Source organism: Candidatus Clostridium stratigraminis (assembly GCF_045310675.1).
In the GTDB taxonomy this organism is placed as follows: Bacteria; Bacillota; Clostridia; order Clostridiales; family Clostridiaceae; genus Clostridium_AT; species Clostridium_AT stratigraminis.
Window position 1 is genome coordinate 403701 of the sequence record NZ_JBJHZZ010000001.1, and the last position, 57671, is coordinate 461371.

The 57671-nt window shown below is 33.1% G+C and carries 49 protein-coding genes, 1 pseudogene, 1 riboswitch and 1 other annotated feature (1 of these 52 only partly in view); of the genes and pseudogenes, 42 read left to right on the forward strand and 8 right to left on the reverse strand.

The annotated features are described in order from the left end of the window. Positions 1 to 20 precede the first annotated feature (20 nt). Positions 21 to 725, reverse strand: a complete 705-nt coding sequence (locus ACJDUG_RS02005; RefSeq protein ID WP_406768201.1) for a cytochrome c biogenesis CcdA family protein — start codon at positions 723 to 725, stop codon at positions 21 to 23. A 185-nt stretch (positions 726 to 910) separates the two neighbouring features. Here ACJDUG_RS02005 and trxB point away from each other — a divergent pair, with 185 nt between their 5' ends. The 6 genes from trxB (at position 911) to ACJDUG_RS02035 (ending at position 7273) form a co-directional block, all read left to right on the forward strand. Then, a complete protein-coding gene (trxB, locus tag ACJDUG_RS02010; protein ID WP_406768202.1) occupies positions 911 to 1840 on the forward strand; it encodes a thioredoxin-disulfide reductase in 930 nt (309 codons plus the stop codon). Positions 1841 to 2172: 332 nt separating this feature from the next. Then, positions 2173 to 2424 (forward strand) — a binding site (T-box leader). Between the two features lie 146 nt (positions 2425 to 2570). Continuing rightward, entirely contained in the window at positions 2571 to 3734 is a 1164-nt protein-coding gene (locus ACJDUG_RS02015) for an ABC transporter substrate-binding protein (RefSeq protein WP_406768203.1), read from the forward strand. 65 nt (positions 3735 to 3799) lie between these two features. Next, complete coding sequence (locus tag ACJDUG_RS02020; RefSeq protein WP_406768204.1) at positions 3800 to 4684, forward strand: branched-chain amino acid ABC transporter permease; 885 nt, start codon at positions 3800 to 3802, stop codon at positions 4682 to 4684. A 52-nt stretch (positions 4685 to 4736) separates the two neighbouring features. After that, positions 4737 to 5684, forward strand: a complete 948-nt coding sequence (locus ACJDUG_RS02025) for a branched-chain amino acid ABC transporter permease (RefSeq protein ID WP_406768205.1) — start codon at positions 4737 to 4739, stop codon at positions 5682 to 5684. After that, positions 5665 to 6435: an ABC transporter ATP-binding protein gene (locus tag ACJDUG_RS02030; protein ID WP_406768206.1), complete on the forward strand. Its 771-nt coding sequence runs from the start codon at positions 5665 to 5667 to the stop codon at positions 6433 to 6435. The genes ACJDUG_RS02025 and ACJDUG_RS02030 overlap by 20 nt, the downstream gene beginning before the upstream one ends. Before the next feature lie 133 nt (positions 6436 to 6568). Then, positions 6569 to 7273 (forward strand): ABC transporter ATP-binding protein, encoded by a 705-nt coding sequence (locus ACJDUG_RS02035; protein ID WP_406768207.1) that lies wholly within the window; start codon positions 6569 to 6571, stop codon positions 7271 to 7273. 14 nt (positions 7274 to 7287) lie between these two features. Here the strand turns inward: ACJDUG_RS02035 and gap are convergent, their stop codons facing one another. Continuing rightward, positions 7288 to 8334, reverse strand: coding sequence for a type I glyceraldehyde-3-phosphate dehydrogenase (gene gap, locus ACJDUG_RS02040; RefSeq protein WP_406768208.1), 1047 nt, complete (start codon positions 8332 to 8334; stop codon positions 7288 to 7290). 336 nt (positions 8335 to 8670) lie between these two features. On the opposite strand from gap, the gene ACJDUG_RS02045 reads away from it, so the two are divergent. From ACJDUG_RS02045 to ACJDUG_RS02070, 6 genes and pseudogenes are all read left to right on the forward strand, one after another. After that, positions 8671 to 9054, forward strand: a complete 384-nt coding sequence (locus ACJDUG_RS02045) for a hypothetical protein (RefSeq protein ID WP_406768209.1) — start codon at positions 8671 to 8673, stop codon at positions 9052 to 9054. 141 nt (positions 9055 to 9195) lie between these two features. After that, entirely contained in the window at positions 9196 to 10104 is a 909-nt protein-coding gene (locus ACJDUG_RS02050) for a D-alanine--D-alanine ligase (RefSeq protein WP_406768210.1), read from the forward strand. Between the two features lie 11 nt (positions 10105 to 10115). After that, entirely contained in the window at positions 10116 to 11576 is a 1461-nt protein-coding gene (locus tag ACJDUG_RS02055; protein WP_406768211.1) for an aminotransferase-like domain-containing protein, read from the forward strand. A gap of 171 nt (positions 11577 to 11747) precedes the next feature. Further along, a complete protein-coding gene (locus tag ACJDUG_RS02060; RefSeq protein WP_406768212.1) occupies positions 11748 to 12248 on the forward strand; it encodes an NUDIX hydrolase in 501 nt (166 codons plus the stop codon). 272 nt (positions 12249 to 12520) lie between these two features. Continuing rightward, positions 12521 to 14263, forward strand: coding sequence for a methyl-accepting chemotaxis protein (locus tag ACJDUG_RS02065; protein ID WP_406768213.1), 1743 nt, complete (start codon positions 12521 to 12523; stop codon positions 14261 to 14263). 147 nt (positions 14264 to 14410) lie between these two features. Next, positions 14411 to 15637, forward strand: a pseudogene (locus ACJDUG_RS02070) (IS256 family transposase). Positions 15638 to 15862: 225 nt separating this feature from the next. On the opposite strand, the gene ACJDUG_RS02075 reads toward ACJDUG_RS02070, so the two are convergent. The 3 genes from ACJDUG_RS02075 to ACJDUG_RS02085 all read right to left on the reverse strand — a co-directional run bounded on the left by ACJDUG_RS02075 (position 15863) and on the right by ACJDUG_RS02085 (position 19026). Further along, positions 15863 to 17254 (reverse strand): S1C family serine protease, encoded by a 1392-nt coding sequence (locus tag ACJDUG_RS02075; RefSeq protein WP_406768214.1) that lies wholly within the window; start codon positions 17252 to 17254, stop codon positions 15863 to 15865. Positions 17255 to 17466: 212 nt separating this feature from the next. Next, positions 17467 to 18300 carry a DegV family protein gene (locus ACJDUG_RS02080; protein WP_406768215.1) on the reverse strand — a complete coding sequence of 278 codons (834 nt, stop codon included), beginning with the start codon at positions 18298 to 18300 and terminating at the stop codon, positions 17467 to 17469. A gap of 165 nt (positions 18301 to 18465) precedes the next feature. Next, positions 18466 to 19026 (reverse strand): hypothetical protein, encoded by a 561-nt coding sequence (locus ACJDUG_RS02085; protein ID WP_406768216.1) that lies wholly within the window; start codon positions 19024 to 19026, stop codon positions 18466 to 18468. A gap of 316 nt (positions 19027 to 19342) precedes the next feature. Here ACJDUG_RS02085 and ACJDUG_RS02090 point away from each other — a divergent pair, with 316 nt between their 5' ends. Continuing rightward, positions 19343 to 19762, forward strand: a complete 420-nt coding sequence (locus tag ACJDUG_RS02090) for a DUF3785 family protein (protein WP_406768218.1) — start codon at positions 19343 to 19345, stop codon at positions 19760 to 19762. A 243-nt stretch (positions 19763 to 20005) separates the two neighbouring features. On the opposite strand, the gene ACJDUG_RS02095 is transcribed toward ACJDUG_RS02090, so the two are convergent. Together ACJDUG_RS02095 and ACJDUG_RS02100 are read right to left on the reverse strand one after the other, a co-directional pair. Continuing rightward, a complete protein-coding gene (locus ACJDUG_RS02095; protein WP_406768219.1) occupies positions 20006 to 20917 on the reverse strand; it encodes a transposase in 912 nt (303 codons plus the stop codon). Between the two features lie 84 nt (positions 20918 to 21001). Continuing rightward, positions 21002 to 21751, reverse strand: coding sequence for a DUF438 domain-containing protein (locus ACJDUG_RS02100; protein ID WP_406768220.1), 750 nt, complete (start codon positions 21749 to 21751; stop codon positions 21002 to 21004). Positions 21752 to 22161: 410 nt separating this feature from the next. Here ACJDUG_RS02100 and ACJDUG_RS02105 point away from each other — a divergent pair, with 410 nt between their 5' ends. The 15 genes from ACJDUG_RS02105 to ACJDUG_RS02175 all read left to right on the forward strand — a co-directional run bounded on the left by ACJDUG_RS02105 (position 22162) and on the right by ACJDUG_RS02175 (position 40019). Continuing rightward, complete coding sequence (locus tag ACJDUG_RS02105) at positions 22162 to 24849, forward strand: sigma-54-dependent transcriptional regulator (protein ID WP_406768221.1); 2688 nt, start codon at positions 22162 to 22164, stop codon at positions 24847 to 24849. Positions 24850 to 25119: 270 nt separating this feature from the next. Then, positions 25120 to 25431: a PTS sugar transporter subunit IIA gene (locus tag ACJDUG_RS02110; protein ID WP_406768222.1), complete on the forward strand. Its 312-nt coding sequence runs from the start codon at positions 25120 to 25122 to the stop codon at positions 25429 to 25431. Positions 25432 to 25628: 197 nt separating this feature from the next. Beyond that, a complete protein-coding gene (locus ACJDUG_RS02115; protein ID WP_406768224.1) occupies positions 25629 to 25934 on the forward strand; it encodes a PTS sugar transporter subunit IIB in 306 nt (101 codons plus the stop codon). Positions 25935 to 26066: 132 nt separating this feature from the next. Next, complete coding sequence (gene celB / locus ACJDUG_RS02120; protein WP_406768225.1) at positions 26067 to 27359, forward strand: PTS cellobiose transporter subunit IIC; 1293 nt, start codon at positions 26067 to 26069, stop codon at positions 27357 to 27359. 373 nt (positions 27360 to 27732) lie between these two features. Continuing rightward, positions 27733 to 28440 carry a purine-nucleoside phosphorylase gene (gene deoD, locus ACJDUG_RS02125; protein ID WP_406768226.1) on the forward strand — a complete coding sequence of 236 codons (708 nt, stop codon included), beginning with the start codon at positions 27733 to 27735 and terminating at the stop codon, positions 28438 to 28440. Between the two features lie 393 nt (positions 28441 to 28833). Continuing rightward, positions 28834 to 29823, forward strand: a complete 990-nt coding sequence (mgrA, locus tag ACJDUG_RS02130; protein WP_406768227.1) for an L-glyceraldehyde 3-phosphate reductase — start codon at positions 28834 to 28836, stop codon at positions 29821 to 29823. Between the two features lie 111 nt (positions 29824 to 29934). Then, a riboswitch (cobalamin riboswitch) is annotated at positions 29935 to 30104 on the forward strand. A gap of 174 nt (positions 30105 to 30278) precedes the next feature. Then, the gene (locus ACJDUG_RS02135) at positions 30279 to 30776 is read left to right on the forward strand and encodes an ECF transporter S component (RefSeq protein ID WP_406768228.1); all 498 of its coding nucleotides are present in this window, start codon (positions 30279 to 30281) and stop codon (positions 30774 to 30776) included. 12 nt (positions 30777 to 30788) lie between these two features. After that, positions 30789 to 31379 carry a bifunctional adenosylcobinamide kinase/adenosylcobinamide-phosphate guanylyltransferase gene (gene cobU / locus ACJDUG_RS02140; RefSeq protein ID WP_406768229.1) on the forward strand — a complete coding sequence of 197 codons (591 nt, stop codon included), beginning with the start codon at positions 30789 to 30791 and terminating at the stop codon, positions 31377 to 31379. Between the two features lie 138 nt (positions 31380 to 31517). Further along, on the forward strand, positions 31518 to 32462 hold the full coding sequence (locus ACJDUG_RS02145) for an ABC transporter substrate-binding protein (RefSeq protein ID WP_406768230.1): 945 nt from the start codon (positions 31518 to 31520) through the stop codon (positions 32460 to 32462). A gap of 26 nt (positions 32463 to 32488) precedes the next feature. Next, positions 32489 to 33541, forward strand: coding sequence for a FecCD family ABC transporter permease (locus ACJDUG_RS02150; protein WP_406768231.1), 1053 nt, complete (start codon positions 32489 to 32491; stop codon positions 33539 to 33541). Position 33542: 1 nt separating this feature from the next. Then, a complete protein-coding gene (locus ACJDUG_RS02155; RefSeq protein WP_406768232.1) occupies positions 33543 to 34313 on the forward strand; it encodes a heme ABC transporter ATP-binding protein in 771 nt (256 codons plus the stop codon). Positions 34314 to 34840: 527 nt separating this feature from the next. Next, positions 34841 to 37132: a xanthine dehydrogenase molybdenum-binding subunit XdhA gene (xdhA, locus tag ACJDUG_RS02160; RefSeq protein WP_406768233.1), complete on the forward strand. Its 2292-nt coding sequence runs from the start codon at positions 34841 to 34843 to the stop codon at positions 37130 to 37132. Between the two features lie 15 nt (positions 37133 to 37147). After that, complete coding sequence (xdhB, locus tag ACJDUG_RS02165) at positions 37148 to 38029, forward strand: xanthine dehydrogenase FAD-binding subunit XdhB (protein WP_406768235.1); 882 nt, start codon at positions 37148 to 37150, stop codon at positions 38027 to 38029. Continuing rightward, positions 38022 to 38501, forward strand: a complete 480-nt coding sequence (gene xdhC, locus ACJDUG_RS02170) for a xanthine dehydrogenase subunit XdhC (RefSeq protein WP_406768236.1) — start codon at positions 38022 to 38024, stop codon at positions 38499 to 38501. Before xdhB ends, xdhC begins: the two co-directional genes overlap by 8 nt. A gap of 129 nt (positions 38502 to 38630) precedes the next feature. Next, positions 38631 to 40019 (forward strand): aldehyde dehydrogenase, encoded by a 1389-nt coding sequence (locus ACJDUG_RS02175; RefSeq protein WP_406768237.1) that lies wholly within the window; start codon positions 38631 to 38633, stop codon positions 40017 to 40019. Between the two features lie 93 nt (positions 40020 to 40112). On the opposite strand, the gene ACJDUG_RS02180 is transcribed toward ACJDUG_RS02175, so the two are convergent. Further along, complete coding sequence (locus tag ACJDUG_RS02180) at positions 40113 to 41471, reverse strand: nucleobase:cation symporter-2 family protein (RefSeq protein WP_406768238.1); 1359 nt, start codon at positions 41469 to 41471, stop codon at positions 40113 to 40115. Between the two features lie 502 nt (positions 41472 to 41973). Between ACJDUG_RS02180 and ygeW the strand changes: the two genes are divergently transcribed. The 14 genes from ygeW to arcC form a co-directional block, all read left to right on the forward strand. Beyond that, the gene (gene ygeW / locus ACJDUG_RS02185) at positions 41974 to 43170 is read left to right on the forward strand and encodes a knotted carbamoyltransferase YgeW (protein ID WP_406768239.1); all 1197 of its coding nucleotides are present in this window, start codon (positions 41974 to 41976) and stop codon (positions 43168 to 43170) included. Positions 43171 to 43260: 90 nt separating this feature from the next. Further along, the gene (gene ygfK / locus ACJDUG_RS02190; protein WP_406768241.1) at positions 43261 to 46281 is read left to right on the forward strand and encodes a putative selenate reductase subunit YgfK; all 3021 of its coding nucleotides are present in this window, start codon (positions 43261 to 43263) and stop codon (positions 46279 to 46281) included. A 50-nt stretch (positions 46282 to 46331) separates the two neighbouring features. After that, complete coding sequence (gene ssnA / locus ACJDUG_RS02195) at positions 46332 to 47660, forward strand: putative aminohydrolase SsnA (RefSeq protein ID WP_406768242.1); 1329 nt, start codon at positions 46332 to 46334, stop codon at positions 47658 to 47660. 224 nt (positions 47661 to 47884) lie between these two features. Continuing rightward, complete coding sequence (locus ACJDUG_RS02200; RefSeq protein WP_406768243.1) at positions 47885 to 48472, forward strand: TetR/AcrR family transcriptional regulator; 588 nt, start codon at positions 47885 to 47887, stop codon at positions 48470 to 48472. A 15-nt stretch (positions 48473 to 48487) separates the two neighbouring features. Then, the gene (gene yqeC / locus ACJDUG_RS02205) at positions 48488 to 49234 is read left to right on the forward strand and encodes a selenium cofactor biosynthesis protein YqeC (protein ID WP_406768244.1); all 747 of its coding nucleotides are present in this window, start codon (positions 48488 to 48490) and stop codon (positions 49232 to 49234) included. A 43-nt stretch (positions 49235 to 49277) separates the two neighbouring features. Continuing rightward, the gene (yqeB, locus tag ACJDUG_RS02210; protein ID WP_406768245.1) at positions 49278 to 50081 is read left to right on the forward strand and encodes a selenium-dependent molybdenum cofactor biosynthesis protein YqeB; all 804 of its coding nucleotides are present in this window, start codon (positions 49278 to 49280) and stop codon (positions 50079 to 50081) included. A 9-nt stretch (positions 50082 to 50090) separates the two neighbouring features. Beyond that, complete coding sequence (locus ACJDUG_RS02215) at positions 50091 to 50900, forward strand: XdhC family protein (protein ID WP_406768246.1); 810 nt, start codon at positions 50091 to 50093, stop codon at positions 50898 to 50900. 1 nt (position 50901) lies between these two features. Then, positions 50902 to 51393, forward strand: coding sequence for a MogA/MoaB family molybdenum cofactor biosynthesis protein (locus ACJDUG_RS02220; RefSeq protein WP_406768247.1), 492 nt, complete (start codon positions 50902 to 50904; stop codon positions 51391 to 51393). Positions 51394 to 51448: 55 nt separating this feature from the next. Beyond that, positions 51449 to 52417, forward strand: coding sequence for a molybdopterin-binding protein (locus tag ACJDUG_RS02225; protein ID WP_406768248.1), 969 nt, complete (start codon positions 51449 to 51451; stop codon positions 52415 to 52417). Positions 52418 to 52510: 93 nt separating this feature from the next. After that, the gene (gene moaC / locus ACJDUG_RS02230) at positions 52511 to 52999 is read left to right on the forward strand and encodes a cyclic pyranopterin monophosphate synthase MoaC (RefSeq protein ID WP_406768249.1); all 489 of its coding nucleotides are present in this window, start codon (positions 52511 to 52513) and stop codon (positions 52997 to 52999) included. A 16-nt stretch (positions 53000 to 53015) separates the two neighbouring features. Further along, positions 53016 to 53984, forward strand: coding sequence for a GTP 3',8-cyclase MoaA (moaA, locus tag ACJDUG_RS02235; RefSeq protein WP_406768686.1), 969 nt, complete (start codon positions 53016 to 53018; stop codon positions 53982 to 53984). Positions 53985 to 54196: 212 nt separating this feature from the next. Further along, positions 54197 to 55519 (forward strand): YgeY family selenium metabolism-linked hydrolase, encoded by a 1323-nt coding sequence (locus ACJDUG_RS02240; RefSeq protein ID WP_406768250.1) that lies wholly within the window; start codon positions 54197 to 54199, stop codon positions 55517 to 55519. 95 nt (positions 55520 to 55614) lie between these two features. Continuing rightward, positions 55615 to 56853 (forward strand): threonine synthase, encoded by a 1239-nt coding sequence (thrC, locus tag ACJDUG_RS02245; protein ID WP_406768251.1) that lies wholly within the window; start codon positions 55615 to 55617, stop codon positions 56851 to 56853. Positions 56854 to 56867: 14 nt separating this feature from the next. Continuing rightward, on the forward strand, positions 56868 to 57671 hold the 5' portion of the coding sequence (arcC, locus tag ACJDUG_RS02250; RefSeq protein ID WP_406768253.1) for a carbamate kinase. The gene runs 147 nt beyond the window's last position; the window shows 804 of its 951 coding nt (coding positions 1-804); its start codon is at positions 56868 to 56870; the stop codon falls past the right edge of the window.

A 57671-nucleotide genomic window follows, 5' to 3' on the forward strand; every position in this document is an offset into this window, starting at 1 on the left:
TAATCTATTTATCATACTTATTAAAAGTTTATAAAGTTAAAATATTGGCCTAGTAAACTCATCTTATTGGTATAGATTAAAATTCCCATAATTATCATTAGTATTCCGCTAAACACAGAAATTAGCCACAAGTATTTATTTAGTCCCTTAAGGTTAACCCATAAGCTTTTAATGGCTAATGCAGTTAAAATAAACGGTACACCAAGGCCTAAGGAGTAGGCGGAAAGCAGTAAAATACCTTTATTAATGGTTTCAAGGCTGCCTGCATATAAAAGAATCGAGGATAAAATGGGGCCAACGCATGGAGTCCAACCCGCTGCAAAGGCCATGCCCATAAAAACAGCTCCTAAAGCACCATTTGCATCTTTAAAGGATAAAAACTTTTTCTCATAATAAAAAAGTTTAATTTTCAAAATACCCGTCATATGAATTCCAAAAATTAATACAAGCAAACCAGCAATTTTCTTAAAGATAAATTGATTTTTTATAAAAATTTTTCCTAGTGTTGTAATTGAGGCGCCCATAATAATAAAAATAATGGAAAAACCAACAACAAAAGCAAGTGACCTATACAGTACATATAGTTTTGATTTTTCTGATGTTTGGTTCTCTATAGCAGAATCAGTAATATAACTTATGTATGCTGGAACAAGAGGTAAAACGCAGGGTGAAAGAAAGGACGCAAGTCCAGCAGAAAAGGCCAAAATCAATGAAATATTAGTCATATATAGTATCTCCTTATAATATTTTAATTCTACACTTATTCTTTTTAAAATATATTAATAAAAATTAGCAAAATTACAATAAATTCATATTGTTTTTTATACCTATGAGGGGTATATTTATAATATCACATAATTATAAAAAATTAAAGAATAATAACATTATTATAGATTAGGGAGAGATTAAAGTGAATAAAGAAATAAAAGATTTGGATTTGCTTATTATAGGAGGAGGCCCGGCTGGACTCACTGCATCAATTTACGCTGCAAGGGCAAATATGAATATGCTGCTATTAGAAGATGAGGTACTAGGTGGACAGGTGAGAAACAGCTATACCATTGAGAATTATCCTGGTTTTAAGTCTATATCAGGGGCTGAATTATCAGATTTAATGATTGAACAGGCAAAAGAGTTAGGAGCAAACATAGATGCCTTTAGCAGGATAATTAAGGTTGACTTCCGTGATGATGAAAAATTAGTAGAGACAAAGAAAATTATTTATAGACCTAAAACCCTTATTATTTCTACTGGTGCAGCACCAAAGAAAATTCCTATTCCAAATGAAGAAAAGTTTTCAAGTAGAGGAATACATTACTGCGCCGTATGTGATGGTGCAATGTATGAGGATACAGTAGTAGGAGTGGTAGGCGGAGGTAACTCTGCACTAGAGGAAGCTTTGTTTCTTACAAAGTTTGCTTCTAAGGTTGTAATGATAAGAAGGCATGATTACTTCAACGGCGAAAAAGCTACTATAGATGAAGTTTTGAGTAACCCTAAAATTGATGTTTTATATAACTGGGATTTAGCCAATGTTGAAGGTGAACAGTTTGTTAATAAGGCAATTATTAAGAATACCATTACTGGTGAAATAAAAGAATTAGAACTTAGCGGAATTTTTGGATATGTTGGAACTGTCCCTAAAACCTTGCTGTTTAAAGATATTTTAAATCTTACACCAAAGGGTTATATAGTTACAGATGAAAATATGCAGACTAATATAAAGGGAGTTTATGCAGCAGGGGATGTAAGAGAAAAACAATTTAGACAAATTACTACTGCAGTTTCTGACGGGACGATAGCTGCCTTATCAGCAGAAAAGTATATTGCACAAATGTAATTTTATGACAAACATTAAAGCTGCAGGAATATAGCCGTTTAATAAATAGCGATGAAGGGAAATCTGCAGTTTATAAATTATAAAAAATCATTTTGCACAATAATACATGAAAATGTTTACAATAATAAACTATATTAAAATCTTAAATATTGGCTGGAGTTCTTTGAATATACATTGGCGTATAGGAAACGGTAAAATGTAAAAGAGATTTAAGAATATATAATTTGAAGTTATGTATTTGAAAACTTGCAAAATTGTATTGACATCATATTTTTATCATGATATATTATTTATCAATAATACAAGTCATTTGGATTTTAGAAATTTTATATTATGAAACTATGATGAAGAGCGTACTATTTAAAAGTCAATTACAGAGAGCTGAGAAAGCTGAGAATCAGCATTGATAACATGGTAAACAATCACTTCGGAGTTCTATGGCTGAATTTAGTAAGCCGTAACGTAAAGCCGCGTTAAAAGGCAAGGGTTTAAAAAAGGTTTTATATTAAAATCTTTAGAACCTAATGAGTTAATTATCGTGAGATAATTATAAATAGAGTGGTATCGCGGATTACGCCTCTATATGTATAACAATACATATAGAGGCGTTTTTTTATAATATTACGAAAAAAGGGGGCGGTTTAATTGGGGATTATTGCAGATCAGGATGAAGATGGTATTATAAGAAGATTTGTTTTATTTTATGAAGTATCAATAAGGGGTGTTAATTGTGAATAAAAAGTTGTCTTTATTAATAGTTTTAATTTTTTCTCTAAGCATTCTATCTGGCTGTTCCCCAGCAGGTGCAGCTGCAAAATCGGACAAGATTAAAGTAGGTCTAGATTATGAACTTTCTGGTAATGTAGCAACCTACGGCCAAAGCCTAACTGCTGGTATAGAAATGGCTTTTGAAGAAATCAACAACAATGGCGGAGTGTTTGGAAAACAAATAGAAGAGGTAAAGGTAGATAATAAATCAGATAATACTGAATCTGCAAATGTTGCTACTAGACTTGCAACAAGAGATAAGGTAGTTGCTATACTAGGAGCAGCGACCTCAGGTAACACTAAGGCAGCTTCACCAGCAGCTATGCAGAATAAAGTTCCTATAATTTCAGGTTCAGCAACAGCAGATGATGTTACTGTAAATAGCAATGGAAAGGTAAGGGACTTTGTATTTAAGACTAGCTTTAGTGATTCTTTCCAAGGAGTTATGATGTCTAATTTTGCTTATAATGATTTAAAAGTAAAAAAAGCAGCAATGTTAGTAGATACTACAAGTGACTACAGCAAGGGACTAGCAAAGAACTTTAAGGATACTTATAGTAAGCTAGGTGGGTCTGTTGTTGATGAAGAAGCATACCAAGCAAAGGATACTGATTTTAAGGCAGTACTTACTAAAATCAAGGGACAAAATCCTGATGTGCTTTTTGTTCCTGGGTATTATGAAGAAGTAGGCCTTATTGTTAGACAGGCTAAGGAGCTTGGCTTAAATGTACCAATTCTTGGGGGGGACGGTTATGAGTCACCAAAGCTTACGGAACTAGCAGGAAAGGATGCTTTAAACAATGTATATTATACAAGCCATTATTCCTCTAAGGATGATTCTCCAAACGTAGTTAAATTCAGAGATACCTTTAATAAGAAATACGGTAAGGACCCAGATGCCTTTAATGCACTAGGCTATGACTTAGGATACTTCCTTGCAGATGCCTTAAAGAGGGCAGGAACTGTTGATTCTTTAAAGTTAAAAGATGCTTTAGCTGATACTAAAGATTTTAATGGTGTTACAGGAACCTTCTCAATGGATAAGAACCATAATCCAGTAAAATCAGTAACAGTTATACAAATGAAAAACGGAGAACCAACCTTCTTAAAGAAACTAAACCCATAGAATGAAATAATTCATTCAGAGGTACTTCACCTTTGAATGCTTGACCCTTTGAAAGGAGTGAATAAATGGAACAGCTATTTCAACAATTAATAAATGGTATATCACTTGGAAGCATATATGCACTAATTGCACTAGGCTATACTATGGTATACGGCATAATTAATTTAATAAATTTTGCACATGGAGATATTTACATGGTAGGTGCATATGTTGGTTTTGCAGCAACTACATTTTTTCATTTGGGTTTTATAGAAGCTTTAATAATTTCAATGGTAATCTGCAGTATATTAGGAGTACTAATAGAAAAAGTTGCATATAAACCTATAAGAAAATCTACCAGAATAGCTGCATTAATTACTGCAATTAGTGTATCTCTGTTTTTAGAATATGGAATGATGTATTTTGTTAAGCCAGAAACTAGAACCTTTCCTAATGTACTGGATGAAAATAAAACTACATTCTTTCAGGGACATGTAATTATGGATATGAAGAATTTATACATTATTATAATTACAGTTTTTCTAATGCTTTTTCTTCAATTTTTTGTTCATAAAACAAAAACGGGGAAAGCCATGAGAGCTGTTTCTCTTGACAGTGTGGCAGCTGAACTTATGGGCGTAAATGTTAATAAGACTATATCTTACACCTTTGCTATTGGCTCTGCACTAGCAGGTGCAGCAGGAGTGCTAGTTGGTATCTACTATAATTCCATTAATCCCCTTATGGGTATTTTACCTGGATTAAAAGCTTTTATTGCTGCGGTAATCGGAGGTATAGGAATTATCCCAGGTGCAGTATTTGGCGGATTCTTTTTGGGAATGACAGAAACAATGGTAAGTGCCTATGGGGGGTCCATATTTAAGGATGCAGTTGCATTTACTATTTTAATTTTAATTTTATTAATAAAGCCTAATGGTCTATTGGGGAAAAATGTACAAGAAAAAGTTTAAAGTACATTGTTTATTAAATCAAGTATAAGGAAACAAGGGGGTAGGTGCACTTATGAAGCAATTAAAGAAACGCAATATGTTAATTTTTTTTATAATAATACTTGGCTACATTTTAGTTCAACTGTTAACAAATAATGGGACTATTGATTCATATTTAATGCTTAATATTGTGATTATATGTATTAATATTATTTTAGCGGTTAGTTTAAACCTCATTACTGGTATTACAGGTCAGTTTTCACTAGGACATGCAGCTTTTATGTCTATTGGAGCTTACGTATCTGCCATTGTAACAGCAAAATTTGGTTTTACATTTGCTGAAGGAATAATATTCTCAGCCTTTGCAGCGGCCCTGGCAGGAGTGCTTATTGGAATTCCAACTCTAAGGTTAAAAGGAGATTATCTTGCCATTGCAACACTTGGTTTTGGAGAAATTGTTAGAATAGTAGCGCTAAATATAGATTATATTGGAGGTGCCACTGGCTTTGATGATATACCTCAGTTTACTAATTGGACATGGATATTTTTTCTAACTGTGGGAACTGCTCTTCTTATAACAAACTTTATTAAGTCTTATCACGGTAGAGCATGCATTGCGATTAGTGAAGATGAAATAGCTGCTGAAGCTGTTGGGGTAAATACAACTTATTATAAAGTTTTGGCTTTTGCAATAGGAGCAGCCTTTGCAGGAATTGCAGGAGCTCTCTATGCAAATTATTTTTACTTTATAAAGCCTGATTCTTTTGGCTTCATGAAATCCATAGATATCCTTGTAATTGTAGTATTTGGAGGTCTAGGAAGCATAGGGGGGTCAATTGTTGGGGCAGTGGCGCTATCTATAATTTCTCTATTTCTTCAAAATATATCTGAGCTTAGGATGGTAGTTTATTCTTTAATACTCTTTATTATAATGGTTTATAGACCTCAGGGCCTTTTAGGAAAACATGATTTTAAACTATTTAAAAAGGGGGCTAAGCTTCATGTCAGTGCTGAAAGTTAATAACTTATCTAAATCCTTCGGAGGAATTAAAGCTGTTACTGATGTAAGTTTAAATATAGAAAAAGGTGAAATTGTGGGCCTAATAGGACCAAATGGTGCTGGTAAAACTACCTTCTTTAATTTGCTAACAGGCATTTATTCACCAAGCTTTGGAAATATTGTATATGAATTAAATAAAACCGTTAGCGCCAAGGATTTAAAGCCATACAAAATAATTAGTTATGGCATATCAAGAACTTTTCAAAACATTAGGCTTTTTAAAAATATGACCGTTCTTGATAATGTATTACTTGGCTTTCATCATGGTTTAAGATATGGGATTAACACTGCACTTTTTAGACTTCCTCACTTTTATAAGGAAGAAGAGGATGTAAAGAAGAAAGCTCTTAAACTTCTTGAAAAGTTTAATTTATTAGAAATGAAGGATGAAATGGCTAAAAACCTTTCTTACGGGGATCAAAGGAGGGTTGAGATTGCCAGAGCATTAGCAGCAAAGCCTAAGCTTCTTCTACTTGATGAACCTGCAGCAGGTATGAATACAAAGGAAACAAAAGAATTGACCGACCTAATTACCTGGATCAGAAAAACCTTTGATTTAACTGTTATTCTTATTGAACATGATATGTCTCTTGTTATGGGTATATGTGAAAGAATATTTGTATTTGATTACGGAAGTTTAATAGCAAGCGGAAGTCCTGAGGAAATACAGAAAAATGATAAAGTTATTAAAGCATACTTAGGGGAGACGTAACAATTAATAATTGTTACGTACAGAATACAGGAGGCAATAAGATTAATAATCTTATTGTGCAGAATAAGGAATACAGGAGGCAAAAAGGTTAATAATCTTTTTGTGCAGAATAAGGAATACAGGAGGGTTAGAGATGCTAGAAATTACAGATTTAAATGTGTATTATGGTGCCATTCATGCACTTAAAAATATAAATCTCAATATTAATGAAGGAGAGGTTGTAACCTTAATTGGCGCAAATGGAGCAGGAAAAAGTACAACCTTAAAAGCCATTTCTGGTATAGTAAAACCAAGAGCCGGAAAGATTTATTTTAATGGGAAGGATATAAATAATGTGCAGGCTGCTAAAATTGTTAAGCTTGGTATTTCTCATGTGCCTGAAGGAAGAAGAGTGTTTTCCTCTATGAGTGTTATGGAAAATCTTGAAATGGGAGCGTATACTAGAAAAGATAAACTTAAGATAAAGCAGGATTTTCAAAAGGTATTTTCTTTATTTCCAAGGCTTTTAGAAAGAAAAAATCAGCTATCTGGCACCTTATCTGGTGGCGAACAGCAGATGCTAGCTATAGGAAGAGCATTAATGTCAAAACCTAAGTTACTTTTACTGGACGAGCCATCTATGGGACTTGCGCCTATTATAGTAAAAGAAATATTCAGTATAATTAGTGAAATAAATAAAGAAGGTTCAACGGTTTTACTTGTAGAACAAAATGCTGCAATGGCACTTCGAGCTGCTCATAGAGCTTATATAATACGAAATGGAGAAATTGAAATAGAGGGGAATGCAAGAGAACTTTTGCAGGATGAAAAAGTAAAGAATGCCTATCTTGGCGGATAAGCATTCTTTACCTTTTAAATTGCTAGGCATAAATTAGGAATATAATTATTTTTCATTTGATCTGCTGTATAATTTATAAGATCAACTGTCCTACAGGAATAGCCCCATTCATTATCATACCAGGAAACAACCTTTATCATATTTCCATTCATAACCATAGTTGAAAGCCCATCTATTATTGAGGAGCGCTCGTCACCTTTGTAATCAATGGATACAAGCGGCTCTTCAGAATAGCCAAGTATTCCTTTCATTGATCCGGTTGATGCTTCTTTTAAGGCGTTATTAACTTCCTCAGCAGATACCTTTCTTGAAACCTCACATACTAAATCTGTAAGGGATACTGTTGGGGTAGGCACTCTTACTGAAAAACCATTTAATTTTCCACTAAGGCTTGGAATGACTTTACTAATAGCTTTTGCTGCACCTGTAGAGGTAGGAATAATTGATTCTGCAGCAGCTCTAGCCCTTCTTAAATCCTTATGATTTTTATCTAGTAGCTGCTGGTCATTAGTATAAGAGTGTATAGTTGTCATTAAACCTCTTATAATTCCAAAATTCTCATCTAAAACTTTTGCAAAGGGAGCTAAACAATTTGTTGTACAAGAGGCATTAGATATTATAACATGTTTATTTATATCCAGTTTTTCTTCGTTTACCCCCATTACTATTGTTATATCATCATCCTTTGCAGGAGCAGTCAATATAACTTTTTTAGCACCTGCTGTAATATGCTTCATTAGATTTTTTTTATCCTTAAAAACCCCTGTAGATTCTACGACTATATCTATATCAAGAGCCTCCCAAGGTAAATTTTCAGGCTTACTTTCTCTAAATACCTTAATGCTTTTACCATTAATTATAATTGAATCTTCAGTAGTTTCTATTTCTCCCTTAAATGTACCATAACATGAATCATATTTAAAAAGATGGGCCAAGGTTTTGCTGTCTCCTCGTGCATTTATAGCAACTATATCAATATCCTCATCTAAATTCTGCTGAGAGATTCTAAGCACAGCCCTCCCAATTCTTCCAAAACCGTTAATGGCAACTTTTACTGACATTTCGCTTCCTCCTGTATTCTTATTAATAAACGCTAAACAGCATATATACTATACAATATATTTATTAACATATAAATGTGATATACTATATATAGCAATATTGCGCACATATGTCAACCTTGTTTATGCTTGTTAAACTAAATTAGCTTTATTTTTCAGCTTTTTATTCATTTATCCTAAATATTTTAACTAAATATATATAATGGGCTGATTTAATAAATTAACATATAACAAACTTAGAAGAGTTTCTGTAAAACCTTGAAATCATCTAATTTTATTTCACATTACTATGTCCAATTAATAAATGCGGGAATATTATATCATAGGGGTGATTTTATGGAGCTTGACATTGCTGATAGATTGAATATTTTGGGGGCTGAGCTTTCATTTATAGGAGAAGGATTGGCAGTATTAGCAGCAAGAATGGCAGCTAAGCAGAAATTAGAGCAAAATGTAGAGAGGAAAAAGCAATTAGATGAAGAAGCAACAGAATTAAATAGAATCTCAAATTGGATCATATTTCTTGGCGATTCTACTTCTCTATATGCAGCAGAACTTGTGGCCCAGGAAAATATTGTAGAAATAAGCAATAATGAAATAAAATTAGAAGCTACGAATCTAAATTTACTTTCAGGTTGGCTAAATGTCCTTGGAGATGCTTTTGCAATTCAAGCTCAGGCTTTAGAAGAGATTTCAGAGAATGATACCACAGTACCATAAAAGTTATGAGGCTGTGGTTCTTTTTTTTATATTCATATGGTTTTACTATAAAAGTAAGCCAGAAATGGACATTTACAAATAATTATCTAGTGGGAAGGAGAGAGCTTAATTGCTCAGTGTACCCACAAAGGAGGTATAATAATGAGAGTTGGAGTTATTATGGGTGGGACGTCTTCTGAAAGGGATATATCGCTGCTTACAGGTAAGGAAATACTTGAGAATCTGGATAAAGATAAATATGAGGTAGCCCCAATATTAATAAATAGTAAAAAAGAATTAATAGAGAAAACACTAGAGGAAAAAATAGATTTTGCATTTCTTGCCTTACATGGGAAATTCGGAGAAGATGGCAGTGCACAGGCTATCTTAGAAGGACTTAATATACCATATTCCGGTTCGGGAATTTTGGCCAGCAGTCTATGTATGGATAAGGATATCTCTAAAAGATTAATGCAGTCGGAGGGCATTAATACTGCTCCTTGGGTTACAATTAGAAAAAATGATGAAATAAATTACAAGGCTTTGGAGGAACTTGGTTATCCCTTAGTAGTAAAGCCTGCAAATGGTGGATCTAGTATTGGAACAAATATTGTAAAGAATAGCGAAGGGATAATTGATGCAGTGCTTAGTGCCTTTGATTTTGATGATGAGGTAATGATTGAAAAGTACGTTACAGGGAAAGAAATAACTTGCAGCATACTAGACGGGAAACTACTTCCAATTATAGAAATTAAGCCGTCTTCTGAATTCTTTGACTATAAATCCAAATATGCTGATAAGGGCTCGGATGAAACTATAATAGAACTAGAGGCTTCACTTGAAAAGGTGGTTAGGGAAATCTGCATTAAGTGCTGGAACTTATTTAAATGTGATATATATGGTAGAATAGATATGATAATTGAAAATAGCAAACCCTATGTACTTGAAATTAATACTTTGCCTGGAATGACAAAAAATAGCCTGCTGCCTAAGAGTGCTAAGGCAGTAAATATGGATTTTAAAAGCCTATTAGATAATATAATTAGGGCGTCATTAAAAATTAACAGATAAAGAGGGAGAATATGTTTTTATCAGAAATCATTTTTAATAGCAGTGAACCATTATATTTACAAATAGAGACACAAATAATAAAAATGATAGAAGAAAATATGCTGGTAGAAGGTAGTAAACTACCTTCTACCAGAGAACTGTCAGAAATTTTAAAGGTTAGCAGGAATTCCTGTATGCACGCCTATGAACTTCTGGAGGATAAAGGCTATATTAAAGTTATAAAAGGGAAGGGAGCCTATGTTTTTAGCGGCTTTGAGAATAAAAAGTTAGGATGGGTAATTGATTGGAATACAAAGATTAGTAACTATGGCAAAAGGGCTTTGGAATTAGATATTGTTAAAAACGAAGCAGTAACTAAAAAAAATATGATATCTTTTAAAAGTATAGCACCCGATGAAAAATTATTTAATCTTGAACAAATCAGAAGGGATTTTCTAAATAGTATTTCTTTTGAAGGGGAAAAAATTTTTAATTATGGTTATGCAATGGGGTATAAGCCTCTTTTAGATAAATTAAAGGAATATGTGAAAAATAAAGGAATAGATTTATTAAATAAAGAAGTTATTATTACAAATGGCTTTACTGAAGGTTTTGACATTACTTTAGCTGCACTTACCAATAAAGGTGATTTAGTACTCTGTGAAAATCCAACCCATAACACAGCTATAAAGCTAATGAGGCTCCATGGCTTAGAAATCCATGGGGTAGATATTGATGAAAATGGAATAAATCTTGCTGAGCTTCAGGAAAAGCTTGCTAAAAATAAATACAAATTAATTTATCTAATTCCTTCATATCATAATCCAACAGGAACTGTAATGTCTGCAGATAAAAGAATGAAAGTTTATAAGCTCTGTAAAAAAAATAACCTGCCAATTATCGAAGATGGCTTTAACGAGGAACTTTTATATTCATCATCCCATGTAGCTTCTATTGCTGCACTGGCGACGGAAGATAATAGTGTAGTATATATAGGAAGTTTTTCTAAAATACTATTTCCTGGAATCAGGATAGGCTGGATAGTTGCTGATAAAAATCTAATAAGTAGCCTAGAAAGCATAAAAAGAAGCAGGAATATTCACAGTTCGGTATTAGACCAGGCCTTTTTATATGAATTTTTAAAAAGCGGTGATTATGGGGCATATTTAAAAAGGGCACGAAAGCACTATAGGGAAAAATATATATTTATAATGAACTTAACCAAAATCTATCTCTCAAACTGCAAAATTTATGGTGAGGGTGGTCTTCATATATTTATAAAGCTATATAATATTGATGCTCGAAGCCTATTAGATTTGGTTATGAGGCATGGTGCTATTTTTATGCCAGGAGATGTATTTTATGTTGATGAGAAAGGCAAGGATACACTTAGACTTGGTTTTTCTAGATTGTCCCTTCAGGATATAGAAAAGGGAATTAAAATTTTAGGTAAATGTATTGATGAACTTTCTGCTAATCATAAAATTGAATAATTATAATAAAATACTATAATATTTTCTCCTTAGCTTCCTGGAAATACACTTTATTATTTGTGGGAAAAATTAGGCAATATTTGTTGTATAATGGAGAATATAATATAATTATATGTTATAATATTGCTCAGATAAAAAAATCATATTTCTTGAATAAGAAGGAGAAAACTCATGGAGCATTGGGATCTTTTGGATGGAATGGGTAACAAGTTAAATAAGACAATCATAAGAGGAGAAGAGCTTAAGGAGGGGGAATTCCACTTAGCCGTTCACATATGGATTGTTAACGATAACAAGGAATTCTTAATCCAAAAAAGGGCTGATAATTTAAAACATCTACCAGGTGTATGGGCAGTTACTGGAGGGTCTGTTATAGCTGGAGAAGACAGTTTAACTGCTGCCTTAAGAGAAGTAAAAGAAGAAATAGGTATTAATATTGATTCTGAAAGAATAAAAGTGCTTTTTAGAATGAAGAAAAAAGATCACTTTGCAGACGTCTGGATGATAAATAAAAATGTGGCCTTAAATGAGTTGAAAATTCAAATTGAGGAAGTAAGCTTAGTTAAATGGGTGAGCAAGGAAGAATTATTAGATATGATTAACACAGGTATTTTTCATAATTATGGACAAGATTATTTTGAAGCAATTTTTAGGGAATATAAAGTGCTGTAGGGTTTTAGCTTTGTGCTAAAATACTATAGCGTTTTTTTATAATAAGAAATTGTATTGCAGAAATTTTTAATTTTTATAATAATTAAAAATTTAAATTTAATAATTTGCTTTGTTAACTGATTAAAATAATTGATAAATTTTAAAATATATACAATAACATACAATTTTCATCTTACTTCGACATAAAGTGTGAAGTATAATTTATTTGTTAAAATTAATACAAAATAATAGTTTAAATTACATAAGAGATAATATGTAACTAAGGAGAAAAAATGAATAAAAAAATAGGATTAAAAGAAACAGATGATGTACCTTATTTTAATAAGCTAAAAACAAAGACAACCTTTACCTTTTTATTTATCTCAGTAATAATTATTGCAATGTTATCAACCTCCATTTATTTTGTTTGCAGCAATATTATAACAAAAAATATAGCTCAAAAGGCTGAGAATATTGCCAAAACTGCAGTAAGCTATATTGATATAAAAGAATTTGAACAGCTTAAGACCAAAGAGGATGAGCAAAAGGACTCATATATTAAAATGAGAGAGAGTTTAAGTAATATAAGGAAAATTAGTGGATCAAAGTTTGTGTATACATTAAGAAAAAATAAAGATGGAAAATTCACATATGTTGTTGATGGTTCTGAGGAAAGTAATTTATCTCATATTGGAGATGTTGAAAACTCAAGTTCTATTTATGAAAAGGTGTGGAGTGGTAATCCATACACTGATGCAAAGATACGTCAAGATAAATGGGGAACTCTAATAAGCTCCTATTATCCAATAATGGATAATAATCAAACTATAGGTTTTGTAGGAATTGATTATGATGCTTCAGATATATATGCTGGCCTGAAAAATATTAAGTTATTAAGTTTGATATTTTCAATTGCAGCAAGCTTAATTATTTCCTTTTGTGGATTTTTAATGTCTAGTTATATGGTAAAACCAATATTAAAGATTGCAAAAATATCTGATAAAGTTTCTAAGGGAGACTTACGTAATGCTGAACTGGAATTTAAAAGCCACGATGAATTGGGCTTATTGGCAAAATCATTTAATAAAATGATTTTAAATATGAGGAAAATGGTTACTGAAATTAAGGATACCTCAGAAATGTTATTAAATTCATCTAGTGTTTTAACTACTTCTACATCTGAAATTGGTATCTCTAGTGAAAGTATTAATAAAACAGTTTATGAAATTGCTTCAGGGAGCACAAACCAAGCAGAAGAGTCAAATAAAGGGTTTGAATTAGTAAATAACTTGTCCTTAAAAATTGAGGAAGTATTAAAAATAATAAATTCAACAGTTTTAAATACAAATAATATGAAAAACAAAAATGATATTGGAACAGAATCATTAAAAGAATTAGATAAAGATTTTAATGAATACCAAAAATCAGCATTAAATGTAGTTGAAAAGATTAAATGTTTAGAAGAAGCTTCAAAATCAATTGAGAATATACTACAGTCAATAAGTTCTATTGCAGAACAGACTAACCTTCTAGCTTTAAATGCAGCTATAGAAGCAGCTAGGGCGGGAGAAAATGGGAAAGGTTTTGCAGTTGTTTCTGAAGAAGTGAGAAAGCTAGCAGAACAGGCGTCACATTCTACTGAGGAAATTCAAAAAATAGTTGATAACTTAACTAAGGATATAGGAAACATTAGCCTTGAGACTAGTTCAAGCGTACCATTAATTAATAGGGTGAAATTATCCTTAGATAAATCTCAGGAGGCTTTTTCAGAAATAGGATATACTGTTAATAACACAATTGGAGATATTCGAGCGTTAGATGGATATATAAAAGATGTAGATAATGTAAGAATTAATGTATTAAATGCTGTTGAAAACATTGCATCAGTTGCACAGCAGTCTGCTGCAGCCACACAAGAGATAAGCGCTTCAGTAGAAGAGCAGACCTCATCAATAGAAGAAGTTATTACATCAACTAAAAAATTAGATGAGATTATAGAAAGCTTTGATGTGATAATAAAGGAATATAAAAATTAAATGCAGTAATAAACAAACAAAAACAGCTTGAAAAACTTTGGGAACGTAAATAGATTTGTGTAAAATTCAAATCTATTTACGTTCTTTTTATGTATAGCTGGTATTTGTGGTAATAGTAACCACAAGAAATATTGGGAGGAGAAAAAGATGAAACAATTACGAATACCAGATATAGACCTTAATAATGAGTTAAGCAAATGTAAAAACATGGAGGACTTAGTTGGGAAGGATGGCCTAATGCAACGCCTATTCGGAAACATAATCCAGCAATTCCTTGAAGCCGAAATGGAAGAACATCTCGGTATAGAAAAGTACGAAAGAGATAACAGTGATGATAAAAACTATAGAAATGGTTATAGCACAAAAAATATACTAACCAGCTTTGGAGAAGTAGATGTAGATATACCAAGAGACCGTAAGGCTGAATTTGAGCCCAAAATCGTTAAGAAATATGAAACTGTATGTAATGAGCTAGATAAAAAGGTTATTGGGCTTTATGCAAGGGGTATGTCAGTGGATGATATAACTGCTGAGATTAAGGAGCTATACGGTGTAGATTTATCTCCAGCAATGATTTCTAAAATTACAGACAAAGTTATGGAGACGGCTGTCGCCTGGCAAAATAGGTCGTTAGACCATGTATATCCTATAGTCTACATGGATGCAGTTCACTTTAAAGTTAGAGAAGAACATAGGATTGTGAGCAAAGCCGCATACATATGTATGGCATTAGACATGAAGGGCCATAAAGACATTCTTGGTATATGGGTTGGAGAACAAGAGGGAGCTAAGTTTTGGTTGTCGGTCTGTAACGACCTTAAAAATAGAGGGGTTAAGGATATCATACTTGCTTGTATGGATGGCCTTAAGGGTTTGCCGGAGGCTATAAAAGCCGCTTTTCCTGATGTAAATATATAAAGCTGCATAATCCACCAAATAAGAAACTCCATTAAGTATATAGCATCTAAAGACAGTAAGGCTTTCATGAAGGATATGAAGACTGTATACCAAGCTACAAGTGAGCAAGTTGCAATAGATGCTCTGCAATCTCTAGAAGAGACATGGGGAGCGAAGTACTCTATTGTCATACAGTCCTGGAACAATAATTGGGATAAGTTATCTACTTATTTTGCCTTCCCTCCAGAGATTAGAAGGATAATTTATACTACTAACGCACTGGAGGGCTTTAACAGACAACTAAGGAAGTTCACAAAGATCAGAACAACATTCCCTACTGATGAGTCATTGAGTAAATCTCTGTATCTTGCTACTGAGCAAATAATGAAGAAATGGACCTCGCCGGTCCAGAACTGGTCTTTGATATTAGCGCAACTTAGCATCATGTTTGAAAATAGGCTTGAACAGATCGTCTAAAAAATTTGCTCGATATTTTTTAAAATATACATGAATATTTTTGGAAGTTTTGCAAACTATAATAACTAATATTAGCTATACTAATCCATTATTTAGTCATTACCTAAAATCAAAAAAATACAACAGGGACGAACCCTGTTGTATTTCCAAATAAATTTAATCATGTCTATAATATTTTACACAAAACTATGGACGTTCTCAAATTTTCAAGCTGTTTTTGTTTGTTTATTGATTAGTTAAGGTTAAGGTTAAGGTTTGCTCTTTTCCATCTCTGCTTATGGTAACGGAAACCTTATCTCCTGATTTATGCTTGTTTTTTAATGTATTAACCTGATCAAATGTAGTTACCTTTTGACCATCAAATTTTACTATAACGTCTCCTGTTTTAATACCTGCCTTTTCAGCTGGGCTAAAGGTTGTTACATCTTGGACATAAAGGCCGATAGGTAAATTGTACTGACTTGATATAGCCTTATCTATTTCTTGCCCTTGAATTCCTATCATTAATACAGGCTTTGAAAGATCTGGAATCTTATTCTTTACTGCATTAATTGGGATTGAGAAGCCTAAGCCTTCAACACCACTTTCTTTAATTTTAGCTGTGTTTATACCTATTACTTGGCCTCTTGAATTAATTAGTGGTCCACCACTGTTACCTTCATTTATTGCTGCATCTGTCTGTATATAAGATAAGTTATTTGAATCACTAGTTATTTTTCTATTTAAGGCACTTACTATACCAGAGGTTACTGAACCAAAGAAGTCAGTTCCTAGGGGGTTACCTATTGCTACTACTGATTCTCCAACCTGAAGGTTATCAGAATCTCCAAGTTCAACCACTGCAGGTACTTGAACACTATCAGTTATTTTAACTACAGCCACATCATAGCTTGAATCATAGTTTACAACTTTAGCATTTACCTGCTTCCCGTTGCTTAAACTTACCTTTATTGACTGAGCACCTTCTACTACATGGTAATTTGTAAGAATGTAGCCATCTTGATTTATTATCATTCCAGTTCCGACACCTTGTGTTGGTTGATTAAAGTAGCCGCCTGAACTTTGAAGGGTTGAAGTTATGGCTACTACTGCCGGTCCTACCTTTTTTGCTATTTCAGTAGCACTTAGGGCTGAGCCTGTTGAAGCCAGCTGAGTTGGGTGTCCGTCATAAACTGTATTTGAGGTATTGGTGCTAGTAGCTATTGATTTATACAAGTCACTGTTTTTAAAGAAATTAGTATTAGGCAAGGCATATAGCACTGCGGCACCCGAAGCAGCACCGCCTATTACTGTACAAATTACTCCTACTGCCACATAGGAAAATACCTTTTTAAACTTACCAGGTTTATTTTTGAAATTTTGTTTATTATCGCTGTAATTAAAGACATAATTGTCATTATGTTCAGTCTGGTCATTATTACTTAGATTGTCGCTGCTTATTAATTCCTCGGCCTCAATTTTGTTTTCACTTTCTGAGCTGACATTTTGCTCATCATTATTAAGCATATTTTCAGCGTTTATTTCATTATCATTATTGCCTTCACTTTCTGCACTGATATGCACATCATTATTAAGTATATTTTCAGTGTTTATTTCATTATTATTGTTATATTCCATAAAGTTTTCCTCCTTTATTTAAAATCCTTAATTAATTGATTTCGTTTGTAGCATATATATAAAATAAAATACTTTTGTGGCAATTTCATGACAAGGTTGTTACAAATTTAAAAACTTTATTAATAATAAGATATATTACTACAAATTCTAATATTTATAACACTATTAAAAAAATAAAGCTTGCCTCCATGATTGGAACAAGCTTATGTTGATTAAAAAGCTATTACAATACCACCATTATCAGCATAGGAAGAACTTAGGCCCCTCATCTCCACAATAATAATATCTTTAAAATTATATCTCTTTAAAGCTTCTTCCTTTAGCTGCAAAGCTCTATCAAGACAATTACAATGAGCAATTCCTAATATTTTATCCTCAAGGTTCTTTCCTTCTTCACCTATTGTATCAATAAGCCTTATAAATGCCCTTTTATAGCCTCTGACTTTTTCTACAAGTTTTATATGTCCTTTATCTCCACCCATAATTGCAGTTATGGAAAACATTGAAGCTATTTTGGCAACTATGTGGTTCAATCGGCCTGCCTTAGCAAGGTGATCGAGGCTTTCTAAGAGAAACAAAGTTTTCATATCTTTAATATAACTTGTTACTTTATCAACTATTTCTACATCCCCTAGATTTAATTTTGCAAGCTCATTTATCCTAAGAACTACAAGAGTTTCTCCAACAGATGCGCTTAAGCTATCGAAAACATGTATAAACTTATTTTGAGCTTCTTCTAGAAATAAATTTTTTGCTAAAACTGCGCTGTTATAAGATCCGCTTAATACATTAGAAAGTGTCACTACAAAAGTGCTTTCTGAGCCAGCATATCTTTTCATATAATCATCAGGGGAAGGGCAGGCTGTTTTTGGAGCAGTTTCGCTTTGTGCCATTGCCTTTACGTAAGCTTCTACGTCAAGGGTATCATCATCGACAAATGATTTATCTCCAAGCTGCAGAACTAAAGGGGCTATATCTATATTTAAAGTTCTTTTTAATTCATCATTTAAGTCACAGCTGCTGTCAGCTATAATTTTGATTGACATCGTTTGTATACCTCCAATTAATAATAGATTAATTATATCAAAGATAATTGTAAATTACATCAGTGTGAGCAAAAGAAATAAATTTGATAATATAATAGTAGGGCCCTTTCTAAGAATATTAACAAATCTTAGAAAGGGCCCAGTGCTATATAAATTTAAATTAAATTACTTTGTATAAGCTTTAACTTCAACTTTTCCAGTTATTTTAGTTAAACTATCAGCTTTAAATGCATTCTTTAATTCTTCTGTAGCAAAATAAAGGTTTCCGTTAATTGTTGTATCTTTAGTTTTGAATCCCTTAGCTTGTACATAAATATCGCCTTTAACAATACCATCTTCAAGAAGTGTATTCTCGCTGTTTATTACTAACTTTGGTACAGTAACTGTAAATCTCTTGTCAACTTTTTTGTCTGCTCCAGTTGTAGCAAATGCTAGTGAACGGGAAACAACTTCATTACCGTTAGCATCCTTTTTAGTGAATTTTCCATCAACAGTTAAGTCCTTAGTAAAAGTTAGGTCTTTATTAGTAAGAACTATATAGTTACCGTCTTTACCTATCTTTTGCTCAAAAGATGCTTCATCAGTAGCCATTGAAGCTCCTGTTACTGTATCTGTTTTAGCTGGTGTAGTAGCAGCTGGTGCTGGTGTTGGAGCTGCTTGCTTTGCACATCCAGTAAATACTGTAGATACTACAGCTAAAGATAATACTAATGCTCTGATTTTCATTTTTTGTCCTCCTCGAAATTCCTATTAGCGATAAACATATATTTTTGTTTATTACTAAAATGTTAATATATTTTTAATTCGACTTTATTATACCATCATGACAAAAACATAACAAGGTCAAAATTAATAATTTATTAATTAAATTATAAAAAAATGAAAAAATATTATTTAATTGCTAATAAAATGCAAAATAATTGTAGAATTGCGCGAATATTCAAATTAAACAACAATTCATTCAAAGTGTGATAAAATACTTAGGGACGGTTAATTACTGATTCAATTCTTTGGTTTAAATTTATAATTTATGGAGGAGAATATGGAAAACTTTAAATTCGAATTAAATGATAAAACCTATGAACTTAAAGAGGATAACTTAGAGTACTTTGCCAATGATGAAGAGCAGCCTGTTAAAGGCTTTGATAGAGATTTAATATTTTCACTTTTGAACGAAACTGATGATGTAGTTTTTGACATAGAATACTACGATAACTCATGTGAAAATTGCCATGTTGATAAAAAAGAAAAAGTAAAAGCTTATAGATTTCTTGAATATCACTTTTTCATCTTTACTAAAAAAGGTGAATATATTATTAGCAATATATCAAATGAATTCAAAAATACTTCAGCTACTCAACTATTTAAACTAGGCAAGATAGATAATAGCTTTATTGTAAGTATTGCAGTTTGTGAAGATTGTGGAAATTATTCTATAGAAATTGACCAGTGTGACATTTAGAGACTGTTAAATATTTTCAACTTTTCAAGGTTAAGGGACGATTAATTCTTTATGTTAGTTTCAACTTTAACCTTGATTAGTTAAGAATATTGTTTCTAACTTCAATTAATTTTCATAAAAAGTAGTTAAATTTCACCCGTGAAATTTATAATCTGCAACTATTAAAAGCGTAGTTACACCTTTAAAAGGCTTGTACAACAATAAGCATAAAATAATTCATCTAATAACTATAAATTTCTGTAATTATGAACAATTATCAATAAAGTCATACACTATATTTTTATATTTTTTATCGAAGGTAACTAAATCCTTACCAATAAAGGAAAGCCTAGAAACGCGCGATTGTGTTATATTACCAATAATACCACAAATGTCTTTGCAACTTGAATTACACAAATTTCTTAACATTAGAACTAGTAATGCTCTAGCATTAACTACATTCTTATTATATTTTGCATGAAGGTTGGATTTGCTGATATTCATGTATCGTGCTACAAATTCAATTATATCTTCCACCATGAAATCTCTATTTAGTATTCTACGTTCACTTCTATATTCAGTTGGTTCATTTTCAAATTCTGCTTCTTCTTCAGCTATCAGGTACGTTGATTCCAAAACCAATTTTATATATTTCATCTCGGATTTATTAAAAAATAAACCAAAAAGGTTTTGAATAAATCTATAATCAATAATTTGGAAAACATCATTTCTTAATTTTAAATATACTCCAAGGCTTGAAAAGGAGTAATTTTCAATGCTATTTTCATACCCAGGTAAAGATGAAGGATTATTATGTATATAGGCTGTTAATGTAAACAGATATCTTTCATTAAAGACAATTTTGCTTTTAAATCTATCCTGAAATAGATGTCCATGTCTATTATGTTTTCTATTAAAATAACTTGCATATTTGAAATTTATACTATGCATTATTTTAGATATATCCGCACCATTAGAATCAATTATTATATGTAAATGGTTATCCATAAGACAGTAGGCATACACTTTAAAACTATAAATTTTTTGATAATCCTTAATAATGTATAAATATTTTTTCTTATCTTCATCATCTTTGAAAAGATCAATTTCAGAGATGCTTCGGGCCATAATGTGATATATTGCTGTGTTTGACTTTATCCTTGCTTGTCTTGGCATAAAAAATCACCTCAATTATGGAATAATATATCTTGAATTATATCCAAAATTGAGGTGACATAGACAACTAATAATATTTAGCCATTACTTGCCGGGGGTAAAGCTGCAGTAGCCAATATTATCGCAAGCTTCTTTCATTGTAATCCAAAGGTTTTTATCTGAAAGAGTCTCGATTGAAGTAGGATAAAGAATATGATTTTCCTTATAAATATGATCTCTGAGGTTGAATATTAAATATTTAGCTGCCTCATCCAATTGAGATTTAAACTCCATAAAATTCATTGAACCTACATTCTCAGCTAGGGACTTAATTTCTCTCTTTTTAGCTCTTAACAAGTCATGCTCCATTCTCATTACTCTTGTTGGTCCCGTAACTCCTCTTGATTCTAGTTCAGGGAAAAGCACATCTTCTTCTCTTTTATGATGTGGTTCTGCTCCTAGAATTTCAATGGCTACTTCTAAAAGTTCTTTGAACAATCCAGAATTATTATCAAAAGTCTCCATTTTTTGAATTCTACTATTTATATCTTCAAGTATTGTTAATCGCTTCAATATTTCATCATGTTCTGCAATTAATGTAGTTAATACGTGATCTGGTGTTAAGCTCACCTTTAATTTATTTAATTCATCCTTTAAAACCTCCATGTGAATATCACATAGATGCCTCAAATCTTCAGGTTTAGTTCCATTTTCAATTACTTTTTGTTCTGCTAATGATAATTCTAAAGGATCAACAGTTTTAACCATTTCTAAAGCGTTCTGTCTTAGTTCTGGTGTTATATCGCCTGAGTTTAATTTTTGTAATAATTCTACTAAATTATCTATTTTATTCATTCCACAATCTCCTCCAATTCATTTATTAATTAAATTATAGTTTTTTTAATCAATAATATCTGTGACTGTAGTCAATATAAAATGTGATTTCAATCAAATTTAACTAAAATTCTAGTTCCCATAACAAATGAGAACTTTACTCAAGTGAAAGAAGAGAAAATTATTAGCAATACCTAAAGAAATGAAAAACTACTTAACCGTCCCTAATCACCTAATCAAAAGTAAACAGGAAGAAGATGTTAACCGTCCCCAGGACCCAAGGCAAAATGAAAAAAGATGTTAATCTTGCCAAAAGCCAAAAATAAAAACAGGAAGAAGATGTTAACCGTCCCCAAGAACCCAAGACCCGAGAAAAAAGTAATGCAAAAGTTTTGAGGATTAGGTAGAATAAGGATAAAGGGGGAAGGGGAATGAAGAGAATTGAGGTTATTTATGAAAAGCTTAAGGAGCTTATGGCAAATACAAGTTACGATGGGATAAGTGCACTTGAAATTGCTGAAGAATTAAACTTAAGCAGAGCCAACGTTAGCAATGATTTAAATAGATTATGTGAAGAAGGAAAAGTGTCTAAAAGCAGCGGAAGACCAGTGCTTTTTAAAATATTAGAGAGAGCTGAAAGAGAGCTTGAAGTTACTCAAATTGACAAGTTTGCTATGCAAAATCAAAGTTTATTTTCCTCTGTAGAACAAGCCAAGGCAGCAATACTTTATCCTCCAAAGGGGATGCACATCCTCATTCTTGGAGATACCGGCGTTGGGAAATCAATGTTTGCTGGATTAATACATAAATATGCTATCGAGATGAAAAAGATGGAATTAGATTCTCCATTTGTAACCTTTAATTGTGCTGATTATGCAAATACCCCACAGCTTCTAATAAGCCAGATTTTTGGAACAAAAAAGGGTGCATATACTGGTGCAGATTCTGATAAAATGGGGCTGATTGAAAAGGCTAATGGAGGAATGCTATTTTTAGATGAGGTTCACAGACTGCCTCCCGAAGGACAGGAAATGTTTTTTACCTTTATGGACAAGGGTAGCTTTAGGAGATTAGGAGAAACAGAACAGGATAGGAAAGCAAATGTACTTATAGTTTCAGCAACAACCGAAAATCCAGATTCAGTCCTCCTACGAACCTTTACTAGAAGAATTCCAATGATAATACGTATTCCTGGGCTCCAAGAAAGAAGTTTGGAAGAGAGATTCTACTTAATAAGCCGTTTCTTTAGAGAGGAATCCTCAAGATTAGATAGAGAAATAATGGTTTCAGTTAATTCTATGAGAGCTTTTCTAAGCTATAATTGTACCAATAATGTAGGACAGCTTAAAACTGATATTCAACTTGCCTGTGCAAAAGCTTATGCTGATTATGTTTCCAGGAAAAAAGGAAGCATAATGATAAATAGCAGAGAACTTCCTAGCTATATAAAAGACGGACTCTATAAAGAGACTGAACATAGACAGATATGGAATAAGCTAATTGGAATAAATAAAAGATACTGTATTTTTGACAATAGCGAAGATAATAGCCTCTTTGAAGAAGACAAGGAAGAAAACATTTATGAAATGATTGATTATAGAGTACATCAGCTAAGAGGCAGGGGTTTAAGCGGAGATGAACTTGAAAAGGAAATGGAAAAAAATATTGAAGATTACTTTGCCAAATATTTGTTTAATGTAAATAGAAAAAAAGATATTTCTTCTCTTGAAAATGTAATTAGTGAAGAAGTTATAGACGCAGCTGTTCAAATCGTAAGTTATAGTGAAGATAGGCTAAAAAGAATTCTAAGTCAAAAGGTATACTATGGTATTGCTGTACATATTTCAAACTCAATTGAAAGAATAAAGAGGAATAGAAAAATAATAAATCCGCAGCTTAATAGGATTAGGACGGAGCATAGTGAGGAATTTGCAGCAGCATTAGAATGCTTGAAAATTATCGAAAGAAACCTAGGAGTTACTATGCCAATAGATGAGGCAGGATTCTTAACCATGTTTCTTGCTTATGATGAAAAGGAAAACATAAAGCTGCAGGAAGAAGTAAGCGTAATAGTAGTAGCTCACGGTAATTCAACAGCAACCTCCATTGCAGAGGTAGCAAATAAATTATTGGATATTAAGCAGGTAATTGGCATAAACGCACCTTTGGAGGAAAAACCTCAGCAGGTACTTCATAGGCTAAAAAATCACATAAAAGCTGAGAACATAACTTCAGATATACTTCTTTTAGTTGACATGGGTTCCCTTACAACCTTTGGTGAGGAACTGCAAAAGGAATTTGGAATTAATACTAAAACAATTCCCTTAGTCAGCACCCTTCATGTTATTGAGGCCGCAAGAAAGTCTATGCTTGGGTATTCCTTAGAGGAAGTGTTTAAAGATACCTTAAATGTCAATAGCCTTATAGAAAATGATTCTATAAGAAATCAGTTTGAAGTGGAATCAGCACCAAAGCTTGCAATATTAACCATATGTACTACTGGAGAAGGAAGTGCGCTAACAATAAAGAGCTTTCTAGAGGAGCAGCTTGAGTTTGATAGAGGGCTTTTAGAAATAATACCTGTAAACTTAATTGATAAAGAAAATATAAATACAAGGATTAATAAGCTTTTAAAAGACAAGAATTTGATCTCAATAGTTAGTACCTTTAGTGTAAATTTTAATGTTCCTCAATTTGGATTATATGATGTGTTAAACAAATCTGCACTTAGTTCTTTGCAGGAGCTTATCGATATGGAAACTACCTATATGAAGATGGGAGATACTTTAAAGCATCAGCTTAGGAATGTAGATGGTAGTGAAGTTTTTAAGGATATAAGGAGAATAATCTTAAAAGTAGAAGAAGAGCTTAATATGAAAATAGATACTGATATTTTAATAGGAATTACACTTCATATGGGCTGCATGATTGATAGACTTAAGATTGGCGGAGCAATTATAGAATTTGAAGAAAGTGAGGAATATATAAAGGACAATCCAGAGCTATATAGTATTGTTAGTAGAGTATGTGATTACTTAAATAAAAAATATAATATAAAGATAGTAGAAGATGAAATTTGCTATATTATGAGCTATTTAAATACAAAAAGTTATACATAGAAAAGTGCGGATATTTCCGCATTATTTTTTTCACCATTCATTTTTTATATATAACCAATTAATAGTGTTTTGGCATACTAATTGCTTATGTATTAATAAAGATAAAAGTTAATATTGAAGGTAAATACCGGATATTAGAAAATTAGCAGCCTATTAATATAATAAAAAGCCAAGTTAAATTTAATTCAAAAGAATTTTTTAAAGCTATCAAGAAAGGAATATTAAAACTAAATATTAATAAATCATAGGGAATTTGAAAGGATGGTAGACATGGATTATCAAGAAATAATATTTAAAATTATAGTAAATGGAGGAGATGCCAGAAGTCACTCCATGGAGGCAATACAATTTGCAAAACAAGGGAAAATAGCTGAGGCAAGAGAAGCCCTTTCAAAAGCATACGACAATTTAGGAGAGGCTCATATGGTTCAAACTGGACTTATTCAAAATGAGGCAGCAGGTAAATCAATGGAGGTAAGTTTACTTATGGTTCATGCCCAGGATCATTTAATGAATGCTATTACAATAAAGGATATAGCTCAGGAATTTGTAGATATGTATGAAAGATTTTTAAAACAGTAAACAGCTTTGCAAAACACTAATCTAAAGTAGCTAAACACTAATCAATAAATAAAACACTAGCTTTAAAACAAAAAACTATGGGTATCAATTAATGTCTAAAGCTACAAAATAAAAAAATTTTTAAAAAACAGTGTTTTGGCACAATAATTGCTAATATTATTGTAAAGTAATATATTACAAAAAAGGGGGATAATGTAATGAAAAGAATTACTCTTGTATGTGGTGCTGGAATGTCTACCAGTTTATTGGTGGTAAAGATGGAACAAGCTGCTGCAAAGCTTGGAGTAGAAGCCAAGATAATAGCAGTGGCAGAAGCAGAACTAAAACATCACATAGATGATACCGATGTTTTACTTCTTGGTCCTCAGGTAAGGTTTTTACTAAACAAATATAAAACTGCTTACGAGCCAAAGGGAATAGTAGTTGATGTAATAAATAGTATAGATTATGGAATGATGAATGGAGAAAAGGTTTTGAATTATGCACTAAGCCTTTTTAAATAGTTAAAAATAGTTATCTAAACAATGGTAAAATTATCAAACTATACTAGAGTTCAAGGACCCAAAAATCCAATAGTTATCATTAAGCCAAGTGCTTATGAAATTATATTAATTAATAAAACAGGGGGAATTAGAATGAAAAAGATTATGGAATTCCTGGAAAAGTACTTTGTGCCTTTTGCAGGTAAAGTAGGCTCTCAAAGACATCTTGTGGCTATTCGTGATGGTTTTGTTGCTATTATGCCTTTGATTATAGTTGGTTCTCTGGCAGTCCTGTTCAATAACTTGCCTATACCAGGCTGGGCTGACTTCATGAAGAGCATTTTTGGGGATCAATGGAATAGCTTTGGCGGCAACTTATGGAATGGTACATTTGCGGTAATGTCACTCTTAGTTGTATTTACTGTAAGTTATAACCTAGCTAAATCCTATGAAAAAGACGGACTCTCAGCTGGAGTTGTTTCCTTTGCCTCCTTATTAATGCTTTATGCTGGATCAGCAAAGGACTGGGCAATACCATTTGCTTTCTTAGGGGCACAAGGACTGTTTGTTGCTTTATTTGTGGCCTTAGTTGCTACTGAAATTTTTGTAAAACTTATGGGTAACAAAAAACTCGTTATTAAAATGCCTGATGGGGTTCCGCCTGCAGTTTCAAGGTCCTTTGCTGCATTACTTCCTTCTATGATTACTCTAGTTGTTTTCTGTGTTTTAAGAATTGTTCTTACAGATATAGGTGTTCCGGATATTCATAATTATATCTTTACTCTTATTCAAAAGCCATTATTAGGACTTGCAAGCAGTTTAGGAGCAGCTTTACTAGTTGTTTTCTTACTTCATCTATTATGGTTCTTTGGCTTACATGGAGCAAATATTTTACTTCCAATTACAACTGCAATATTCTTGCCTTTAATGAGTGCAAATGTTGACGCCTTCGCAGCTGGTAAGCCAGCACCTAATATAATAACATCTTCCTTCTTTGATACCTTTGTTTATATGGGAGGTGCAGGAACTGCAATTTGTTTACTTGTTGCAATTTTTATAGTAGGCAAGAGAGAAGAAAACAAAGCAAAAGCAAAATTAGGCTTGGCTCCTTCAATATTTAATATTAATGAACCTGTACTTTTTGGTATGCCGCTTGTATTAAATCCAATTTACGTTATCCCATTTATACTCACACCTTTAGTGCTAACTATTGTAAGTTATGCAGCAATGGCAGCTCACATAGTTCCAAAGACAATTGCATTGGTAGTTTGGACAATGCCGCCTCTACTTAGTGGATTCTTAGCAACTGGCTCAGTAATGGGAATAATCCTGCAGTTAGTAAATTTAGCAATAGGTATTTTAATCTATATTCCATTTGTAGCATTATCAGAAAAACAAGCAAGGGAGACAGAAGCTAATAAAGCTTCAAACTCATTAAATATATAAATTAAATAACTGTTAGAATAATAACTCATAAGAAATATAGACTTAAACTGAAATAAAGAATTATTAATCTATATAATGAAAAAAGCAGTACGACCTAATTTAAAATATAAAACAATAATGCACAAAAAGTTTTAATTTACTTCTTGCGTATTATTGTTTTTATATATTTTTAACACAAATAATATAAATTTTATACAAAATCCTTGCAATGTTATATAATAATTTGTAATTTTTAAGAAATAATTGTAGTATGCCTATGGTTATTTGTTGCAATATAACTTATAATTATAATACGATTTGGGTATTCATACATTATTAAGCAATTGTTATAATGAATTTGGGTACTATTATTTAATATTGGAGAGTGATATTTATGATACCAACACCTCATATTGGTGTAAGTGAACAAGGAATTATTGCTGAAACAGTGCTGCTACCAGGAGATCCTTTAAGAGCAAAATTTATAGCTGAAACCTATCTGGAAAATCCTGTTCAGTTTAATACAGTACGAAATATGTTCGGATACACCGGTACATATAAAGGTAAAAAAATATCTGTTATGGGAACTGGAATGGGTATCCCATCAATTGGAATTTACTCCTACGAACTAATTAATTTTTATGGAGTTAAAAATGTAATTAGAATAGGTTCCTGTGGATCTATGCAAGAAGATGTAAAGGTTCGTGACATAGTTATAGGAATGTCAGCTTCTACAAATTCAAATTATGCTAGTCAATATAATTTACCTGGTACATATGCGCCAACTGCTTCTTGGGATTTGTTAAAAAAGGCAGTTAAAATAGCTGAAGAAAAGGGTATTGATCCAAAGGTTGGAAATGTATATTCTTCCGATACATTTTATGATGATGATGTAGATTCATGGAAGAAGTGGGCAAAGATGGGCGTTATGGCAGTAGAAATGGAAGCTGCAGCCTTATATATGAATGCAGCTCGTGCAGGTGCTAATGCACTTTGCATATTAACTGTATCAGATTCTTTAGTCACTCACGAGGCCACTACAGCTGAGGAAAGACAAACATCTTTCACTCAAATGATGGAAATTGCATTAGAATTAGCATAAGAAAAAATGGGGCTATTGAAAAATAGCCCCATTTCTATGTTCAAAATTCAATAACACTGTGATTTTTCCAATTGCCACTTTTAAGTCTAATGTAGTATCGTACTAGAGAGTCTTTGTCATACCATAGTAACTCCTCTATACCCACCTTATATGGAACGAATATTTTTATAGTATTGAAAGAGTTTAAAAAAAAGCATAATAATTTGAATTACAAACTTGAAATGATATAATTAAAATAATTATTAATTGCAGTAAAAAGTATAACGCTGCAGATTTAAACAATAGTTATGGTTACGAAAGGGATATAGACACAAATAAATTATAATTACTTTATAATATTCAAGCATGTAAGGCTTAATAATAATTTAGTAAAGAATAGAAGGAGGCTTTTAAATGTCATACATAGCAAGTGAAAATAGGTATGAAAATATGAGGTATAATCGCTGCGGAAACAGCGGCTTGAAATTACCTGCCATATCTCTTGGCTTTTGGCATAATTTCGGGGGAATTGATATATTTGAAAATGGAAGAGAAATAGTTAGGAAGTCCTTTGACTTAGGTATAACTCATTTTGATTTAGCAAATAATTATGGACCTCCAGCAGGCGCTGCTGAAGAGAACTTTGGTAAAATATTAAAACTTGATTTTATGGCTTATAGAGACGAAATGATAATTTCCAGTAAAGCCGGTTATTATATGTGGCCGGGACCTTATGGTGAATGGGGTTCTAAGAAATATCTTGTAGCAAGCTTAGATCAAAGCTTAAAGCGTATGGGCCTTGATTATGTGGATATCTTTTATCATCACAGGCCAGATCCAAATACGCCTCTAGAGGAGACCATGGGAGCTCTAGATCTAATAGTAAGACAGGGAAAAGCACTTTATGTTGGAGTATCAAACTATAATGCTGAGCAGACCAAGAAAGCTGCAGAAATATTAAAAAGACTAGGCACGCCTTTTGTAATTAATCAACCTAGGTATAATATGTTAGATAGATGGATTGAAAATGGGCTTCAAACTGTTCTTAAGGAAGAAGGGATAGGGTCAATTGCCTTCGTGCCTCTTGCACAAGGACTCCTTACAAGTAAATACTTAAATGGAATTCCAAAGGATTCAAGAGCTGCTGGGCCATCACAGTTTTTAAACAATAAGGAAATTACTGAGGAAAAGTTAATAAAGGTAAGTAAGCTTAATGAACTTGCTACGACCAGGGGTCAAAGCTTAGCTCAGATGGCAATTGCTTGGGTACTTCGTGAAGGTCGTATAACTTCTGCACTTATTGGTGCAAGTAAGGTAAGTCAAATTGAAGATAATGTGGCAGCCTTAAATAACTTAGAATTTTCAAGTGAAGAACTTAGTATAATTGATGAAATACTTAAATAAGAAATAATATCATAAGATCATATATTATTAAGTGAGCTTTTAACTATGATTTAAAATAAGTAAATTTTATTGACACTATTTAGAGGTAATGCTATTATTAACTTGTAAACAATTAAATACGATGCCCTAGGTACACTTAGTTTAAAAGGGAAAGTGGTGAAAATCCACTACAGCCCCCGCTACTGTATACGGATACGAATCCTAACCACTGGTTAACAGCCGGGAAGGTGGGAAGAGATTGACCCGTGAGCCAGGAGACCTGCCTTGGACAATACTAATCCTTCGGAGGGAAGGGAAGTGGTTTGAGAAATCTCATTAAGGTTTATTATGCCCACTTTTATGTGGGCTTTTTATTTTAATTAGATTACTCTAGAGTCTTAAGCCATTAAACTTCCTCTACAGGTTTGTAGAGGTTTTTTTATTTAATTGTATTTTAGTATTGGAGGGTCATTTTTATGAAAATAAGGAAGCTTGTTACTTGTGCAATGCTAATTGCACTATGCTTTGTTGGAAGCAATATAAAGATTTTTGGAAGCATAGCCTTTGATTCCATGGCAGCATTTTTAGGAGCACTACTACTTGGACCATGGTATGGAGCGGTTCTTGGAGCTGGTGGACATTTTTTAACCGCGCTTACCTCGGGTTTCCCTCTTACAGTACCGGTTCATATAATTACAATGTTTTCAATGGCTCTTACAATGTTTTTCTTTAATATAGTACAAATAAATTTAGAGAAGAAAATTAACATTTGGGCAGCAAGGGCAGGTGGAATAATAACTGCACTTATTTTTAATGTTGGCATTGGATTATTATTGACAACTCCATTACTAGGCTTTGGCGCATTTGCTTATGCACCACCATTACTTGCAGGAACCCTTGCAAATGTAGTAATAGCAGAAGCAGTATATGTATTTTTGCCAAAACAAATTAAAGAAAGATTCTTATTAAAGTAGGAGGAAAAGGGAATGGGTAAACTTTGTCTAGTAACTGGAGGAGCAAGAAGCGGAAAAAGCAGCTTTGCAGAAAAAATGGCTAGAGATATAAATGAATCTGTGCTTTATATTGCAACTTCAATAGTTTTCGATGAGGAAATGAAGGACAGAGTTAAGAAACATAGAGCCCAGAGACCAAGAAATTGGGACACCTTTGAAGGCTATAAGAATTTAGCACCAGAAGTATTTAAGGCAAGTAAAAAACATAAGGGCATTTTACTGGATTGTGCTACTATAATGATGACTAATCTGCTGTTTGATATAGTTGGAACGACCTTTGATGATGCCGCAGATGCTGCTAACATTACAGAAATTATTACTAATGAAAGATTAGCTGAAATAGAAACAAGAATTATTAAGGAATTTGAGACTTTTATAGATGCAGTTAAAGAAACTAGCCTAACTGTAATAGTTGTTACAAATGAAATAGGCTTTGGTGTTGTACCTGAAACAGTACTTGGAAGAGTTTTCAGAGACATCGCAGGTAGAGTAAATCAATATATTGCAAGTAGAGCAGAGGAAGTTTATTTAGTTGTTTGTGGTATTGAAATGAAAATTAAATAAGTACATTATTTTACAATAATGTATACTGCATGCTGCTAGAAAAATTAAAAATAAATATTTCTGATAATATTAATTTTTACTAAAAAAATTTATCATAAGAATAAATTAATAATATATTTTGGAGGAATAAAAGTAGATATGAAAAAGTTAATCAGTTTAATAATGTCATTAATATTAGTTTTTGCAGTTACACTTACAGGCTGCAGCACTAAAAATACAGCTAATACAGCGGCTGATCAGACTAATAAAGAAGTAAGTAATACAAAGTATCCTTTAAAGATTACAGATGCATTTAAGAGAGAGGTTTCTTTAGATAAGGAACCAGAGAGGATAGTATCTGTTTCACCAAGTATTACTGAGATAATATATTCTCTTGGAAAAGGAAGTAAATTAGTTGGTAGAACAGATTATGACGATTATCCATCCGAAGTAACTAAGGTTAATTCAATTGGAAACTTAACAAATCCTAGTGAAGAAAAGATTATAGACTTAAAACCAGATGTTGTATTTGTATCTGATATAACTTCAAAGGACACTGTAAAAAAACTTGAGGATTTAAACATAAAGGTTATAGTTTATTCTGGAGAACAAAGCTTTGACGCAACTTATAAGAACATTGACAGCATAGCTGAGGTATTAAATGCAAAAGATAAAGCTAATACAATTATTGATGGTATGAAGGCAAAGGTTAAAGAAGTTGAAGATAAGGTTAAAGATGCCAAAAAACCATCTGTATATTATGTAGTAGGTTATGGCCAAAGCGGTGATTTTACTTCTGGGAAAGGTACATTTATTGGTCAAATGATTGAACTTGCAGGCGGAACAAATGCTGCGAATGACGTTGAAGGCTGGAATTACAGCGTAGAAAAGCTTGTTAGTAAGAATCCTGATATAATGATTTGCTCTAAGTTTTTTGATACTAAAAAGGGCATAGAAGCCACTGCAGGATACAAAGATTTAAAGGCTGTTAAGGAAAATAAATTACTTGAAATAGATGATAACTTAATAAATCGTCAAGGACCTAGACTAGCAGATGGTTTAGAAGCAATGGCAAAATTAATTCATCCAGAACTTTTTAAATAAAACAAATAGAAATAGAGGAATCGTAAATGTCTTATGTATACAAAAGGAAATCTTATGTAAATATATTTATTTTATCAATAATAGTGCTAATTGCATTGGCAGTTGGAGCAGTTAATTTTGGGGCTGTAGACATTTCTTTTAAGGATACAGCGAGGATTATTTTTAATAAAATTCCCTTTTTAAATTCCCTTATTTCTACATACGGCATTAAAGAAAGTTCAAAGATAATAGTTTTAAATTTAAGACTTCCAAGAATTATCCTGGCAGCCTTAGTAGGTATGGGCTTATCTGTAGTAGGAGCTGCATATCAGAGTATATTTAAAAATGCTATGGCTGATTCCTATGTGCTTGGAGTTTCCTCTGGGGCAGCTTTAGGAGCTGCTCTTTCCATTGCCTTTGGAGCAGCAGCAAACACCTTAGGCATGGGACTTACAACTGTAAGTGCATTTTTGGGAGCAATACTCACAGCTTTCTTTGTATTAAACATAGCAAGGCTAGGAAACAAGCTATCAGATGTAACACTTATGCTGGCTGGAGTGTCTATGAATTTCTTACTTTCTTCCATAATATCCTTAATTATGATATTTAAGAGAAATGAAATAGAAAAAATTGTAATGTGGACAATGGGAAGTGTTTCTGCAGGAAATTGGAAAAGTATTTATGTACTCGCTCCCATTGTATTTTTAGGTACAGTAATTATTTGCTTTTTTTTAAAAGATTTAAATATGATGATGTTGGGTGAGGAAAGCGCTCAAAATCTTGGGGTAGAAGTTTATAAGGTAAAAGTTATTTTAATAGCTGTTAGTACTATTATAGTAGGTGCTGTTGTATCCTTCAGCGGCATAATTGGTTTTGTAGGACTTATAATACCACATGTAGTAAGATTAGCATTAGGTTCAGATAATAGAATAGTTGTACCTTTTTCAGCATCTATGGGTGCAATATTTTTAATCTTATGTGATACCTTAGCCCGGTCAATTGTTCCTCCTGCTGAAATACCTGTAGGAATAGTAACATCAATATTCGGTGTTCCCTTTTTCCTTTATTTATTAATGAAAAACAAAAAGAAGGTGCTTTAGTATGTTAGAAGTTAAGGATTTAAGTTTTAATTTTGGTAAAGAAAATATACTTAAGCATATCTCCTTAAACATTGATAAAGGAAGCTTTTACAGTATAATAGGGCCAAATGGGTCTGGTAAAACTACCTTATTAAGAAATATAAGCAGGGTGCTGCATCCTATTAAAAATACAGTCTTCATTAATAATTCCGATATTATAAGCTTAAGACAAAAGGAAATTGCAAAGACAATGGCTGTGGTTCCGCAGAATACAAATATTGATTTTGATTTTACAGCACTTGATATTGTTATGATGGGAAGAGCAGCTCATTTAAGAAGATTTGAATCTGAAAATGAGGAAGATTTAAAAAAGGTTAAGGAAGCTATGGAAATAACAAATACCTGGAGCCTTCGAGAAAAAAATATAAATCACTTAAGCGGAGGGGAAAGGCAGAGAGTTATTGTAGCCAGAGCTATTGCTCAAGACACGGAAGTTATTCTGCTTGACGAACCAGTTTCTAATTTAGATTTATATCATCAAATAGAGGTAATGAATACTGTTAGGACTTTAGTAGAAGATAGGAAGATCATGGTAGTTGCAGTTCTTCATGACTTAAATTTGGCTTCTAATTATAGTGATCATATATTTTTAATGAGTGAGGGTAAGCTTTTTTGTGAAGGAAATTCTGAAGAGGTAATTACAGAAGAAAATATTAAGGATGTATATAAGGTTAAAGTAAGTTTAACTCAAAATCCATTTACTCAAAAACCCCATATTATTATTTGTAATTAAAAAAAGTGATACCAACATGTAAAGTACATAGCGGTGTCGCTTATTCTTTTATTTAAAAGTACCAGCATACTTTTTTAAAATATATTTTTAGATATAAATATCCTTGTGTATACTTGAATTTATTAATATCTTATGTATAGATAAAAATTTTAAGAATCAAGAGCATTTTGTAATTATTAAGCTTAAATAAAATTATAAGTAATCTTGGTTTATTAAAATTTTAAGGCAGAACATTAAGAAGTTGTTTAAATATTGACAATTTTTTTTTAATGGCATAAAATTAGATTAACTAGTTAATTAGTAGTTGGATTTTCTGAAATCAATTCAAGGCAAAACACGTAAAACCTATCAATATAGTCCACAATACCATAAGATTACAGCTTTATTTAATTGCTTAAATAGAGTATAATTTAATAAAGAATAGTCTTAATATTTTTTATTATAAAATAATTGTAATCGTTTAAGGAACACAATATTTTTTCAACATAAATATAAATTTATATAAAAATCATTTATGGGGGTGTAACATGAAATATAAAGTAATAGGCAGCAGTGTAAACAGACTTGATGCAGTAGCTAAGGTTACAGGTAAAGCAAAGTATACAGATGATTTTTTTGAAAGAGATATGCTTGTAGGAAAAGTGCTTAGAAGCCCATACGCACATGCCATTGTTAAAAACGTTGATAAAAGTAAAGCTATGGCTCTGCCTGGAGTAGAGGCTGTTATTTGGCACAAGGACTTGCCTAAGATTCAGTTTCCAACTGCGGGACATCCATATTCGTTAGATCCAGGCCATAGAGATGTTGCAGATAGATTAATACTTACAGATAAGGCTAGATTTGTTGGAGATGCTGTAGCTGCAGTAGTAGCAGTTGATGAGCTTACAGCAGAAAAGGCATTAAAACTAATAGAGGTAGATTACGAGGTTTTACCATTTGTTTTAGACCCTGAGGAGGCAATAAAGCCTGGTGCTCCAGTTATTCATGATGAGAGACCTAATAATATAGTAGCTTCCTTTGGAGCTCAATATGGCAACATGGAGGAGGATATTAAAAATTCAGAACATGTTTTTGATGGAGAATTCCAAACTTCTATTGTGCAGCATTGCCATATTGAAAATCAAAATGCCTATGCTTATGTAGATACAGATGACCGTATAGTTATTGTATCTTCTACACAAATTCCGCACATCGTAAGAAGAATAGTAGGACAGGCGCTTGGACTTCCTTGGGGAAGAATAAGAGTTATTAAACCTTATATTGGCGGTGGCTTTGGAAATAAACAGGATGTAATTATTGAACCTTTAACTGCTGCAATGACCTTAGCTGTAAACGGAAGACCCGTAAGACTAGCTTATACAAGAGAGGAAGTATTCGTAGATACAAGAACAAGACATGCTATGAAATTTAATTTGAAAACAGCAGTTTCAAAAGAAGGAAAGCTTTTAGGAATTACAGTTAAGGATATAGTAACACAAGGGGCTTACGCTTCTCACGGACATTCTATTGCTATGAGTGCTGGAAGTAAATTTAGACCATTGTATAATTTTAATTCAGTTATATTTGATCCTAAAACAATTTATACAAATTTACCAGCAGCTGGTGCTATGAGAGGTTACGGAGTTCCTCAAATATTCTTTGCGCTAGAAAGTCATATTGACGATATAGCAAGGGAATTAAAGATGGATCCTATTGATTTTAGGATGCAAAATTTAATAAGTGTAGGACACGCAGATCCGCTTACAAAAAATGTAGTACGTACCTTTGGAATACCTGAATGTATAGAAAAGGGTAAGGAATTAATCAACTGGGATGAAAAGAAGAAAAAATATAAGAATCAAAGTGGAGATAAGAGAAGAGGAATAGGTATGGCCTGCTTTAGTTACCTTTCTGGAACACACCCAGTAGGCCTTGAGCTTGCAGGCTGCAGAATAGTTATGAACCAGGACGGTTCTGTTCAACTTCAAATTGGAGCAACTGAAATAGGACAAGGAAGCGATACTGTATTTGCACAAATGACAGCAGAAGTTCTTGGAATACCAATGGATATGGTTCATGTTATAAGCAGTCAGGACACTGATATTACTCCATTTGATACAGGTGCTTATGCATCCAGACAATCCTATGTTGCAGGAGCAGCAGTTAAAAAGGCAGCCTTAGAAGTTAAGGATAAGGTACTTTCACTGGCAAAGATAAAGACAGGTATAAATAAAGAAGAACTTGATATAGTAAATGCTAATATAGTAGAAAAAACCTTAGGAAGGGTTTTATGTTCCTTAGAAGACATAGCAATGGAATCCTATTATGACAGGGTAAATGCAGCTCCTATAACAAGTGATACTTCAGAAAATGTCAGAGTTAATGCTCCAGCTTATGGAGTTTCCTTTGCTGAAGTTGAAGTAGATATGCTGACAGGTAAGATAGAGGTATTAGAAATTTATAATGTACATGATTCTGGAATCATACTAAACCCTAAGTTAGCAGAAGGTCAGGTACATGGTGGTGTTAGCATGTCCCTTGGCTACGCATTATCAGAGCAAATGATATTTGATAAGAAAACAGGGAAAAACTTAAATAATAACCTATTAGATTATAAACTTCAGACTATTTTAGACACACCAGAAATAGGGACAGCTTTTGTTGAATTAGAGGAACCAACAGGAGGTTTTGGACAAAAATCTCTAGGAGAAAATCCAACTATTTCACCTGCACCGGCTATTAGAAATGCTGTCTTAGATGCTACTGGAGTTGGCTTTAATAAACTGCCTATGAATCCACAAGCAGTATATGAAAAATTTAAAGAAGCAGGTTTACTGTAGAAAGGAGTTTTTAGAATGTATGATATAACAAATATTTTGGAACCAAAAACAATGCAGGAAGCTCTAAAAATGTTTGACAGTAATCCAAAGCTAAAAATAATAGCTGGTGGAACAGATGTGCTTATACGTATGCATCATGGGGATATGGAAGAAGTAGAGCTTTTAAGTATAAGAAACATTAGAGGCTTAAAGGACATCACCTTATTAGAAGATGGAACTATATCTATAGGGGCTATGGCATCCTTCTCTGATGTATTTAGAAGTGAAATTATAAACAAATATATACCAGTGCTTGCTGAAGCAGGAGTATCCATGGGTGGCCCGCAAATTAGAAACATGGCAACTATAGGCGGCAATATTTGTAATGGAGCTGTTTCTGCAGACAGTGCACCTACACTCTTTGCCTTAAATGCTGTCTTAAAGCTGGATAGTATTAGCGGCACAAGAATGGTTTCTATAAAGGACTTCTATGCTGGGCCAGGTAAAGTTAAGCTATTGCCAGGAGAAATGTTATCAGCCTTATTAATAACAAAAGATAATTACTGCAATATGAGTGGTAATTATATAAAATTCAGCAACAGAAAAGCAATGGATATTGCCATGCTTGGAGTGGCAGTTGTGTGCAATACTAGCGAGAATAAGTTTAATGACTTAAGGATAGCTTTAGGTGTTGCTGCACCTACACCAATTCGATGCACTGAAGCTGAGGATTATGCTAAGGGTAAGGAAATAAATGATGAAACTATTAAAGAAATAGGAAATTTAGCCTTAAAATCTTCAAACGCAAGGGATTCCTGGCGTGGTTCAAAAGACTATAGACAGCATTTAATAGTTACCTTAACACAGCGAGCTATAAAAGAATCAATTAAAAGAGCTGGAGGTAGTGTAAATGAGTGAAGCTAACATGAAGAAAATAAGTTTGATTGTAAATGATAAACCCTATTCACTTGAAATTGATATAAGAGAATCACTGTTAGAGGTATTAAGAAATAGACTTCACTTTACTGGTGTAAAGCAAGGCTGCTTAGTAGGTGAGTGTGGGGCTTGTACAGTTTTAATTGACGGAACACCAGTTAATTCTTGTTCTTATTTAGCAGTTTGGGCTGAAGGAAAGACAATTAAAACAATAGAAGGTGTTTCCTCAAAGGATGGAAAGCTAACAAAAGTTCAGCAAGCTTTTATTGATGAAGGAGCAATCCAATGCGGTTTTTGTACACCAGGCCTTGTTCTTACCACCACAGCTCTTGTGGAAAGCGGTAAGGAATATACAGATGAAGAAATAAAGAGGGAAATATCAGGGCATTTATGCAGATGTACTGGCTATCAAAAGATATTTAGTGCAGTAAAAAAGTCTCTGAAAGAAAAATAAAATAATAAAAAAGTTTAAAAAGGTTTTGTCAGTTGACAAAGCCTTTTATTATTAACAAAATAGATGATAAAAAAGATTCTATATGCTATAATCTCAAAATAATGGAGTAAGTAATTATAGAGGTGTATTATGGAAAACATAGATAGTAATAAAGTTTTAAGTATCCTAGCAGAAGATAAAGAATTCTTTGAAACTGGAGAAACAAAAAGTATAGATTTTAGAATAACACAACTAAAAAAGCTTAAATTTGTCATCAAGGATAATGAAGAATTGATTATGGAAGCATTAAAGATGGATTTAAATAAATCACAATTTGAGTCCTATGCTGCTGAAGTAGGATATTTGTATGATAGTATAAGTTATTTTATAAGAAATCTTAAAAAATGGGTAAAAGTAAAAAAGGTAAAGACCCCAATAATACATTTTGGTTCAAAAAGTTATATATATCCTGAACCCTATGGAACAGTACTCATAATAGGACCCTTTAATTATCCTTTTCAACTTTTAATGGAACCACTAGTTGGGGCAATTGCTGCAGGAAACTGCATAGTATTAAAACCCTCAGAATTTACACCAAATGTATCAAAGTTAATAGGGAAACTTATTAAAGAGAACTTCAATGAAAAATTCATTAGAGTTATTGAAGGGGGAATAGACATCACTTCTGCCCTTATTAATGCTCCTTTTGACTATATTTTTTTTACTGGTAGTGTTAAAGTTGGAAAGATTGTTATGAAGGCAGCAGCAAGAAATCTTATTCCAGTAACTTTGGAACTTGGAGGAAAAAGTCCCTGTATAGTTAATGAAGATGCTAATCTAAATGTTGCTGCTGAAAGAATAGCTTGGGGGAAATTTATGAATGTTGGGCAGACTTGCGTAGCTCCGGACTATGTTCTTGTTCATAAGAACATAAAAGAGCATTTTATCAAAAAAATAATAGAAAAAGTTAAAGACTTTTATGGTTATGATCCCATGAATAGTGAGGATTATGGAAGAATCGTTAATGAGAGCCATATGAGGAGATTAATTGACCTAATAGATATAGATAAAGTGGTCTTAGGCGGTAAATACGATATAAATGAGAGATATATGGCTCCTACTATATTAGACAATGTAACCTTAAAGGATAAGGTTATGGAGGAGGAAATATTTGGACCAATACTACCAATTATAGAATACGAAGATATTAAAGAGGCTATAAAGCTGATTAATAAAAGAGATAAGCCTCTTGCTTTATATCTTTTTACTGAGAATAAATTAATTCAGAAAACAGTTGAAGAGAATGTTTCCTATGGAGGAGGCTGTATAAATGATACTATGACTCATTTAGTAACTCCATATTTACCTTTTGGAGGAGTAGGGCCTTCAGGGGTAGGGTCATACCATGGCTATAAGAGTTTTGAAACCTTTTCACATATGAAGAGTATTCTTAAAAAGAGTACAAAGATAAATATTAATTTTATTTATCCGCCTTACAATAATGATAAGTTAAAGCTTTTAAAAAAGGCAATGAAATAGATTTAATAAAGTAAAGATATTTTTAAGAAACAGAAAACCCCATGTTATTATAAAACAATGGGGTTTGAATATATTATAATGAAGTATTATTAATTACATTATCATTCCTTCAGAATGATTTTCAGCAGGTTTTATGCTGGTATCTACTTTTTCACCGTGATTTAACCAGGCATTGAGAATTACTGCTAAAACTGATGCTGAAACTATACCGCTGCTAAAAATTGATTGGAATATTTGAGGAGTATGAGTCAATAATGTTGGAACTGCTGTAATACCAAGACCTAAGCCTATGGAACATGCAACTACTAACATATTTGAATTTTTATTAAAATCAACAACTGAAAGCATCTTAACTCCAGCTACAGCAACCATAGCAAACATTATAGTAGTAGCTCCACCAATAACTGGCTGAGGAATTATTGTAGCTAAGGCAGCAAATTTTGGAATTAATCCAAGTGCAACTAGAATTATACCAGAAGCGACTACAACAAAACGGCTAGCAACTTTACTAAGAGCTAATAAGCCTAGGTTTTGATTAAAAGTTGTATAAGGGAAGGAGTTAAATATACCACCTAAAATAGTAGCAATACCTTCTGCTCTTATTCCTTTAACAATATCTTTTTCAGTTATTTCTTTGTCACAAACTTGTCCGATTCCAAGGAAGGTTCCAGTGGATTCTATCATTACAACCAGCATAACAAAGGTCATCATAATTATTGATCCAATATTAAATTGAGGTACACCAAAGCTAAAAGGTTTTACAAAACTAATCCATTTTGCATTTGTAACTACTGAGAAATCAACCATGCCCATAAATGCTGCAACAATGGTACCTAGAATAATACCATTCAAAACAGAAATAGCTTGGAAAAATCCTTTAAAGTACTTATTTGATATTAAAACTACTATCATAACAAAAGCAGCAAGCAATAAATTTCTCATACTTCCAAAGTCTTTTGCTCCTGATCCTCCGCCAATACTTGTTACACCAACATTTATTAAGGAAAGACCAATCATGGTAACAACTGTTCCGGTTACAACAGTAGGGAAGAACTTAAGTATCTTACCATACAGTGGAGCTATAAGAATTACAATAATCGCTGCTACAATTATTGAACCATAGGCCGTTGGCATCCCAAACTTCTGTCCAATAATAATCAGTGGACCAACAGCAGCAAAAGTACAACCTAATATAGCTGGAAGTTTGATACCTATATATGGTCCAATACCGATGGCTTGAAGTAAAGTTGCTAAACCGCAGGTAAATAGGTCTGCAGCAACTAGCATTGCCAAGTGTTGAGGAGTTAAACCAACAGCTGAACCAATGATTAATGGTACTGCGACTGCACCAGCATACATTGCAAGAACGTGCTGTAATCCTAATGTAGCTAACTGTCCAATAGGCAGTACTTCATTAACTCTGTCTACTTTTTTAGCTTTTTCTTCTGACATTATAATACCCCCTAAAAATTTTTTTATTTTAACGCTTCAAGAAAATATTTTATGAAGCACTAAATTCTAAAGTAATGCAGTAAAACAAAAGTAGAATTTAAAAGTTAAATGGATAAATGATATTGTCAATCTGTTAACATTGACAGCGTTTTCAGAAAAGAATTCAAAATATACTGACTAACTGATTAGTTTAATTTTATTATAATATTTTAAATTTGTAAATATTCAAAATATAAAAATTAAAGATTTTTTGTAGAAAAAAATCTTTATATGTTTGAAAGTACAGAAAACCCCACTATTAAAGTAATATAAGTAGAATAAGGTCAAAAAAATATTTTTTATTCAGAAGTTGTTTGAATATTGACAAAGAAACGCAGTTATAATAAAATTAGATTGACTAATCAATCAAATAGTTATAAATTTCAAAATAATTTGGTTTCATAAAAATGAAATTCAAAGAAAAAAACTTTATCAAATGAATAAAAATTAAGGAGTGGGCTAAATGGAAGAAATTAAAGGCTTGATTCAAAAATTAGGAAAATTAGATCACAAGAACATGTACAATAATGACTTTTTACTTACATGGGAAAAAACAGACGATGAAATCCAATCAGTATTCACTGTAGCAGACATACTTCGTAAAATGAGGGAAAATAATATTTCTACTAAAATTTTTGACAGCGGGCTTGGAATTTCAGTTTTCCGCGATAATTCAACTAGGACAAGATTCAGCTTTGCAAGTGCTTGCAATTTATTAGGACTTGAAGTTCAAGACTTAGATGAAGGAAAATCTCAAATTGCCCACGGAGAAACAGTTCGTGAAACAGCAAACATGATTTCCTTTATGGCTGACGTAATCGGTATAAGAGATGACATGTTTATCGGAAAAGGAAATAAATATATGAGAGAAGTTTCTGAAGCTGTTAAGTCAGGAAACGAAGAAGGAGTTTTAGAACAACGTCCAACTCTTGTAAATTTACAATGTGATATAGATCATCCTACTCAAGCAATGGCTGATATGCTGCACATAATTCACCATTTTGGAGGAGTAGAAAATCTTAAAGGAAAGAAGCTTGCTATGACTTGGGCATATTCACCTTCATATGGTAAGCCACTTTCAGTTCCACAAGGTATTGTTGGACTAATGACTAGAATGGGTATGGAAGTAACACTTGCTCATCCAGAAGGTTATGATCTTATGCCGGAAGTAGAAGAAGTTGCTAGAAAAAATGCAGAACTAAGCGGTGGAAAATTTGTGAAAACAAATTCTATGGAAGAAGCATTTAAAGATGCTGATATTGTTTATCCAAAGAGCTGGGCTTCTTTCGCTGCTATGGAAAAGAGAACTAATTTGTATGGTGAAGGTAAGTTTGATGAAATAAAGGTACTTGAAAAAGAGCTTTTAGCAGAAAATGCAAAGCATAAAGAATGGGAATGTACTGAAGAAATGATGAAGCTTACAAAGGACGGTAAAGCTTTGTACATGCACTGCTTGCCAGCTGATATAACTGGCGTTAGCTGCAAAGAAGGAGAGGTTGAAGCTTCTGTATTTGATAGATATCGTACACCACTATATCAAGAAGCTGGTTATAAACCATATATTATTGCTGCAATGATGTTCTTAAGCAAGGTTAAAAATCCTGTTAATACTTTAGATGGACTTTTAAACAAAAGTACACCAAGATTTTTTCAAAAATAGACTTTAATTTGCGGAGTGTTCCAACTTAAGTTTTGGAACACTCCAAATCATATTTTTAAAATTAATCCAAATAAAACAAGGGGGTAAATTATGAGCGATAGAATGAGACCGATTTCATTTTCTAAAATGATTAATTGGGTTACAGATGAATTAAAGGCGAAAGAAACAATTTTCGGAATTCATAAAGATAAATTTTATAAAAATAATACTGGAAGCTTTATAAAGCTTTTTGGTGAAAAATTAGCTTCTCCAATTGGACCTGCTGCAGGACCGAATTCTCAACTTACACAAAACATAGTTGCGTCTTACTTAACCGGTTCACGGTTCATAGAACTTAAGACAGTACAAATCTTAGACGGAGAGGATTTGCCAGTAGCAAAGCCTTGTATACTAGCTGAGGATGAATGCTACAATGTAGAGTGGTCTACTGAATTAAGAGTACCTGAAGCCTATGATGAATATGTTAAGGCTTGGTTTTTAATTCACCTTTTAATGAAGGAACTTAATATAAGTGAAAATCGAGATTTCATGTTTAACATGAGCGTAGGCTATGATTTAGAAGGTATTAAGTCACCAAAAATTGATGCCTATATAGAAGGAATGCGTAATGCTTCCAATACTGAAATATGGAATGAATGCATGGAAGTGCTTTCTTCTAACTTAAATAAATTTAGTAATTTTACAAAAGAAGATTTAAATGGTATTTCCCCAGTAATTTGTCCATCCATTACACTTTCAACCCTGCATGGATGTCCTCCTGCTGAAATTGAAAGAATTGCAAACTATTTACTTAAAGAAAAAAATCTTCATACCTTCATAAAAATGAATCCAACACTCCTTGGAGAAAAGTTCGTTAGAGAAACCTTTGATTCAATGGGGTATGATTATATAACCTTAAATGGACATCACTTTATACATGATCTGCAGTATAATGATGCAATTGAAATGCTAAAGAGATTAAAGGTTACAGCAAAAGAGCTTGGTCTTGAAATAGGAGTGAAGCTTACAAATACTCTACCAACAAAAATAACTAATAAAGAGCTGCCTGGTGAAGAAATGTATATGTCAGGACGTTCCCTATTCCCCCTTTCAATTACTCTAGCTAGTAAATTAGCAAAGGATTTCAATGGGGATTTACAGATTTCTTACTCAGGTGGAGCTGATTTCTTTAACATAGAGAAGATACTTAATACTGGAATTCAGCCAATTACCTTTGCAACAACTATATTAAAGCCAGGTGGATATGAAAGAATAACTCAAATGGCCAATAAATTAGAATCACTTCTAAAGGGTGAGTTCAAAGGAATAGATGTTAATAAACTTGAAGCATTAGCAAAGGATGCTGCAATTAATAAGCATCATAAGAAAGAGTTAAGGCCTGTAGGAAGCAGAAAGCTTGCTTCAAAATTGCCTGTTTTTGATTGTGCTATAGCACCATGTACTATAGGCTGCCCAATAAATCAGCAAATACCAGAATATATTTCCTTAGTTGGTGCAAAAAAATATGATGAAGCATTTAACGTTATTGCAAAAGATAACACTTCACCAGCTATAACTGGTACTATTTGCGATCATAAATGTCAATTTAAATGTACAAGGCTTGATTATGATGAATCAGTTCTAATTAGGGATATGAAAAAAATAGCTGTTTTAAATGCAGAGGATAATTTTATAGATAATATTAAAATAGCTGATCTTAAGAGCGGCAAGAAGGCAGTAGTTATAGGTGCAGGTGCCGCTGGTCTAGCAGCAGCTCTTTTCCTAAGAAGAAATGGCTTAGATGTAACTGTAAAGGAAAAAAGAGAAAAGCCATATGGCATAGTAGAATATGTAATTCCGGAGTTTAGAATTCCTTCAGACATGATTAAAAAGGATTTTGAACTTGTTAAAAAGCAAGGAGTAAAGTTCGAGTTTGGAGCTGGTGAGAACTTCAATGTAGAGGAATTAAAGAAGGAATACGACTATGTTATTTTAGCAATTGGAGCATCTAAGAGAGGACAATTAAAATTAGAGGAAGGCACTGATAAGGCATTAAATGCAATAGATTTTCTAGAAAACTTCAAGGCTAACAAGGGAAATGTATCCTTAGGAAAGCATGTTTGCGTAATTGGCGGCGGAGATGTAGCAATGGACTCTTCTCGTGCAGCAAGCAGGGCACCAGGAGTTGAAAGTGTTACCATTGTTTATAGAAGAACTAAGAAGTTTATGCCAGCAGATATAGAAGAACTGGAACTAGCTGCAAATGATGGAGTTATATTTAAGGAACTTTTATCTCCTAAAGCTATAAAGGATGGTAAGTTAATCTGTGATGTTATGGCACTTGGAGAAAGAGACGCTTCAGGTAGAAGAAGCTCGGTTAAAACTGGTGAAACTGCTATATTAGACGCTGATACAGTTATTTTTGCCGTTGGTGAACAGGTAGACAGTGAGGTGCTTAGAAATAACGAAATAGAATTAGACCCTAAAGGACATGCTAAGGTTAATTCCTCCTGCGAAACAAATATCAGCAATGTATATGTTATTGGAGATATGAAAAAAGGTCCAGCAACAGTAGTCAAAGCTATAGCTGATGGTAAAGCAGCAGCAAAGGCTATTCTTTCAAAGGAATGCTTAGGTAATGACTTTGACGATAAGAATATAGAATTAAGTGAAAAATCCCTCTATGAAAAGAAGGGTATATTAAAAGATCCTGCTCATGATGAAAAAGAATCAGAAAGATGCCTTGCTTGCAATCATATTTGCGAACTTTGTGTTGATGTTTGTCCAAATAGAGCAAATATGCTTGTTCTGGTAGAAGGTAATTATTTTGAATCTGAGCATCAAATTCTGCATTTAGATGGAATGTGCAATGAGTGTGGAAACTGTGGTGTTTTCTGTCCTCATACTGGTAATCCTTATAAGGACAAAGTTACATTATTCTGGTCAGAGGAAGATTTTAAGGATAGTACAAATATAGGTTTCTTAGTTCTAGATAGAGAAAGCGGCAGCTGCTTAGTAAGAACAGAAGATGGAGCAACAGCTCATTACAGCTTTGAAAATGAAACTGAAGTATCAGAAAAGATGGCTTCTATAATTAAGAGTGTAATTTATAATTACCGCTATATACTATAGATTTGTTTATATATGGTTAAGCAATTAGTTACTTATGGGGAGGGAAAGACATGCTACTTATTGGAAATGGAAAGGTTATAACTAGAGATAACAGTAGACCAATAATAGACAACGGCTGCGTTGCTATTGATGGAAAGAAAATTATAGAAGTAGGTAATACAAAAGAGCTTAAAGAAAAATATAGTTCAGCACGCTTTATTGATGCTAAAGGTAAGCTTATTATGCCAGGCTTCATAAATGCGCATATGCATTATTACAGTACCTTTGCTAGAGGCATGGCAAATGATAGCCCAGCACCTAAAAATTTTGTGGATATATTAAAAGGACTTTGGTGGAGGCTGGATAAAGTATTAACCTTAGAAGACGTATATTACAGTGCAGCTGTTCCTATGATTGACCAAATTAAAAATGGAGTTACTACAGCAATAGATCATCATGCCAGTCCTTTTGCAATTAAAGGAAGCTTATTTAAAATTGCAGAAGCTGCAGAAACTTTTGGCATAAGAAGCAACCTTTGCTATGAAACCTCTGATAGAGATGGAGAAAAGATTTCAGAAGAAGGAATTGCTGAAAATGTAGAATTTATTAAGTACTGCAACAAGAAAGATGATGATATGATGAAGGCAATGTTCGGACTTCATGCCTCAATGACAATTTCAGATAAAACTATAGATAGATGTTTATCTGAAATAAATGGATTAAATACAGGCTTCCATGTACATTGCGCAGAGGGAATTCAGGATGTAGAAGATTCAAAGGCAAAGTATGGTAAAGGCGTTATAGAAAGATGGTATGATGCAGGGGTACTTTCAAATAAAACCATAGCAGTTCATTGTATACACATTACAGAAAAAGAAATGAATATGCTAAAAGAAAAAGATACTATGGTTGTTCATAATCCTGAATCAAATATGGGTAACGCCGTAGGAGCTTCTCCAATACTTGAGATGCATAAAAAAGGAATTTTATTAGGTCTAGGAACAGATGCCTATACTAATGATATGATGGAATCCTATAAGGTTGCAAATATAATTCACAAGCATGTTAAAGGAGACTCTACTGTAGCTTGGGCAGAGGTTCCTGATATGCTTTTCAACAATAATAGAAAAATAGTTGAGAGATTTATAGATGGAAAAGTGGGAATACTACAAGAGGGTGCATTAGCAGATGTAATTGTGGTGGATTATAACCCACCAACCCCAATAAATGAAAACAATATTAATGGTCATTTATTATTTGGTATTACTGGAAAGAATGTTGATACTACAATAGTAAATGGTAAGGTACTTATGGAAGCTAGAAAGCTTGTTAATATAGACGAAGAAAGAATTATGGCAAAAAGCCGTGAATTAGCTGCTAGAGTTTGGGAGAGATTCTAGATTTTACACTATGTCAAAACTTGTTTGCTACAATATTCTGAATTGACTAATAAAGTCTTATGTTGTATTATTTTATTAGGATATTTAAGCTCTCTGGTAAGTTTAATCACAGTCAAAATTTACAAGTTTTGGCTGTGATTAAATTAAAATTAATACATTTCTACGTCATCACCGGATAGTAAATACAATTACAGAAACTTAAATTTCTGAGGAAAGAGGCTTATATGTCTAAAGATATAGAAAAAAAAATTCTTGATGCTACCTTGGAGACAATTGCCAGGGAAAAAATTAGCGGAACAAGAATGCATTTAATTGCTGACGAAGCAAATATGAGTCAATCTAATCTACATTACTATTTTCCAACAAAAAACGATTTGATTATTGCACTTATGGATGATCTGCAAAAGAGATTTTCAAGTAAAAGAACTGAATCTATTGATGTTAAGAATAAATCCTTAAATGAAAATATTCATGGAATACTTGAGGAAAAGAAATATGATATTTTAAATAATAAAAAAGTAGATTATGCTCAGTTTGACTTTTGGGTACAGGGAACTGTAAACCCGGAAATAAGGGTTAAATTTCAAAAAACCTTTGAAGAATGGCGTGAAAACATAAAGGAAGTTTTAGAACACAATAAGGTTCCATCCACTATAGATTCTAAGAATGCTGAAATGCTGCCTTTTATAATTGTATCATTGATGATGGGGGCATCTATGCAGTATCTCATTGATGAGGGAAAGTTTGATTTGGATGAATATTTCACAGCCTGTGAAAAGTTAGTTTTAGAATTTCTTGAAAACATGGCCTAAGGCATGGTGGCTTAAATGAAATTAAGTAAGATTTTAGATATAAAAGTAAACTCTGTTATATCTATTGTTGGAGCTGGGGGTAAAAGTACTTTAATGTACACCTTAGCTCAGGAATTAAGACAAGACTATAAGTGCCTGGTTACAACAACAACTAAAATATACCTTCCATATAAAGAGCAATTTGATTATATGGCAATAGGAACTGAAGAATTTAACAAATTAAAGTATAATCCTAATAAGGGAATATATGTTTATGGAAGTTCAATTAATGATGAAAATAAACTTATTGGAGTAAATCCAGCTGAGTTAGAAATAGATATACCTAATTTTCAATACTTATTGATAGAAGCAGATGGTTCTAAAAGAAAGCCAATTAAGGGCTGGAATAGCACTGAGCCAGTTATGCTTAGCGCAACTACTAATACAATTGGAGTAATAAGTATTGAAGCCATAGGGAATAAAGTAAATAAAGATAACGTATTCCGAGTTAAGGAGTTTCTAAATATTACTAATACATCTGAAAACGATACTATTACTGAAGCTAATATTGTTTCATTAATATTTCATAAATATGGGCTATTTAAAAACTCTACTGGTGAAAAGATTCTATTTATAAATAAAGTAGAAAATGAAGAGCAGCTGATTGAATCTGAAAAACTGATAGATAGAATTCTTAGGGAAAATATGAAACACTTTATATTAGATAAAATTATAGTTGGAAGCTTGTTAGAAAAAAAGTACAAATTATTTAATGTAAAATAACAAAATAAAATATATTCTTAACAGTTAAGGTGATGAGTAGGGTATGATAAAGGACTGTGTAATAGTTAGGGGCGGCGGAGATATTGCAACTGGTACTATTCAAAAACTTTATAGAGGCGGCTTTAAAGTACTTATTTTAGAAACAATAAATCCGACTTCTATAAGAAGGACAGTATGCTTTAGTGAAGCAGTTTATGATGGACAATCTACCGTTGAAGGAATAAAAGCCGTACTTGTTCAAAACCAGGAGGAAATTCTTAGGGCTTGGGAAAATAAATTTATTCCCTTGGTAATTGATGAAAAAGGTATATATATAGATACAATTAAGCCTGAAATAGTGGTGGATGCAATACTTGCTAAGAAAAATTTAGGAACCAATAAAGCAATGGCACCTATAACAATTGCATTAGGACCTGGGTTTTATGCTGGTAAAGATGTAGATATTGTAATAGAGACCATGAGAGGACATAACCTAGGAAGACTGATTTTTGAAGGTCTGGCAATAGAAAATACTGGAGTACCAGGAGAAATTGGCGGGCATTCCAAGGAAAGGGTAATTCATAGTAAAGAATCAGGAATAATTAAAAATATTAAAGCTATTGGTAATGTAGTTAAGGCTAATGAAACTATAGCATATATTGGTGATACAGAGGTAAAGGCAACCATAGATGGAGTACTAAGGGGTCTTATAAGAGATGGAAGCTGCGTAAACAAGGGTTTAAAAATAGCAGACATAGACCCTAGACTTGCTGAACTTGATAATTACAATACAATTTCTGATAAAGCAAGAAACATTGGCGGTGGAGTACTAGAGGCAATATTACTTCTTAAAAATCAGAAGCTTTAGGAGGTTAACATGGAAGAAAAAATACTATTAGCGATTTATGAAAGTCTTAAAAGGGCAGAAGCTGTTGCTATGGCTGTAATTACTAATGATAATGGTTCAACTCCAAGAGGTAATGGTTCAATTATGGCTATTTGGAAGGACGGCAGAACCTTAGGTTCCATAGGCGGAGGAAAAGTTGAATTTCTAGTAACTGAGAAAGCTATAGAATGTATTGAAAAGAAACAGGATTTTAATTTTGAATATAAGCTAAATGATCAAGGTGGACTAGGTATGAAATGCGGCGGAGAAGTAAAAGGATATATTAGAGTATTTGCTCCAAAGTCTAAACTTCTAATTGCAGGGGCAGGACATATTTCTGAAAAATTAAATAAAATAGCAAAAGAACTTGATTTTTATACAGTTATTATAGATAACAGAAAAGAATATGCCAATAAAGAGAGATTTAAGGAAGCTGATGAGATAATAGTAGGGGATATAGGTAAAGCTGTTGAAGAATATAACATTAATAATAATACCTATGTAGTAATAGTTACAAGCGGTTATTCTCAGGATAAAAATGCATTAAAGGCTTCTGCTTTAACTGATGCAGTTTATATAGGTATGATAGGCAGTACAATGAAGATTAAAACTGTTATGAAAGAGCTATTAGAAGAAGGACTCCCAGAGGAGAGGCTTAAAAGAGTTTATGCTCCAATGGGCCTAGATGTATCTTCAAATTTACCAGGAGAAATTGCATTAGGTATTTTAAGTGAAATATTGTTAATAAAAAATAACGGTTCATTAAGTCATAGAAGAGATCTAAAGAAAGTGTGGGGTTAATATGTTCACTGTAGGAATAATTACTGCAAGTGATAAAGGTTCTAAAGGCGAAAGAGAAGATATAAGTGGTAAGATTATTAAGGAATATGTTGAAAAACTAAATTACCAGGTTGTAAGATATGTTGTTTTACCTGATAACCAGAAAGAACTTGAATGTGAAATGAAATATATGGCTGATGAGCTTAATATTAATCTAATTCTTACAACAGGGGGTACAGGATTTAGCTTAAGAGATGTTACACCCGAAGCTACAAAAAATGTTATTACAAGAGAAGCAAATGGTATAGCAGAAGCTATTAGATATTATAGCCTACAAATAACACCAAGAGCAATGCTTTCTAGAGCCGTTTCTGGTATAAGAGGTCAGAGCTTAATTATAAATATGCCAGGTAGTCCTAAGGCTGTTAAAGAAGCCTTAGAATTCATACTTCAAACTGTAGAACATGGATTAGAAATACTTTTAGGAAAAGCTTCTGAATGTGCAAGAAAATAAATTCAATTAGTAAGACTCATAAAGAGTATTTTAAGCAACATGGAGGCATGAACTTATGAAAATTATAAAGGTTCAAGATGCTGTAGGATCAATTCTCTGCCATGATATAACTAAAATAGTTCCAGGAGAATTTAAGGGAGTAGCCTTTAAAAAGGGCCATATAATTAAAGAGGAAGATATTCCTGTACTTTTATCTCTTGGCAAGGAGCATCTATATGTGTGGGAAGAAGATGAAAGATTGCTGCATGAAAATGAAGCAGCTGAAAGACTAAGGGATTTAACAGCTGGAGAAAATCTATACTTTGGTGACATAAAAGAGGGGAAAATTGAGTACTTTGCTTCTTGCAATGGACTTTTGAAAATAGATATTGAAAACTTACTTAAATTAAACTCCTTAGGGGAAATAATATTATCTACAGCATTAAATAATACTGTAGTGAAAGAAGGCAGCAAGGTGGCTGCCACTAAGATAGTACCACTTACGATTGATAAGGAAAAAATAGAAAAAGTTGAAGAAATTATTAAAAATAAAATAGTTAAGGTTATACCGACTTACAGTAAAAAAGTAGCAATTATAACTACGGGAAGTGAAGTATATAAAGGAAGAATTAAAGATGCTTTTGGACCTGTGCTAACTGATAAGTTTAAGGAATATGGCTGTGAGGTTTTAGGTCAAAGCATTCTTCCAGATGACTTAAATGAAATTCAGGCAGCTATAAACCTATGGATTGATAAAGGTGCGGAAATAGTGCTTTGTACAGGGGGTATGTCTGTAGATGCAGATGATTTAACACCTAAGGCTATCAAAGCTACTGGAGCTAAGATCATAACCTATGGAACCCCGGTGCTTCCTGGTGCAATGCTTCTCTTAGCATATAAAGAAAATATTCCTATACTTGGTCTTCCGGGGGCAGTTATATATTCTAAAAAAACTGTTTTTGATTTGCTGCTGCCAAGGCTGCTTGCTAATGAAAAACTTGATTATATTGATATAGCCACTTATGGACACGGTGGACTGTTATAAACTGAAGTAACCGTTTTAGTTAGTAGTTGAATATAGGAGCTAGGCAATTTATAGTTATTCAGTGCATAATAAGAAGTATAAGGTGGTATAAGAATGGGAAACGTTTTAAGCCATATTGATGAAAATGGAAAAGCAAAAATGGTAGATGTAAGCAATAAAAATGATACAAATAGAACTGCAGTAGCCTGCGGAAAAGTAAAAATGAAAAAAAACACATTACAATTAATCATGGATGGAAAAGTGGAAAAGGGTGATGTACTGGTGGCAGCAAGAATCGCTGGTATAATGGGCAGTAAAAGGACTTCAGAATTAATTCCAATGTGCCACCCATTAATGATAAATAGCTGCAGCGTAACTTTTAATATAGATAATAAGGAAAATGCCATTTTAATTGAAGCCACCGTTAATACTACTGGTAAGACCGGAGTGGAAATGGAAGCCTTAACAGCAGTATCTATTGCCGCACTTACAATTTATGATATGTGCAAAGCCGTGGATAAGGCCATGATAATAGAAGACATTCACTTATTAAAAAAAACAGGCGGGAAAAGCGGAGACTTTACTTTTAATAATAATCTTTAAGGGGGAGAGCATCATAATTGATAAATGGGGTAGACAAATTGATTACTTAAGAATTTCAGTTACAGACAGATGTAATTTAAGATGTACATACTGCATGCCAAAAGACGGTATTAAATGTACCCCGAAAGAGGAAATATTAACTTTTGAAGAAATGTTTAGGATATCTAAGATTGCTTCTGAAATTGGCATTTCTAAAATTAGAATTACTGGAGGAGAACCACTCGTAAGGGAAGGCATAATAGATTTTATAAGCAAGCTAAAGTCCTTACCCAAAATAAAGGAAGTATGTATTACTACTAATGGTATCTATTTAGAAGAATATCTTGAGGATTTAATAGCTGCAGGTTTAGATAGAGTAAATATAAGTCTTGACACTATGAAAGAGGATGTATTTAAAGCTATTACTATAAATGGTGATTTAAATAAAGTTTTAAGAGGCATAGAAAAAAGCCTTCATTTGGGCTTAAAGGTTAAGCTTAATACTGTTATAATACCGGGGATTAATGACTCAGAGATAATGGACTTCGTAAGATTTACTGAAGAGAAGCCTTTGGATGTAAGATTTATAGAACTTATGCCTATAGGCGAAGGTAAAAAATATGCCACAATTAAAACAGATGAAATACGAGACATAATAACTCAAAATAGGACTTTAGTACCCTGTGGTGCCCAAAGTAAACTAGATGGCCCTGCAGCTTACTATAAAACAGAAAAAGGTATAGGCAGAATTGGTTTTATAAGTGCTATGAGTCATTCTTTCTGTCAAGAATGTAACAGAATAAGACTTACCTCTCAAGGATTTTTTAAGCAGTGCTTGTTCTTAAATTCTGGGAAGGATCTTAAAAAGCTAATTCGAAATGGAATTACTGATGTCGAATTAAAAACTATTATGGAAGACATTATCATGAGAAAGCCGCTTAATCATGATTTATTTGATGATAACGTTACTAATGATTCAAAATTTATGAACGAGATCGGAGGTTAATGAAATAGTAAAATTCAAGTAATTATTTTATATACCTTAAGGGAGGTGATGCGAAAAAGCAGCAAGGATTCTTATAAATAAGCTAAATTAAATAACTTAGAAAACCAAATAATCAAAATGATATAATTACTAATTAATTTTGTCATTTTGATAAAAAAAGCAACAGATTTGATTGATTAGTTAGTATAATAATAAAATTGGAGGATTTAAAAATGGCACTAAATATAAACAATAAGGAAATATTAAAAGCAGCTGAAAGCTACAAACCAGCGATGACTAAATTTTTGAGAGACTTAATTGCAATTCCAGGGGAAAGCTGCGGAGAAGAAGGAGTTATAAAAAGAATTGAAGCTGAAATGAAGGCTGTAGGTTTCGATAAAGTTGTAATTGATCCGCAGGGAAACGTACTTGGTTACATGGGAACTGGAGAAACATTAATTGGATTTGATGCACATATAGATACTGTAGGTATCGGAAACAGAGCTAACTGGAACTTTGATCCATATGAAGGCTATGAAAATGATATAGAAATAGGTGGAAGAGGAGGATCAGATCAGTTAGGCGGAATAGTTTCATCTGTATATGGTGCTAAAATAATGAAAGACTTAAATCTCTTAAGTGATAAATATACAGCATTAGTAGTAGGATCTGTACAAGAAGAAGATTGTGATGGAAACTGCTGGTTATATATAATCAATGAAGATAAGGTAAGACCTGAATTTGTTGTAAGTACAGAGCCAACTGACGGTGGTATATACAGAGGACACAGAGGAAGAATGGAAATCCGTGTTGATGTTAAGGGAGTTTCCTGCCACGGTTCAGCTCCTGAAAGAGGAGACAATGCAATCTACAAAATGGCTGAAATATTACAAAATGTAAGAGACCTTAATACAAATGATGCAGCTGATGCTACAGAAATAAAGGGCCTCGTAAAAATGTTAGAAGAAAAGTATAACCCTCAGTATAAAGAGGCTAGATTCTTAGGAAGAGGAACATGTGCAACTTCAGAAATCTTCTTTACTTCACCTAGCCGCTGTGCAGTTGCCGACTCTTGCTCAATTTCAATAGACCGTCGTATGACAGCAGGAGAAACTTGGGAAAGCTGCTTAGATGAAATTCGTGCACTTCCAGCTGTTAAAAAATACGGTGCAATAGTTAGCATGTACGAATATGAAAGACCAAGCTGGACAGGCCTTTCCTATCCACAAGAATGCTACTTCCCAACATGGGTTATTCCAGAAGATCATGCAGTTGTAAAAGCAATGGAAGAGTCATATAAGGGAATGTACGGTGAAGTAAGAAGCGGTGCACCTGCTCAGGATGCAATGAGAAAAGCTCGTCCACTTACTGATAAATGGACTTTCTCAACAAACGGTGTTGCCATAATGGGACGTAACGGAATACCATGTATAGGTTTTGGACCTGGTGCAGAAGCTCAGGCACATGCTCCAAATGAAATAACTTGGAAAGAAGACCTAGTTAAATGTGCTGCTGTATATGCTGCACTGCCAACAATATACACTGCAAATAAGTAATACATCATGTGGCAGGGTGACGTTTCTTGTGGCACATATATGTGGCACAAGGACGTTTCAAGCGGCCTATAAATATTAAAAAAGGAGGTTAAAAGGTGGAAAAAATTAAACATCTTAAATGTTCAAAATGTGGGGCTACCTTTGGAGAAGAGGTTATGTATCATTGCCCTCACTGTGGTACTGAAGGCACCCTTGATGTTATTTTCGATATACCTAAGGTGAAGAAAACCTTAACTAGAGAATATCTTAGAGATAATAAAGATCCTAATGTATGGAGATATTTGCCTATTCTCCCGCTAGAAGGATTAAGCGGTGCTGCTCCATTACAAATAGGTTCAACACCCTTATATAAATCAAAAAGATTAGAAGAACTATTAAATATAAAAAATGTGTATGTGAAGGATGAAGGCAGAAACCCTACTGCATCCTTTAAGGATAGAGCCTCAGCAATTGGCGTTGCAAAGGCTATTGAGCTTAAAAAAGATGTAATTTGTGCAGCTTCTACTGGAAATGCAGCTTCTTCTGTTTCAGGCTTCGCAGCCTGCATGGGTATAGAAAACTATATATTTGTACCTAAGACCATACCTGAAGGAAAGCTTGCTCAACTATTAGTATTTGGAAGTAAAGTAATACTTGTGGATGGAGACTATGATACAGCCTTTGATTTTTGCCTAAAGGCAGTAGACCATTTTGGCTGGTACAATAGAAGCTGTGCTATTAATCCTTATTTAGTTGACGGTAAAAAGACAGCTGCCTTTGAAATCTGTGAACAATTGGATTTCAAGGTGCCAGATAAGGTAATAATGTCAGTAGGTGACGGCTGCTCTATCTCCGGAGTTTGGAAGGGCTTTAAAGAGTTTTATGAACTAGGGATCATAGACAAGCTTCCTGTAATGGTTTCCGTACAGGCAGAGGGCTCTAATCCGGTTAATAGAACCTATAGAAGAAATTCAAGGAATTTTGATTATATTCCGCCGGTAACTATTGCAGACAGTATTTCTGTAGGTATACCAAGAAATGGTTATAAGGCATTAAATGCCTTAAAGGAAAGCAATGGAATAACTGTTGATGTTAGTGATGCTGAAATATTAAATGCTATGACGGTGCTTGCAAGACATACAGGTGTATTTGGAGAACCAGCTGGAGTTACAGCTTTTGCAGGTCTCTTGAAGCTAGCTAAAGAAGGCGCAATAGGAAAGGATGAAAGTGTAGCTTTTGTTGTTTCTGGAAGCGGCTTAAAGGATGTAAGATCAGCACAAAAAGCTGTAAATAGACCTGAGGAAATAAAACCAGATTTAGACGTGCTAATAAATTACTTAAACAAGCAGAAGTAATGGAGGAATTTAAAATGGGAAAATCAAAGTTAGTTGTTGCTCTAGGTGGAAATGCTCTTCAAGAAGCAGGAACTCCTGCAACAGCTGAAGCACAATTAGACGTAGTAAAAAAGACTTCAGATTATCTCGCTGAACTAAGCTGCAGAGGCTATGAGTTAGCAGTAGTTCACGGTAACGGGCCACAAGTTGGAAGAATAGTACTTGCTTTAGAAGCTGCAGCAAATGTTACACCAGCTATGCCTTTTGATGTTTGCGGTGCAATGAGTCAAGGCTATATAGGCTATCATATTCAACAAGGCTTAAGAGAAGCCTTAGCTAAAAGAGGCAAAAAGGTTCCTGTAGTAACTCTAGTAACACAGGTAGTTGTTGATAAAAATGATACAGCCTTCAATAATCCTACAAAGCCAATAGGAGCTTTCTACAGTGAAGAAGAAGCTAGAAAACTTGAGGCTGAAAAAGGCTATGTTATGAAGGAAGATGCAGGAAGAGGCTGGAGAAGAGTTGTAGCATCTCCTATGCCAAAGAGAATAGTTGAACTTCAATCTGTTAAAGAATTATGGGATACAACTATTTGTGTAACTGCAGGCGGCGGCGGTATTCCAGTTATAGAAAAAGAAGATGGCTCCTTTGAGGGAGTTGCTGCTGTAATTGATAAGGATCTTGCTGCTGAAAGGTTAGCTGAGGATGTTGATGCAGACGTGCTTATGATATTAACAGAAGTAGAAAAGGTATCACTTAATTTTAAGAAGCCTAATCAATTAGACCTTGAACACATTACAGTTAAGGAAGCAGAAAAGTACATTGAAGAAGGGCACTTT

Bases quoted from the DNA above. Each gene is read 5' to 3' on its own strand.
- ACJDUG_RS02005 (WP_406768201.1), bottom strand. From the start codon at position 725: ATGACTAATATTTCATTGATTTTGGCCTTTTCTGCTGGACTTGCGTCC.
- ACJDUG_RS02020 (WP_406768204.1), top strand. From the start codon at position 3,800: ATGGAACAGCTATTTCAACAATTAATAAATGGTATATCACTTGGAAGC.
- ACJDUG_RS02025 (WP_406768205.1), top strand. From the start codon at position 4,737: ATGAAGCAATTAAAGAAACGCAATATGTTAATTTTTTTTATAATAATA.
- ACJDUG_RS02030 (WP_406768206.1), top strand. From the start codon at position 5,665: ATGTCAGTGCTGAAAGTTAATAACTTATCTAAATCCTTCGGAGGAATT.
- ACJDUG_RS02035 (WP_406768207.1), top strand. From the start codon at position 6,569: ATGCTAGAAATTACAGATTTAAATGTGTATTATGGTGCCATTCATGCA.
- gap (WP_406768208.1), bottom strand. From the start codon at position 8,334: ATGTCAGTAAAAGTTGCCATTAACGGTTTTGGAAGAATTGGGAGGGCT.
- ACJDUG_RS02045 (WP_406768209.1), top strand. From the start codon at position 8,671: ATGGAGCTTGACATTGCTGATAGATTGAATATTTTGGGGGCTGAGCTT.
- ACJDUG_RS02050 (WP_406768210.1), top strand. From the start codon at position 9,196: ATGAGAGTTGGAGTTATTATGGGTGGGACGTCTTCTGAAAGGGATATA.
- ACJDUG_RS02055 (WP_406768211.1), top strand. From the start codon at position 10,116: ATGTTTTTATCAGAAATCATTTTTAATAGCAGTGAACCATTATATTTA.
- ACJDUG_RS02060 (WP_406768212.1), top strand. From the start codon at position 11,748: ATGGAGCATTGGGATCTTTTGGATGGAATGGGTAACAAGTTAAATAAG.
- ACJDUG_RS02065 (WP_406768213.1), top strand. From the start codon at position 12,521: ATGAATAAAAAAATAGGATTAAAAGAAACAGATGATGTACCTTATTTT.
- ACJDUG_RS02075 (WP_406768214.1), bottom strand. From the start codon at position 17,254: ATGGAATATAACAATAATAATGAAATAAACACTGAAAATATACTTAAT.
- ACJDUG_RS02080 (WP_406768215.1), bottom strand. From the start codon at position 18,300: ATGTCAATCAAAATTATAGCTGACAGCAGCTGTGACTTAAATGATGAA.
- ACJDUG_RS02085 (WP_406768216.1), bottom strand. From the start codon at position 19,026: ATGAAAATCAGAGCATTAGTATTATCTTTAGCTGTAGTATCTACAGTA.
- ACJDUG_RS02090 (WP_406768218.1), top strand. From the start codon at position 19,343: ATGGAAAACTTTAAATTCGAATTAAATGATAAAACCTATGAACTTAAA.
- ACJDUG_RS02095 (WP_406768219.1), bottom strand. From the start codon at position 20,917: ATGCCAAGACAAGCAAGGATAAAGTCAAACACAGCAATATATCACATT.
- ACJDUG_RS02100 (WP_406768220.1), bottom strand. From the start codon at position 21,751: ATGAATAAAATAGATAATTTAGTAGAATTATTACAAAAATTAAACTCA.
- ACJDUG_RS02105 (WP_406768221.1), top strand. From the start codon at position 22,162: ATGAAGAGAATTGAGGTTATTTATGAAAAGCTTAAGGAGCTTATGGCA.
- ACJDUG_RS02110 (WP_406768222.1), top strand. From the start codon at position 25,120: ATGGATTATCAAGAAATAATATTTAAAATTATAGTAAATGGAGGAGAT.
- ACJDUG_RS02115 (WP_406768224.1), top strand. From the start codon at position 25,629: ATGAAAAGAATTACTCTTGTATGTGGTGCTGGAATGTCTACCAGTTTA.
- celB (WP_406768225.1), top strand. From the start codon at position 26,067: ATGAAAAAGATTATGGAATTCCTGGAAAAGTACTTTGTGCCTTTTGCA.
- deoD (WP_406768226.1), top strand. From the start codon at position 27,733: ATGATACCAACACCTCATATTGGTGTAAGTGAACAAGGAATTATTGCT.
- mgrA (WP_406768227.1), top strand. From the start codon at position 28,834: ATGTCATACATAGCAAGTGAAAATAGGTATGAAAATATGAGGTATAAT.
- ACJDUG_RS02135 (WP_406768228.1), top strand. From the start codon at position 30,279: ATGAAAATAAGGAAGCTTGTTACTTGTGCAATGCTAATTGCACTATGC.
- cobU (WP_406768229.1), top strand. From the start codon at position 30,789: ATGGGTAAACTTTGTCTAGTAACTGGAGGAGCAAGAAGCGGAAAAAGC.
- ACJDUG_RS02145 (WP_406768230.1), top strand. From the start codon at position 31,518: ATGAAAAAGTTAATCAGTTTAATAATGTCATTAATATTAGTTTTTGCA.
- ACJDUG_RS02150 (WP_406768231.1), top strand. From the start codon at position 32,489: ATGTCTTATGTATACAAAAGGAAATCTTATGTAAATATATTTATTTTA.
- ACJDUG_RS02155 (WP_406768232.1), top strand. From the start codon at position 33,543: ATGTTAGAAGTTAAGGATTTAAGTTTTAATTTTGGTAAAGAAAATATA.
- xdhA (WP_406768233.1), top strand. From the start codon at position 34,841: ATGAAATATAAAGTAATAGGCAGCAGTGTAAACAGACTTGATGCAGTA.
- xdhB (WP_406768235.1), top strand. From the start codon at position 37,148: ATGTATGATATAACAAATATTTTGGAACCAAAAACAATGCAGGAAGCT.
- xdhC (WP_406768236.1), top strand. From the start codon at position 38,022: ATGAGTGAAGCTAACATGAAGAAAATAAGTTTGATTGTAAATGATAAA.
- ACJDUG_RS02175 (WP_406768237.1), top strand. From the start codon at position 38,631: ATGGAAAACATAGATAGTAATAAAGTTTTAAGTATCCTAGCAGAAGAT.
- ACJDUG_RS02180 (WP_406768238.1), bottom strand. From the start codon at position 41,471: ATGTCAGAAGAAAAAGCTAAAAAAGTAGACAGAGTTAATGAAGTACTG.
- ygeW (WP_406768239.1), top strand. From the start codon at position 41,974: ATGGAAGAAATTAAAGGCTTGATTCAAAAATTAGGAAAATTAGATCAC.
- ygfK (WP_406768241.1), top strand. From the start codon at position 43,261: ATGAGCGATAGAATGAGACCGATTTCATTTTCTAAAATGATTAATTGG.
- ssnA (WP_406768242.1), top strand. From the start codon at position 46,332: ATGCTACTTATTGGAAATGGAAAGGTTATAACTAGAGATAACAGTAGA.
- ACJDUG_RS02200 (WP_406768243.1), top strand. From the start codon at position 47,885: ATGTCTAAAGATATAGAAAAAAAAATTCTTGATGCTACCTTGGAGACA.
- yqeC (WP_406768244.1), top strand. From the start codon at position 48,488: ATGAAATTAAGTAAGATTTTAGATATAAAAGTAAACTCTGTTATATCT.
- yqeB (WP_406768245.1), top strand. From the start codon at position 49,278: ATGATAAAGGACTGTGTAATAGTTAGGGGCGGCGGAGATATTGCAACT.
- ACJDUG_RS02215 (WP_406768246.1), top strand. From the start codon at position 50,091: ATGGAAGAAAAAATACTATTAGCGATTTATGAAAGTCTTAAAAGGGCA.
- ACJDUG_RS02220 (WP_406768247.1), top strand. From the start codon at position 50,902: ATGTTCACTGTAGGAATAATTACTGCAAGTGATAAAGGTTCTAAAGGC.
- ACJDUG_RS02225 (WP_406768248.1), top strand. From the start codon at position 51,449: ATGAAAATTATAAAGGTTCAAGATGCTGTAGGATCAATTCTCTGCCAT.
- moaC (WP_406768249.1), top strand. From the start codon at position 52,511: ATGGGAAACGTTTTAAGCCATATTGATGAAAATGGAAAAGCAAAAATG.
- ACJDUG_RS02240 (WP_406768250.1), top strand. From the start codon at position 54,197: ATGGCACTAAATATAAACAATAAGGAAATATTAAAAGCAGCTGAAAGC.